The sequence below is a fragment of the Candidatus Binataceae bacterium genome (genome assembly GCA_035500095.1).
GTDB lineage: Bacteria > Desulfobacterota > Binatia > Binatales > Binataceae > JAKAVN01.
On the sequence record DATJXN010000019.1, the window covers coordinates 1 to 43,232 of the forward strand.

General features: G+C 66.5%; 41 protein-coding genes. 14 read left to right on the plus strand and 27 right to left on the minus strand.

The window, feature by feature from the left end:
• Positions 1–163 precede the first annotated feature (163 nt).
• The 8 genes from VMI09_02630 to VMI09_02665 all read right to left on the minus strand — a co-directional run bounded on the left by VMI09_02630 (position 164) and on the right by VMI09_02665 (position 11,006).
• A complete protein-coding gene (locus VMI09_02630) occupies positions 164–1,096 on the minus strand; it encodes an SDR family NAD(P)-dependent oxidoreductase (protein HTQ23563.1) in 933 nt (310 codons plus the stop codon).
• Between the two features lie 137 nt (positions 1,097–1,233).
• The gene (locus VMI09_02635; GenBank protein HTQ23564.1) at positions 1,234–4,272 is read right to left on the minus strand and encodes an efflux RND transporter permease subunit; all 3,039 of its coding nucleotides are present in this window, start codon (positions 4,270–4,272) and stop codon (positions 1,234–1,236) included.
• An 11-nt stretch (positions 4,273–4,283) separates the two neighbouring features.
• Positions 4,284–5,330 carry an efflux RND transporter periplasmic adaptor subunit gene (locus VMI09_02640; protein ID HTQ23565.1) on the minus strand — a complete coding sequence of 349 codons (1,047 nt, stop codon included), beginning with the start codon at positions 5,328–5,330 and terminating at the stop codon, positions 4,284–4,286.
• Positions 5,327–6,595 carry a TolC family protein gene (locus VMI09_02645; protein HTQ23566.1) on the minus strand — a complete coding sequence of 423 codons (1,269 nt, stop codon included), beginning with the start codon at positions 6,593–6,595 and terminating at the stop codon, positions 5,327–5,329. The genes VMI09_02640 and VMI09_02645 overlap by 4 nt, the downstream gene beginning before the upstream one ends.
• A gap of 153 nt (positions 6,596–6,748) precedes the next feature.
• Complete coding sequence (locus VMI09_02650) at positions 6,749–8,110, minus strand: ATP-binding protein (GenBank protein HTQ23567.1); 1,362 nt, start codon at positions 8,108–8,110, stop codon at positions 6,749–6,751.
• Entirely contained in the window at positions 8,107–8,826 is a 720-nt protein-coding gene (locus VMI09_02655) for a response regulator transcription factor (protein ID HTQ23568.1), read from the minus strand. The genes VMI09_02650 and VMI09_02655 overlap by 4 nt, the downstream gene beginning before the upstream one ends.
• A gap of 111 nt (positions 8,827–8,937) precedes the next feature.
• Positions 8,938–9,615 (minus strand): hypothetical protein, encoded by a 678-nt coding sequence (locus VMI09_02660; protein ID HTQ23569.1) that lies wholly within the window; start codon positions 9,613–9,615, stop codon positions 8,938–8,940.
• A complete protein-coding gene (locus VMI09_02665; protein HTQ23570.1) occupies positions 9,612–11,006 on the minus strand; it encodes a selenium-binding protein SBP56-related protein in 1,395 nt (464 codons plus the stop codon). Before VMI09_02665 ends, VMI09_02660 begins: the two co-directional genes overlap by 4 nt.
• A 177-nt stretch (positions 11,007–11,183) precedes the next feature.
• On the opposite strand from VMI09_02665, the gene VMI09_02670 reads away from it, so the two are divergent.
• Positions 11,184–11,570, plus strand: a complete 387-nt coding sequence (locus tag VMI09_02670) for a DoxX family protein (GenBank protein HTQ23571.1) — start codon at positions 11,184–11,186, stop codon at positions 11,568–11,570.
• A 78-nt stretch (positions 11,571–11,648) separates the two neighbouring features.
• Here the strand turns inward: VMI09_02670 and grxD are convergent, their stop codons facing one another.
• Genes grxD through VMI09_02690 form a run of 4 tightly spaced genes read right to left on the minus strand, consistent with a single transcriptional unit; the run spans position 11,649 to position 14,323 of the window.
• Positions 11,649–11,981, minus strand: a complete 333-nt coding sequence (gene grxD / locus VMI09_02675) for a Grx4 family monothiol glutaredoxin (GenBank protein HTQ23572.1) — start codon at positions 11,979–11,981, stop codon at positions 11,649–11,651.
• Positions 11,982–11,989: 8 nt separating this feature from the next.
• Positions 11,990–12,235, minus strand: a complete 246-nt coding sequence (locus tag VMI09_02680; GenBank protein ID HTQ23573.1) for a BolA/IbaG family iron-sulfur metabolism protein — start codon at positions 12,233–12,235, stop codon at positions 11,990–11,992.
• Positions 12,236–12,247: 12 nt separating this feature from the next.
• Positions 12,248–13,159, minus strand: coding sequence for an ion channel (locus VMI09_02685; protein HTQ23574.1), 912 nt, complete (start codon positions 13,157–13,159; stop codon positions 12,248–12,250).
• A gap of 30 nt (positions 13,160–13,189) precedes the next feature.
• Entirely contained in the window at positions 13,190–14,323 is a 1,134-nt protein-coding gene (locus tag VMI09_02690) for a thiolase family protein (protein ID HTQ23575.1), read from the minus strand.
• 158 nt (positions 14,324–14,481) lie between these two features.
• Between VMI09_02690 and VMI09_02695 the strand changes: the two genes are divergently transcribed.
• Positions 14,482–15,669, plus strand: coding sequence for a Rieske 2Fe-2S domain-containing protein (locus VMI09_02695; GenBank protein ID HTQ23576.1), 1,188 nt, complete (start codon positions 14,482–14,484; stop codon positions 15,667–15,669).
• Between the two features lie 19 nt (positions 15,670–15,688).
• Positions 15,689–16,750: an FAD-binding oxidoreductase gene (locus VMI09_02700; GenBank protein HTQ23577.1), complete on the plus strand. Its 1,062-nt coding sequence runs from the start codon at positions 15,689–15,691 to the stop codon at positions 16,748–16,750.
• Positions 16,751–16,776: 26 nt separating this feature from the next.
• Here the strand turns inward: VMI09_02700 and VMI09_02705 are convergent, their stop codons facing one another.
• The 3 genes from VMI09_02705 to VMI09_02715 are packed head-to-tail and all read right to left on the minus strand — an operon-like array spanning position 16,777 to position 19,416.
• Positions 16,777–17,988, minus strand: coding sequence for a CoA transferase (locus tag VMI09_02705; GenBank protein ID HTQ23578.1), 1,212 nt, complete (start codon positions 17,986–17,988; stop codon positions 16,777–16,779).
• Between the two features lie 43 nt (positions 17,989–18,031).
• Positions 18,032–19,210, minus strand: a complete 1,179-nt coding sequence (locus tag VMI09_02710) for a hypothetical protein (protein HTQ23579.1) — start codon at positions 19,208–19,210, stop codon at positions 18,032–18,034.
• A gap of 14 nt (positions 19,211–19,224) precedes the next feature.
• Positions 19,225–19,416, minus strand: a complete 192-nt coding sequence (locus VMI09_02715; protein ID HTQ23580.1) for a hypothetical protein — start codon at positions 19,414–19,416, stop codon at positions 19,225–19,227.
• A 94-nt stretch (positions 19,417–19,510) separates the two neighbouring features.
• Here VMI09_02715 and VMI09_02720 point away from each other — a divergent pair, with 94 nt between their 5' ends.
• On the plus strand, positions 19,511–20,029 hold the full coding sequence (locus tag VMI09_02720) for a class IV adenylate cyclase (GenBank protein ID HTQ23581.1): 519 nt from the start codon (positions 19,511–19,513) through the stop codon (positions 20,027–20,029).
• Here the strand turns inward: VMI09_02720 and VMI09_02725 are convergent.
• Positions 20,026–20,646 carry a CoA pyrophosphatase gene (locus VMI09_02725; protein ID HTQ23582.1) on the minus strand — a complete coding sequence of 207 codons (621 nt, stop codon included), beginning with the start codon at positions 20,644–20,646 and terminating at the stop codon, positions 20,026–20,028. The two genes, VMI09_02720 and VMI09_02725, sit on opposite strands and share 4 nt — an antisense overlap.
• 66 nt (positions 20,647–20,712) lie before the next feature.
• Here VMI09_02725 and thiI point away from each other — a divergent pair, with 66 nt between their 5' ends.
• Positions 20,713–21,888: a tRNA uracil 4-sulfurtransferase ThiI gene (thiI, locus tag VMI09_02730; GenBank protein HTQ23583.1), complete on the plus strand. Its 1,176-nt coding sequence runs from the start codon at positions 20,713–20,715 to the stop codon at positions 21,886–21,888.
• Positions 21,889–21,917: 29 nt separating this feature from the next.
• Here the strand turns inward: thiI and VMI09_02735 are convergent, their stop codons facing one another.
• Positions 21,918–23,162: an anion transporter gene (locus VMI09_02735; GenBank protein HTQ23584.1), complete on the minus strand. Its 1,245-nt coding sequence runs from the start codon at positions 23,160–23,162 to the stop codon at positions 21,918–21,920.
• A 174-nt stretch (positions 23,163–23,336) separates the two neighbouring features.
• On the opposite strand from VMI09_02735, the gene VMI09_02740 reads away from it, so the two are divergent.
• The 4 genes from VMI09_02740 to VMI09_02755 all read left to right on the plus strand — a co-directional run bounded on the left by VMI09_02740 (position 23,337) and on the right by VMI09_02755 (position 27,166).
• Complete coding sequence (locus VMI09_02740; GenBank protein HTQ23585.1) at positions 23,337–24,377, plus strand: MBL fold metallo-hydrolase; 1,041 nt, start codon at positions 23,337–23,339, stop codon at positions 24,375–24,377.
• A 121-nt stretch (positions 24,378–24,498) separates the two neighbouring features.
• Entirely contained in the window at positions 24,499–25,683 is a 1,185-nt protein-coding gene (locus VMI09_02745) for a hypothetical protein (protein ID HTQ23586.1), read from the plus strand.
• A complete protein-coding gene (locus tag VMI09_02750; protein HTQ23587.1) occupies positions 25,680–26,603 on the plus strand; it encodes a glycosyltransferase family A protein in 924 nt (307 codons plus the stop codon). The genes VMI09_02745 and VMI09_02750 overlap by 4 nt, the downstream gene beginning before the upstream one ends.
• A gap of 74 nt (positions 26,604–26,677) precedes the next feature.
• Positions 26,678–27,166, plus strand: coding sequence for a hypothetical protein (locus tag VMI09_02755; protein ID HTQ23588.1), 489 nt, complete (start codon positions 26,678–26,680; stop codon positions 27,164–27,166).
• A 44-nt stretch (positions 27,167–27,210) separates the two neighbouring features.
• Here VMI09_02755 and VMI09_02760 read toward each other — a convergent pair whose 3' ends face one another.
• The 4 genes from VMI09_02760 to VMI09_02775 form a co-directional block, all read right to left on the minus strand.
• Positions 27,211–27,627, minus strand: a complete 417-nt coding sequence (locus tag VMI09_02760; protein HTQ23589.1) for an NUDIX hydrolase — start codon at positions 27,625–27,627, stop codon at positions 27,211–27,213.
• Positions 27,628–27,850: 223 nt separating this feature from the next.
• On the minus strand, positions 27,851–29,452 hold the full coding sequence (locus tag VMI09_02765) for a hydantoinase B/oxoprolinase family protein (GenBank protein HTQ23590.1): 1,602 nt from the start codon (positions 29,450–29,452) through the stop codon (positions 27,851–27,853).
• Between the two features lie 12 nt (positions 29,453–29,464).
• A complete protein-coding gene (locus VMI09_02770) occupies positions 29,465–31,474 on the minus strand; it encodes a hydantoinase/oxoprolinase family protein (GenBank protein HTQ23591.1) in 2,010 nt (669 codons plus the stop codon).
• Complete coding sequence (locus VMI09_02775) at positions 31,474–32,421, minus strand: alcohol dehydrogenase catalytic domain-containing protein (protein ID HTQ23592.1); 948 nt, start codon at positions 32,419–32,421, stop codon at positions 31,474–31,476. Before VMI09_02775 ends, VMI09_02770 begins: the two co-directional genes overlap by 1 nt.
• Before the next feature lie 331 nt (positions 32,422–32,752).
• On the opposite strand from VMI09_02775, the gene VMI09_02780 reads away from it, so the two are divergent.
• On the plus strand, positions 32,753–32,980 hold the full coding sequence (locus VMI09_02780; protein HTQ23593.1) for a hypothetical protein: 228 nt from the start codon (positions 32,753–32,755) through the stop codon (positions 32,978–32,980).
• Between the two features lie 644 nt (positions 32,981–33,624).
• On the opposite strand, the gene VMI09_02785 is transcribed toward VMI09_02780, so the two are convergent.
• Genes VMI09_02785 through VMI09_02800 form a run of 4 tightly spaced genes read right to left on the minus strand, consistent with a single transcriptional unit; the run spans position 33,625 to position 36,100 of the window.
• Positions 33,625–33,942 (minus strand): YggT family protein, encoded by a 318-nt coding sequence (locus VMI09_02785; GenBank protein ID HTQ23594.1) that lies wholly within the window; start codon positions 33,940–33,942, stop codon positions 33,625–33,627.
• Positions 33,943–33,965: 23 nt separating this feature from the next.
• On the minus strand, positions 33,966–34,814 hold the full coding sequence (gene proC / locus VMI09_02790; protein ID HTQ23595.1) for a pyrroline-5-carboxylate reductase: 849 nt from the start codon (positions 34,812–34,814) through the stop codon (positions 33,966–33,968).
• The gene (locus tag VMI09_02795; GenBank protein HTQ23596.1) at positions 34,811–35,500 is read right to left on the minus strand and encodes a YggS family pyridoxal phosphate-dependent enzyme; all 690 of its coding nucleotides are present in this window, start codon (positions 35,498–35,500) and stop codon (positions 34,811–34,813) included. Before VMI09_02795 ends, proC begins: the two co-directional genes overlap by 4 nt.
• 27 nt (positions 35,501–35,527) lie before the next feature.
• A complete protein-coding gene (locus tag VMI09_02800; GenBank protein ID HTQ23597.1) occupies positions 35,528–36,100 on the minus strand; it encodes a Maf family protein in 573 nt (190 codons plus the stop codon).
• A 284-nt stretch (positions 36,101–36,384) separates the two neighbouring features.
• Between VMI09_02800 and VMI09_02805 the strand changes: the two genes are divergently transcribed.
• The 4 genes from VMI09_02805 to VMI09_02820 all read left to right on the plus strand — a co-directional run bounded on the left by VMI09_02805 (position 36,385) and on the right by VMI09_02820 (position 41,467).
• Positions 36,385–37,404, plus strand: coding sequence for an alpha/beta hydrolase (locus VMI09_02805; GenBank protein ID HTQ23598.1), 1,020 nt, complete (start codon positions 36,385–36,387; stop codon positions 37,402–37,404).
• A 135-nt stretch (positions 37,405–37,539) separates the two neighbouring features.
• Positions 37,540–39,708 (plus strand): transglycosylase SLT domain-containing protein, encoded by a 2,169-nt coding sequence (locus VMI09_02810; protein ID HTQ23599.1) that lies wholly within the window; start codon positions 37,540–37,542, stop codon positions 39,706–39,708.
• Positions 39,709–39,755: 47 nt separating this feature from the next.
• Complete coding sequence (locus VMI09_02815; GenBank protein HTQ23600.1) at positions 39,756–40,682, plus strand: hypothetical protein; 927 nt, start codon at positions 39,756–39,758, stop codon at positions 40,680–40,682.
• 65 nt (positions 40,683–40,747) lie between these two features.
• Positions 40,748–41,467, plus strand: coding sequence for an HAD family hydrolase (locus VMI09_02820; protein ID HTQ23601.1), 720 nt, complete (start codon positions 40,748–40,750; stop codon positions 41,465–41,467).
• Between the two features lie 12 nt (positions 41,468–41,479).
• Here the strand turns inward: VMI09_02820 and VMI09_02825 are convergent, their stop codons facing one another.
• Positions 41,480–42,259: an NDP-sugar synthase gene (locus VMI09_02825; GenBank protein HTQ23602.1), complete on the minus strand. Its 780-nt coding sequence runs from the start codon at positions 42,257–42,259 to the stop codon at positions 41,480–41,482.
• Between the two features lie 51 nt (positions 42,260–42,310).
• The coding region (locus tag VMI09_02830) for a phosphotransferase (protein ID HTQ23603.1) at positions 42,311–43,232 on the minus strand (922 nt) is incomplete at its 5' end.

A 43,232-nucleotide genomic window follows, 5' to 3' on the forward strand; every position in this document is an offset into this window, starting at 1 on the left:
GAGTACAGGCGCGGACGCGCTTGCGTTGCGAGCGCGTCACGCTGGTGGTTGGCCAAAACCATTCTCGCGAGAACATATGTTCCGGCCGCCGCGCCTGCGCCCGGGCGCGGCGCGGCGGCCGCGGCGGCGATTCGTCAAGCAGGCCGTCGCGCGTGCGCCGCGCCTATCGCGGCAGGAACTCGTTCACCAGGCCGCCGATCAGATCCTTCGATGCGATACGGTCGAGCGTGTCGAGGTCCCATCCGCCCTCGCGGTAGAGCGAGCGCGCCGGCTCGGGCTCGGCATAGATACCGACCAGGTCGCCGCCGACCACGAAGGTCCGGCCGTTGACGTTCGCGGCCGCCTCCGTGCAGAGCCATACCACCAGCGCCGCCACCTGTTCGGGCTTGTTCTGCAGGCCGCTGCGATCGATCGCCGGCGCCGCCGTCGGCCCGAGCGTCGCGCGCATCCGCTCGATCGCAGCGGCCGCGCCCTCGTCGAACAGCCGCGTAGCCGCGCGCGGCCGTATCGCGTTGCAGCGCACGCCGTAGCGCCCGAGGTCGCGCGCAACCGTGCGCGTCAGGCCGACGATTCCCTCCTTGGCCGCCGAATAGCTCGCCTGTCCGAAATGGCCGAGGCCCGACTCCGACGCGGTGTTCACGATCACGCCGCTCTTCTGCTCGCGGAAGATCGGGCTCGCGAAGCGGATGGTCGTGAAATGGCCTTTCAAGTGCACCGACATCATCGAGTCCCAGTCGTCTTCGGTCATGTGAAAGATAATTTTCGGCCGCACCGCGCCGGCGTTGTTGATCAGGATATCGAGTTTGCCGAAGGCATCGATCGCGGTTTTGATGATTCGCTCGCCGCCCTCCATCGAGGCGACGCTGTCGATGTTAGCGACCGCCTCGCCGCCGGCGGTGCGGATTTCCGCCGCGACCTGTCCCGCGATACCCTGGTCCGTGCCCTTGCCGAGCATGTCCGTGCCGAGGTCGTTCACCACGACCTTGGCGCCCTCGCTCGCTAGCAGCAGCGCTTCCGCGCGTCCGATTCCGCGGCCTGCTCCGGTTACGATCGCGACCTTGCCTTTGAGTCTCTGCTTTCCCTGTTGCGTTGCCATCGCCGTCTCCATTGATTTGATGCGCGTCGTTCTGCCGGCCGCGAGGCCCCTGGGGCCGCCCTCGCGAAAGGTCCGGCGAGCGAGCCTATGAATAGCGCCGAATCGTGCGCCATGCGAGAGCGCGGGCTCGAGGGAGGTTATTCTGCGCTGGCGGAGGCGAGCGGCGCGCGAGCGCGCGTTCCAAGCAGATAAATTCCGCCGGCGATCGCGGAAGAGAGCAGCATCGCCATCACGAGGCCGCCGATCACGGCCACCGCCAGCGGTTGCTGGACCTTGGCGCCGGCGCCGTAGCCGAGCGCGAGCGGCAGCAGCCCGGCCGCCGTCGCCAGCGTGGTCATCACGATCGGACGCAGCCGAACCGTCGCGGCGCCGGTCAGCGCCCGCGCAGGCGCTTCACCCGAGGCGACGCCGTGCTCGGCGCGGTCGAGTAGCAGGATGCCATTTTTGGCCGCGATGCCCGCGACCATGATCACGCCCATGAATGACGAGATGTTGAGCGTGATTCCGGTGAGCGCGAGCGCGGCGAAGCTGCCCACCAGGCAGGCGAGCGCCGCAATTACCGTGGCCAGCGCCGGCGCTAGCCGCCCGAACTCCCACAGCACGATCAGCAGCACCATCACGAGCCCGGCCGCCATCACCAGCGCGAGCTGATGGAATGCCTGCTGCTGCTGCTTGTACAGCCCGCCGAGTTCGAGCGACACGCCCGGCAGCAGCGCCATCTTCTGCAGCCGCGTCGTGATTTCGGCGAGCGCGGTGCCGAGATCGACGCCCTCGAGGCGGGCGGTGACGGGGACGACCGGGCGCAGCCGCTCGCGCGCAAGCTCGTTGGTTTCGCCGCCCCAGCGGATTTCCGCGACCGCCGTGAGCGGCACGAGAGTGCCGGACGGCGTGCGCAACTGTACCTCGGAGAGCGCGGAGAGCTCGCGATGAAAGTCCGGCGGGTAGCGCACGCGCACGTTCACCAGCCGATCGCCGGCGCTCAGCCGGGTTGCGACGGTGCCTTCGATCGCGGTTTCGAGCGTCGCGCGGATATCGTCGGCGCTAAGCCCGTAGCGCGCCGCTGCGCTTTGGTCGATCGCGATTTCTTCTTCGGGGCTGCTCACCACGATGCCGTCGAAGACGTCAACGACGCCCTTGACCCCGCTGATCTCCGCGGCCACGCGGCGCGCCGTTCGCTCGATCGCGGTCTGGTCGGCGCCGAACACTTTGACCTCGATCGGCTCGGGTACGCCCGAAAGGTCGCCGATCAAATCCTGGAGCACCTGCGAAAATTCGATATGCACGCCGGGAACCGCGGCAAGGATTCGCCCGCGCACGTCGTCCATGACGGCTTCGATGGAACGTGTGCGCTTGGGCTTGAGCCGCACCGAGAAGTCGCCGCGATCGGATTCGGTGAGAAAGAATCCCAGTTGAGTGCCGGTGCGCCGCGAGAAGGCGGCGACCTCCGGCGTCGCGCGCAGGATATCCTCGATCTTGCCGAGCAGCGCGTTGGAGTCGTCGAGCGTGCTTTGCGGCGGCGCGATGTAGTCGAGGACGAAGCCGCCTTCGTCGAGCGCGGGCAGGTAGTCGGTGCCGGCGGCGCGGTACAGCACAAAGGCCGCGACGAAGCAGGCCGCGGCGGCGATAAGCGCCAACGCCGGAACGCGGATGAACGGGCGCAACTCGGCAAGAAACGCGGCGCGCATCGCGCCGAACATCCGTCCCGGCGCACGGCTTGCGCGCCGCCATCGCCCGACCATCTCCTCCAGCGCGGGAGTAAAGAAGACCGCGAGCGCAAGCGAGATCGCAAGGCCGCCGCCGAGCGTAATCGCAAGCGCGCGAAAGAACAGCCCCGTGATGTCGGAGACGAAGACGAGCGGCATGAAGACCGCGATCACCGTGAGGGTCGAAGCGACGAGCGGGCGGCTGAGTTCGTCAAGCGCGCGCTCGACCGCGGCGCCGGTCTTAAGCCCGGTTGCATGGCCGCGATGGATCGCCTCGATCATCACGATCGCGTCGTCGATGAAGAGCCCGATCCCGGCCGCGATTCCCCCGAGCGTCATCATGTTGAACGTCATCCCGCAAAGCGCCATCACCACGAACGTGATCGCCACGGTGCAGGGCACCACGATCGCGGCCACCAGCGCGCTCAGCACGCTCATCGTGAAGATGAAGACGACGGCGACCGACAGCACCAGCCCAAGCAGGATCGCGTCGCGCACGCTTGCGACCGATTCGGCGACCAGCGCCGCCTGGTCGTAGGAAAAGGAGAACGTGACGTCGGGATAGCGCTGGCGGAATTCGGCGACGATCGCGCGGACCTCGCGCGCGATCGACTCGGTATCGCCGTCGGGGGTGCGCGAAATTCCCACCAGCACCGACGGCCCATTTTCGCTCGTGGTGCGGATGTAGTCCTCGGTGATCCCGGGATCGACGGAGGCCAGATCGCGCACGTAAACCGGCTGGTTATCGACGGTCGCAATCGGCACTCCCAAAAGTTGGTCGCTTTGATGCAGGCCGCCGGTGACGACCGTCAACAGCATCCTATGCTGGTCGAGAACGCGGCCTGCCGACGCGATCACGTTGGCCTTGCCAAGCCCGCTCACCACCTGGTCCGGGGTTAGCCCGTGCGCGAGCATCCGCGCCGGATCCAGCCGCACCACGTATTCGCGGTATTTGGCGCCGACCATCTCGACCCGGAAAACGCCGCCGATGCGATGGAGGCTCGGGACCAGGTCGTAAAACGCGACGTCGGTGAGCTCGGTCAGGTTGCGCACGTGCGAGCTAAGGCTCAAATCCAGAATCGGGAACGTGCCGGTGGTCAGTAATCGGGTATTGACCGTGGTCCCGGGCGGCAGATGCGCGCGAGCCTCGGCCAGCGCCGCGCCGAGCAGTTCGAAGCTGGTCGTGGGATCGCTGCTCTCGGCGAAGGTGACGTCGATTTCGGCGCTGCCGCGCGTGGTGGTCGAGCGCACGAGCGTGGTCCCGGCAACGTTGTACGCAGCCTCTTCCAGCGGGCGGGTCACCGCGACCAGCATCTGGCTTGCGGGAAGCTCGGCGCTGTCGGCGAGGATGATGGCGCGATGGAAAACGAACTCGGGAAAGACCGCGTTGGGAATCGATCGCGCCAGGATCACGCCGAGGGCGCTGAGCGCGATCACGGCGAAGAGCGAGAGCAGGGTGCTGCGGCGGCTCATCGATTCGGCAATCAGGGCTGTTGCGGCGCGGTTTCGGCAGCCGGCGAGGCAGCCGCGGCGGGCGCCACGGACGCGCGCACCTCAAGGCCGTCGGAAAGGGCGTAGCCGCCCGAGGTGATGACCAGATCGCCGGGCTTGAGTCCCTCGGTCACCTGCACTTCGGCTGGGCCGCGAATTCCGACGGCGACGACGGTGCGATGCGCATGATTCTCGCCGCCCACAGTGAAGACGTAGGAGTTGTGCCGTTCGGCGTCCTCGAACAGCGCGGCCTTCGGTATCACGATTGCGTCCGGAACGAACTTCGTCGTTATCCGAACCTCGACCGAGGCGCCGATTTCGCTGATGCGATCCTTGCCCGTGAACTGCACCCACACGGGCGCAGTGGTTCCACCTGCGGAAAAGGTGGGCGAGAGCGTCCAGACGCGCCCAGGATAGACGACGCCGGGTTTGAGCACGGAGACGACCGCCGCGTCCATCCCGACCTTGAGCGTGCCGAGCTGGTTGATGGGAGCATGCGCGTCGACATAAACGCTTGAAGGATCGACCAGCTCAACCAACGGGTCGAATTCGTTGACCACCTGTCCGGGACTGACGACGCGCAGCGTGACGAGCGCGTCCAGCGGCACGCGCACGGCGATTCCCGGACCGCTCGAGTAGCGCTTGACCGAGCGCGCCAGCGAGGCGGCTTCGGCGGGGTCGATCTTTTGCGCGGCCTCGACGCCGGAGGCGGCCGCGTCCTCTTCGCGATTGACGACATGAGCGATCACTTCGCCGCGGCGGACGGAAGTGCCGGTGGTCAGCGCAAGTCCCACGATACGTCCCGCGGCCGGTGCGCGCAGCGTAAGCGTGCGCAGCGCGGCGGTGACGCCCGGAAGAACGATCTGCTCGCGCATCGGCGCGACCGCGGCGCGAGCCGCGCTTACCACGAGCACCACCTTGGGCACGGCTTCGCCCGGCGCCTGTTGATCGGTCGAACTCGTACGGCACGCTGCCGCACTAAGTGTCGCGAGCAGTGCTAGCGCGCCCAGGAGAAGTTTCGCGGCGATACGCGGTCTCATTGGTCGCGGCCGAGCACCAGTGCTCCCTGGGCGACTGCCTGGCGCGCGCCGAAAGCCTGGTCCGGCCGCGCCACGCGCAACTGTTCGAGCTGCTGAAAGGCGTCGAGCACCTCGAGCAGCGTGACGTTGCCGCCGCCGAGAAAGCGCGCCCAAGTCAGGGCGAAGTTGTCCTGCGCGGTGGGTTCCGCATCCGAGAGCATCGTGAGCTGATCGAGCGCCTGCCGGTAGCGCGGCTCGGCGTCGGCCAATTGCTTGCGCAGATCGAGTTCGACCTGGCGCATCTGGGCTTCTGCTGCCGCCACTTTGGCTTGCGCCTCGTCGATATGGGCGGAAATCACGCCGCCGTCAAAAATCGGCATCGAGACCAGGCCGTCGTACGACGCGCCGCCGTTGTGCGGAAAGGTGTGCGGCGGGTTGATCCCCTGCCATCCTGCGGTCAGCGCGAGCTTCACGGTCGGATAACGCTCGCGCTCGGCCGCCTGCACCGCGGACCTGGCCGAAGCGACGCTTCGCTGCGCGGCCTCGAGCATCGGGTTGCGCGAAAGGTCCTTACCCGGCCACGCAGGCACGCCGCTGACCTCGGCGGCGCTGATATCCGACGGGCCGAGCCGGCCGATCAGCACGCCCAGCACGGCGGCGGCGCGCTCGACATTATGATGCGCGCTCGAGCGCGCGAGCGCCGCGCTGTTGCTCGCCGTCCGCACCTTGAGCTCGTCGTTGGCAATCGCACGCCCGCTTTTGCGCAATGCCTTGACCACCGCCACGTAGCGCCTGAGCCGCTCGTCATCGGCGTTGTACTCGCGTTCAATTTCCTGTGCGCGAAGCAGGTCGTAGTAAGCGACCGTGGTATCGAAGATTATCTGTGCCCGCGCTGCGCGTACGCCGAAACTGTCGGCCTCGCTCTGGTAGAGCGCCGCGCGCGCCGCGGCCAGGCGGCGGCCGAAGTCGAAGGCCGTGTAGTTGAGCGAGAGCATCGCATCCGAGAGCCCGCCGTTGGTTATCGCGACGCTGTAGCCCGGCGCCTGCATGTATTCGGAATCGACCGAGAGAGAAGGATAGAGCGGCGCGCGCGCCTCGCGCGCCATCGCCGCGCTCAAATCGCTCTGCGCGCCGGCCGAGGCGATCGTCGGCGCGAAGGCGAGCGCGTGCTGGATCGCCTGGTCGAGCGTAAGCGTCTCGCCGAGCGCGGGCGCGCACAGTCCCAAAATCGTCAGGGCCGCTGTTGCGAGCGCCGAGAGGTAGCGGACTGACGATAGGGCGCGCATGGTCTCGAAAACTCCATCCTTTGAGCGATACCTGCGGAGTGTCCGGATCACATTTAACAAGCGCCCGTCGAGGCGGCTAATTAACAAACGTTCATGTTTGGACGGGCGCCAATGCGCGGATTACGCGAGTTCTTGGAGAGCCCTACGCCAGCCTCATGCGAGCGGCAGGCGAACCTGGATCTCGCAGCCGCCGCCGGCGCGATTGGCGGCGCGGATATCGCCGCCATGGCGGCGCACGATTTCGCGGCTGAGCGCGAGACCGAGGCCGCTGCCCGCGCCGTTGGCGCTACGGCTCCGATAGAAGGGTTCGAAGACGTGATCGAGGTCGCGCGGGTCGATGCCGGGGCCGCTGTCGCGCACTGAAAGCACCGCTGCGGATCCCTCAGCGCTCACGTCAAATTCGATCCGGCCGCGTTCGGGAGTGAACTTGACCGCGTTGTCCAGCAGGTTGAGCATCAGGCGGCGCAAATCGGCGGCGCCCCCGCGCACGATGATCGCTCTGCGCGTCCCGTCCGCATCCGTGCAGTCGAAATTTTGCGCGAACACCTGACGCCTCGATTCGGCGAGCGTCTGCGCCATCGCGGACGCTTCAGCCACGATTTTCGCCAGATCCACCGGCGCGCGCTCCGCCGCGGGTTCGGCGTCCAGCCGCGCGAGCGCGAGCAAGTCTTCCGCCATAACACAAAGGCGCTCGACTTCGGCCATCGCTTGCTCGAGCGCCAGGCGGCTCTCGACCGCGTCGCGGGGCCGCTGCAAGGTGACTTCCAGGCCGCTGCGCAGAACGGCCAGCGGCGTGCGCAGTTCATGGGCGGCCTCTGAGACAAAGCGCTGCTGCGCAGCTGACGCATGCTCAAGCCGCTCGAGCAGCTGATTGATAGCAGAGATGAGCCGCTCCGCTTCATCCTGCACCGGCGGGAGCGCGAGGCGCCGGTCGAGGTCGCGCGGCCCGATACGCGCGAGCGCGCCGGTGACTTCGTTAAGCGGTGCGAGCGCCCGTCCGGCCATCCAGTAGCCGCCCGCGACTGAGAGCGCGAGGATGATCGGGATGACCAGCAGTAGGGCGTTGCGCAGATGCGCGATGGTCCGTCGCACGGGCGCGGCGTTGACGCCGTCCTCGAGCAATGCGGGCGCTCCGTTGAGCTCGAGCGGGATGAGCGCGAAGCGGTAACGATGCTGCCGGCCGTCGGCGACGCCTGGTGGCTTCGAGCGAGCGTCGGGCAGGTCGGCGCTAGCGGCGCCGGCGTCGAAGAGGACGCCGCCGCCCGAGAGCAGACGCACGCGGCGCTCCGGCCCGAGGTCTTTCTCCCGGCTCAGCCGCTGGAGAGTCGCATTTATGTCGGTGGCCGAGGAATGAGAGATCGCAGATGCGGTCGTGTCGGCCTCTTCCATCAAGGCTGCGTCGAGCGTTCCCCACATCGCGCGCGAGAACAGCGCCATGATGAGCAATCCGGCCGCCAGCAGGATCATCCCCGTGATAGCGGTCCAGTAGATAGTGAGCCGCAGCCGAATACTCAATCGGAGCCTCTGTTGCTGCTCTTTTGCGCCGGCAAATCCAGACGAAGCAGGTAGCCCGCGCCGCGCACCGTGACGATCAGAGGCGGCCGATTGACCAGTTCGATTTTCTGGCGCAGGCGATTGATAAACACTTCGACGATGTTCGACATCGCGTTGTAGTCTTTGCCCCAGACCGCCTCTCCGATCATGTCGCGCGTCACGGTCAGTCCGGCATGGCGCACCAGGTACTCGAGCACCATCAATTCTTTGGGCGAGAGGTCCAGGGCGCGGCCGCCGCGCGAAGCGGTGCGGCGCGAGGTGTCGATTACGATATCGTCCGCTTCGAGCACGCGCTCCGCGGCGGCACTTCTCCGCCGTAGCAGCGCGCGCACGCGCGCCAGCAGTTCGCTGAAGGCGAACGGTTTGGTCAGATAGTCGTCGCCGCCGGCGTCCAGGCCGCGAACGCGTTCGTCGGTCGAATCGCGGGCGGTCAGGATGAGAACCCCAAGTGCGGCGCCGGCCGCGCGCACGTCGGCGAGAAATTCCAGGCCGTCTCGATCGGGAAGACGCAGGTCGAGCAGCATCAGATCGTAGCCGTTGCGTTCGAGCGCCGTGCGCGCAGCCTCGGCGTTTTCCGCGACCTCGACGGCGAAGCCGGCCTCGCCAAGCCCGCGTTTGAGATTAGCGGCGAGTTTCGGTTCGTCCTCAACTATCAGCAGGTGCGCGGCGGCGGGCATCTTGTGCCTCGGGTTGGGCCTCGTGCGTTGGCGATCCGGCTCTCGGCCGCGATCCGGTTTTCAGCCGATCGCCACGAGCGTACAACGCAGACGGCGCCTGCGCGATACCGTTCAAATCACGAGCGAGAGCACGCCGGCGGCGATCAGCGCGCCCGCCCAGACCGCGTCGAGGTTGATCCAGGCGCTCCGCAGGAACGCCAGTCCGACGCGGTCATAGACCACGACGGCGATCGTGCCCATGGCGAGCAGCATGGCGGACGTGTGCAGCAGCACGACCGCCGCATCCTGCGCGAACGAGAGCGACGGGCCCATCGCGGCCATCGATTGATGCATCAGCCGCCCGTGCAGTCCGTGCATCATCTGATGATGCATCTCCGCGCCGCCCGGCATGTCCATCAGGATCGGAAATAGCATCAGGCCCGCGCCATGGGCCGAGGCCATCAGGAACGACCAGAAGGCAAGCTCGTACCACTTCACCCGCATCGCCACCCATCGCGGATGCGCGCGCGGCCATAGATAGCGAAACGCGCCGAACAGGATCAGAATGCCGGCGCCGGCGGGGCGCAACCATGGAGACGCGGCGGCGAATCGCGCCCATCCGATCAGCGCGACCACTGCGGCGATCGAAACCAGGTGGCCCAGTGCGATCGGTCCGAGCGCCGCGAAGACCCTGGCGCGGCGACGCTCCTGCAGCCCCAGCGCGACCGCGAACAGCCATCCCATCGACGGATCGAGGCCGTGGTAAGCGCCAAGCGCGGCGATCGCGATCCACGGCCAGACCGCGGTCACGGGTAGCAGAACGAATCAGACGAGCAGTCGCCGCCCTCCAGATGTATCTGATGCGGACGTTCGCCCTCGAAGGGGATAAAGAAGTTGGGGTCGAGCGCCATACCGCCGTTCGGCTCGGCATCGACCTTGACAATCCATCCGCGCATGCCCTCGGGATAGAACTGTTCGTCGAGCGCCGAGTAGAGCGAGTTGGTCACGTAGATGCGGCGGCCGTCGCGGCTGATCTCGAGCATCTGCGGCGCGCCGTTGACCTTGCCGGCCTTGGGATGGGGCGTACGCGAAGCCATCCCGCCGATCCGCACCGAGCCGGTCTGGCGCGGATGAAACGGGTCGCTCACGTCATACTGCTTGAGCTCGCCCGTACCCCAGCACGATGCGTAAAGGAACCGGTCGTCGAGGCTGAGCGCTATCTCGGGCACTAGCGGCGGCGCAGCCTTGAACTGCTTGAGCACCGGCGGCAGCAGCGTCGGGTCGGCGGGCTCGGCGGGAATCTCGATAACCTTGCGCGCGGCCCATTTGCCGTTGCCGTTCTCGCGATGCCACAGCCAGATTCCGGCGCTCAGGTCCTTGGTCGAAAGAACCGTGCAGACGAAGCCGTAGGCTCTGGTCGGATCATGCGCCGGCCGCAGCTCAAGCGACATCTGATGCTCCTTGCCAAGGTCGATTTCCTGCAGATGGCGGCGCTTGCGCAGGTCCCAAATGTGGAGCCGATGGCCGTAGTCGCCCTTGACCAGGCGCTCGAGGCTCAGCCCGTTCTCGAACATGTCGGGCGTGCCCCATTCGCTGCTGATTCCGACGTCGTAACCGATGTGCCACCAGAAATCGTAGGCAAGGAACTGCGGGCCGCGATCGACTTCCCATCGGCCGAGCACGTCGAAGCTCTCGTGATCGAGCAGAAAAACTCCGCCGGGGCCGCCGCCGGTCGCGTTGCCCATCGCGCTGACATAGATTGCGTCGGGCCCGCAATGGAACGTATGCGGACGGCTATACCCGGCGCGCGTTGCGATTTCCTCGGGTTCGATGACCTTGACGATTTTCGGCGCGCGCGGGTTGGGCTTGGTATCGATGACGTGGATGCGCGAAGAGCGCAGGCCCGGGACCAGCAGGTAGCGGCGCTCGACGTGCGGATGCGGGGAATACGGGCAGAGCGCGGCGCTGCACGCGTTCCATCCGAAGTGATGCAGCTCGTTGCCTGCGTTGGGCATCTCGACCCGTCCGACGACGCTCGCGAACGTCGGCGAGCCGGGATCGAGGTCGAGCACGTTGATCGCGTCGCGCTTGCCGTGTTTGGGATCGAGGCTGAAGGTCGCGACGTAGCCGAGCCGCTCGCGTGGCCCCTCCATCGCCATCCGCGGCGAAGGATAAAACGTCTGGTCGGGCTTCCAAAGCATCGGCGTAACTCCCCTTTCGTTCGATGGGTGATTCTCGACTTTAGATACAGAAAATATCCGGTTCAAGGATTAGCCGGATCGCGGTACCAAGTCGATCCGATGGACGGATTTTATCTTGCATTTCGGCTGCCGAAAGGGTTCAACTTGAGCGGCGCGAAAAGCGGAGGTGAAGCTCTGATGGATTCACTGCGCGGGGTCGGGGCCCTGCTCGGCCGCATCATGATGGCCTATATCTTTGTCAGCGCGGGAATCGAAAAAATCGGCGGACCGGCGGCGACCATGAATTTCATGGCGAGCGGGGGGCTGCCGCGTTCGCTGGTCCCCGAGCTTTTCGTGCTTTCGGTCGTGGTCGAGCTGGTGGGCGGTCTGATGCTGGCGGCCGGATGGCACGCCGAATTGGCGTCGCTGATCATGTTTTTGTTCATGATCCCCGTCACGATCATTTTCCACGTTTCGACCGGGCAAACCGTCGAATGGGAAAAGAACCTCGCGATCATGGGCGGACTGCTGATGGTCGCGGTGCTCGGCCCCGGCGGTATGAGCCTGCGCCGCGCGCGAAAATAGCACGAGCGCCATACGGCGCCCGCCAATCCCGGCCGGAAGCCGCACCGCGCTCGCGACGATCTATGGCGATGCTGCCCGCTACTGGCGGGCGCTCTCGCCCGTCGCCTGTTTCACCAGCGTGCTGAGCTCGCCGCTTTCGTATAGCTCGCGCACGATATCGCATCCGCCGACGAACTTGCCGTTGATGTAAACCTGCGGAATGGTCGGCCAATTACTGTAGGTCTTGACCGCTTCGCGCACTTCCTGGTCGGTGAGCACGTCGACGGTGGAGTAGGGCGCGCCTAACTCCTCGAATACCTGGACGGTCGCGGCCGAGAATCCGCATTGCGGAAAGTTGCGGTTGCCCTTCATGAAGATGACGATCTTGTCGCCGTTGATCGCGTTGCGGATTCGCTCGATTGCATCGGCCATATGAATTCTCACCTCCGGTTCTGATACTGGCTCGGGGTCATCACCTTGAGCGTCAGCGCGTGGACGCGCGCCTTCATCGCGTCCCCCAGCGACCCGTATACTGCCTGATGGCGTTCGACCAGGCCCTTGCCCTCGAAGCTTTCGCTCACCACCAGCGCTTCGAAATGATCGCCGCCGCCGGTGAAATCGCGCACCTCGACCAGGGCGCCCGGCAAGCCGCGCTCGATCATTTCCTTGATTTCCTGCGCTTCCATCGAACCCCCAGTCTAGCCTTCGGGCGCGGCGGCGTCGAGCGGCGGCGGCGTCGCCGGCACGACCTCGTCGAAGCGCGCATAGTCAATTTCAAACGAGCCGTCGGGGAGTTCCAGCAGAACGTCGGCGAAGCGCGTGCCCCAGGCGATTTCGTCCGCGGTCCATACGCAGCGCACATGGACGTTTTGCAGAAACGATTCGTCCATCCCGACCAGCGAAGCGATAATCAGGCTGCGCGAGGCCTTCATCGAGGCGGCCGTTTCGCCGAAGAGCGGGCTCCGCTCGTCGATCGGATGAATCACGGTCCAACTGAGCGAGAACAATGCGTTGCGCGAGCGCGCGAGACGCAGGTCGTAGAAACGGCGCATGCTCTCACCCTCGCGGGTTGTCTCCCAGCGCGACACGACGACGTGGATCTGCGCTTCGACGATCCGGTTGGAGCGTTGGTTCATCGTGCGAAACATCAGTGACGGCACGCCGTCGCGGGGCGAAATCGCCATCACCCGGCTGAAGCGCACGCGCGCCGTCGGCCGCGAGAAACGCGCGAAGACCAGTCCCGTCGCCACCGCGAACGCGATCAAGCCGCTCATCGCCTCGATGCTCACCAGCACGTTCGAGCCGAGCGACTGCGGCGACATCGTTCCATATCCGATCGTCGCCATCGTCTGTATGCTGAAAAAGAAAGCGTCGGCGAACGAGCCCGGGCGGGCGTTGGCGACGCCGCCGTCGCCCATGTAGGCGAGCGCGAAAAGGCAGTTGATAAGGCCGACTGCGGCGAAGATTATCCCGAGCAGCGCCGGCCATGAAATTGTGGTCAGGTAAAAGTAGAGATCGCTTATCGCTGGGCGCGGCATTCCCGACGTCACGCGGCCGATCAACTCGCGGTCCTGGGCGCTGAATTCTGCGTTGGTCGAACCCTGCTTCACACGAATCTTCCGCGCTCGAGGTGCTCTTCGCTAAACCTGTTCCACCACGGTTGCGATACCCTGGCCGATTCCGATGCACATCGTCGCGAGCCCCAGCGGCGCTCCGCGCCGTCGCATCTCGTGCGTCAGCGTGACCATCAGCCGCGCTCCCGAACATCCCAGCGGATGGCCGAGCGCGACCGCGCCGCCGTTGACGTTGAGCCGGTTCTCGTCGATCGTGAGTTCGGTGTTGCAGGCGAGCACCTGCGCCGCAAACGCCTCGTTGATCTCGACCAGGTCGATGTCGCCAAGCTTGAGCGCCGCACGCCCGACCACCTTGTGCACCGCCGGCACCGGTCCCCATCCCATGATCTCCGGTCTTACGCCGGCGACCGCGGTCGCGCGGATCTGCGCCATCGGTTTGATGCCCAGCGCGCGCGCCCGCTCGGCGCTCATCAGCAGCACGGCCGCCGCACCGTCGCATACCTGCGAAGAGTTGCCTGCCGTGACCTGGCCGTCGGGCTTGAATGACGGCTTCAGCGCCGCCAGCCGATCCATGCTGGTGTCGGGGCGCGGCCCCTGGTCGACGTCGATCGTTCCGTTCGCCAGCTTCACTGGCACCATCTCTTCCTTGAAGCGCTCGCGCGCCGCGATCGCGCGCTGATGCGACCGCAGCGAGAACGCGTCGGCCTGCTCGCGCGTAATCTTGTACGTCGCGGCCAGCCGCTCCGCCGTCAGGCCCATCACGAACATGTCCTGCGGAAAGAGGTCGAGCAGCTTCGAATTGGGCAGCAGCCCGGAGCCCATCGGCACGTGACTCATCTGCTCGACGCCGCCGGCAATCGCGACCTCGCCCGCGCCGATCATGATTTCGGAGGCGGCGAAGTTGACGGCCTGCAGGCCCGATCCGCACTGACGGTCAACCGTGGTGCCGGCGACTTCGACCGGGAGCCCCGCCAAAAGCGCGATCATGCGGCCGATGTTCAGCCCTTGCTCGCCCGACTGATTGGCGCATCCCCACACGACATCCTCGATTTCCGCCGGATCGAGCTTGCGATTGCGCTCGAGCAGCCGCCGCACGCACATCGCGGAGAGATCGTCGGCGCGGACGTCCTTGTAATAGCCCTCCTTGTTGGAGCGCCCGATTGGCGTGCGAACTCCATCAACGATTACGACGTCGCGCATGGCTTCTGCCTCCGGGGTCTTAGCTTCGACATTGTTGACATCGGGCCGAACGGCGGTCCATGAGTCTAACATGCGCCGCGCCGCGCCCGGCAAAGGTCCGATAGCAATCGCCCGAGGCCGGCGCAGCGGCGCGCTGAGGGCGGTCGAGAGAGGTCACCATGGCGGCTAGTCAGCGAAGCTCCGGCGCGGTTTCGGCCAGCCGGCAGTACGCGCCTTACGTCGAGGCGGACTGGGGTTTCAAGAATACCTGGTACCCGGCGCTTTTCAGCCACGAGCTCGGCGACAACACCGTGAGGGGCGTCACGATGGCCGGGCGCGACATCGCGCTCCGCCGCGCACGCGGCAAGGTTTACGCCTTGCGCGACCGCTGCGCGCATCGCGGAGTCAAAATGTCGCTGCGTCCGATGTGCCTGACCGACGAGACCCTGAGCTGCTGGTACCACGGCTTCACCTACGGTCTCGAAGACGGCGTGCTGAAGACGATAGTGGCCTCGCCCGACGATCCGCTGATCGGCAAGGTTCGCATCCGCACCTACCCGGTGGTGGAGCGCGCGGGGATCATCTTCGTCTTCGTCGGCGACGAGGATTTCGCACCGCTGCCGCCCCTGGAAGCCGACATGCCGATTCGGATAACCGACGACGCCAACCCTGTTCCGCACATCCTCGATGAAAAAGTTTATGTCCGCGGGATCCATCGCACCGGCAATTCCAACTGGCGTCTGGCGGCCGAAAACGGATTCGATCCGGGCCATCTGTTGATTCACTGGGACAATCAAATCGTCGCGGCGACCGACCGCAAGCTCGGGCTTGGCGTCGAGCCGATCGGCGAGGGCGCGATCAGGATTATCGACGAGCCCGAAGGTCCGAAGGGAATCATGAACATGTACAACACGCGCGCGTACAAGTTCATCATGGAGAACAAAGCGGTGAATATGCGCGCGCGCGGCAAGAACTCCTACTACGCGCGCACCTCGATGGTCCTCCCGGGGATTCTGCTGGTCGAGCATTGGCCGATCCCCGGGTGGGCGCAGTACGAATGGTATGTGCCGACCGACGACAAGCATCACGAGTACTGGGAAATCGTGGTCGGGCGCTGCCGCAACGAGGAGGAGCGGCGCGAAGCGGATTACCTTTACGATAACTTCTTCGAGCCACTAGGGTTGCGGGACTTTAACAACAACGACTTGTTCGCGCGCGAGGCGATGCAGCATTTCTACGAGCAGGGCGACGGCTGGAACCGTGAGTCGCTGTGCGCTTTCGACGCCGCGACCATCACCTGGCGCAAAGTCGCGGCGCGCTTCAACCGCGGCATCCAGGAAGCGCCCGAGTCCCAAGGCGGCCGCTAAGACCGAGACGCTCGCCTCGATGCCCGACCAAGCCGGTTCGTCGCCGCCCCCCGCCGCCCCAGCGAACGCGCATCGCGTGACGCTCCGTTTCGAGGACGGCGTCGAAAAGGAGATCGAAGCCGGCGCGGATGAATTCGTGCTCGACGCGGCGCTGCGCCAGGGCGTGCCGCTGGTTTACCAGTGTCGATCGGGAAGCTGCTCGACCTGCGTCGGACAGCTGGTGAGCGGCACGCTCGAGATGGCGCGCGAGCGCGCGCTCTCGCTTATCGCGTCGGAAATCGCGGAAGGCAAGCGCCTGCTTTGCAGTTCGCGCGCGCGCGGGTCGAGCGTGGTGCGCCTGCACTATCCGAGCGCCCTCATCTACTCGGAGGAGCGCCACAATTTCGAGGCGCGCGTCGCTGGCGTCGAATGGCCGGTGCCCTCGGTCGCGAAACTCGCGATCGCGCTCGATCGGCGCGCCGGCGTTAGCTTTCAGGCCGGCCAGTATGTCCGCATCAAGGTGCCCGGCACCGAGGAGTGGCGTTCGTACTCGATGTGCTCGACGCCGCGCGATCTGCCGAAGATGGAGTTCCTGGTGCGGATCATCCCGGGCGGTGTGATGTCCGAGTATCTGCGTTCGGCGCGCGAGGGCGAGCGGCTCGAAGTCGAAGGGCCGCTCGGCGCATTCATCCTGCATCCGGGCAAGGGACTGCATGTCTTCGTCGCCGGCGGCACCGGGCTTGCGCCGATTCTCTCGATGATCGACGAGGTTCGCCGCGCCAGCGGCCCGAAACCGAAGATGCTGCTGAGCTTCGGATGTGCGAGCGACAAGACGTTTTTCTATCGCGACGAAATCGAGTTGCGGCAGTGGTGGATTCCGCAGTTGAGCGTGCGGCTCTCGGCCGACCGCGTCGAGGACCCGGCCTCCGGGCTTATCCAGGGCACGCCGGTCAATGCGCTCGGCTCCGCGCCGATCGGCGACGGCGAGGCGATGGCCTATCTGTGCGGCCCGCCGCCGATGATCGAGGCGGCGCGCCGCCGTCTTGCCGAATTGGGCGTGAGCCCCGAGCGAATCTATGCCGAGCGCTTTGTCGCGAGCTGAACTGCGCGCACAAGAGAAGCTGAGTTTCAGATGATGCCGTCAGCGCGCAGCTCGGCGATTTTCTCCGTGTCGTAGCCCGCGACCTCGCGCAGCAACTTTTCCGTGTGTTCGCCGAGCGCCGGGGCGCGAGTGTTGGGCGTCGCGGGTATTCCCCCGGCGCCGCCCACGGTCTTGAGCGGCGAGCCCGGGACGACCAGCCCATGGAAGGTGGGATGCTCGGCGTGCAGGATCATCTGGCGCGCCTGGAGATGGGGATTGCGCGTGACCTCGGCGACGCTCGCGATCGGCGCGCACGGCACGCCGGCCTCGCCGAGCAGCTTGAGCCAATGGTCGCGCGGCCGGGCCGCGAAATGGTGGTTCAGGATCGGTTCTAGCTCGGCATGATTGGCTGTACGATCGGCGTTCTGCGCGAAGCGAGGGTCGCTCTTCAGTTCCGGCGTTCCGATCGCATCGCAAAAATTCTTCCACAGCGATTCATTGCCCGCGCCCGCGACGAAATATCCGTCAGCCGCGTGAAATTGCTGAAACGGCGTGATCGAAGGATGGCGCGAGCCGAGCGGACCCGGCACCTTTCCTGTCGCCGAGTAACGCGCGAGCGCGTCCTCGAGCAAAGCGACCTGGCAATCCAGCATCGCTACGTCCAGATGCCGGCCCACGCCGGTGCGATCGCGCAGGCGCAGGGCCGCCAGGATCGCGACCACGCCGTAGAGCGCCGCCGCCAGGTCGCCGATCGAAACTCCGCATCGCGTCGGGTCGCCGCCCGCCGGCCCCGTGATACTCATCGTGCCGCCGAGCGCCTGCGCCACGATGTCGTAGGCCGGCGCCGAAGCCATCGGCCCGCTCTGCCCGAAGCCGGAAATCGAGCACAGGATGACGCGCGGGTTGGCCGCGGAAAGTTCCGCGTAGCCCAGCCCGAAACGCTCCATCGTGCCCGGCGAAAAATTCTCCAGCACTACGTCGCAGTGCCGGACGAGGTCGAGTGCAACCGCCACGCCCGCGGGCTTGCGCAGGTCGAGGGTGGCGCTCAGCTTGCCGCGATTGACGCTGTAGAAGTAACCCGAGTCATCGGAGTTCGGAAGGCGCGGAGCGAAGCCGCGCGAGTCGTCGCCGCGCCCCGGCAGCTCCACCTTGATCACCTCGGCGCCCAGGTCCGCGAGGTTCATCGCGCAAAACGGTCCCGCAAGCACCCGGCTAAGATCGAGCACGCGGACGCCCGCAAGCGGCTTCTCATCGATCATGAGCGCTCCCCAGCACCAATCGTTCTTTCCATGCAACCTGCCTTTAGCGCCGCCGCGGCCGCGCCTGCTGCTGGGCGCGCATTGCCTCGGCCGGCGTCATGATGAGGCGTGGCTCTTCGCGCGCGCGCTCCTGTTCTTCGGCGAAGACCGCGCCGAGTTGCGTGCGAACCAGCGCCCGGAAGAACGGGACGCGGCTCGCGTCGGCGCCGTCGCGCAGCCGCGCGGCGGCGGCCGCAGCCCATTGCGCAGCCTCGCGCCGCCCGTTCCGCGCCATGTAGTACGCGACGTCCTCGAGCCGGCGGCGCACTGCCTCGGCACGTTCGCCGCGGAGCAATTCGCCGACCGCGCGCTCGACGACGAGATTGATGCGCTCTTCCTGCTGGACGCGGTTCAGCACCAGCACGCTCTCCTGGATCGATTTGATCTCGTCGAAGTATGGCTTGAGCTGGTCCGGCGGAAATTTCCATCCAGTGATTTCGGGCTCCTTGAGCAGGTCTGGCGGCGGCTCGCGATCCAGCACGGAGGCCATCTCGGCGTATATGGGATGCACGAGTTCGACCGGTGGCGGCGTGCCGACGATCTCGGTGCGCAACGTCAGAAAATTTCCGACCCGCGAGCGCTTGTCGGGCGGGGTGCGGCGAAAAGCCTCGCACAGGATGTAGTCGGCGAGCCCCGCGTTGCCCTCGACCATCGCGACGCCCGCGCGCCGTTCCATCTCGGCGCGTTCGCTGCGCAACTCGCGGCGCGAGAGTTCGCTCAGCGCGACGTTGATGAGCCCTTCGGCGTCCGCGAGCAATGCCCAAAGGCGCGCGACTCCTCCGCCACGGCGTTCTTTGAGCAGCCACACGATACGCGCGCCGTCGGGATCGATGGGCGAGAATAGCGCGCTCACCCTCGGGGCAACCGGCGGCGAAGCCGCCGGTTGCCCCGAGGCCGGCGCGGCGGCCGCGGCCGCCGTGATCCCGCGCTGGCGCAGCCGGAACAGCGCGCGGCGGATCTCGCGGCGCAGCGCCCCGCTTGCCCCGGTTTCCATCGCGGCCAGCATCGCCGCGGCATCCGCGCTCGCAATTGCGCCGAGCGCGCGCGCGATCGCGTTCGCGTTCACGCCGGACGCGCCGCGCAGTTCGCGCAGGCGCACGATCGCCTCGGCGGGCGGCGCGGCGGGGTCGAAGCCGGCGGCGCGGAGGCTCGCATCTTCGCGTTCGATATCGGTATGTGTCATCCGCTCCGGTCCGTTCAGCCGACCAGCCCGATGTGGGTCAGGAGTTCGCTGAGCCAGTGCGGAGGCTCTTCCCTGGCGAGCGCGTCGGCATAGTCTTCATCGCACAGGATCAGCTCGAGCTTCTTCCCACTTGCAAGACCGGGCATCGCGCGCGGCTTTCCCGGCTGATCGCAATCGAGCCGCTGGCAGAGGGTTTTCTTGACCATCGCTGTCACTCCTGCTCGGACATCGTGGGGCGCGCTTGATATTGTTGCACGGCCGCGATCCTTTCAACAGGAACGAGGCGAGGGGGCTCGCGCGATGCGCAACCTGGAGGCCAAATTCCGCCTAAGCGATCTCGACGCGGCGCGGGCCGCGGCGCGTGGGCTCGGCTACTCGGCGCGCCAGAGTTTTACCCAGCGCGATACATTTTTCAAAGTCGCGCGCGGCAAGCTCAAGCTGCGGGAACAGCCGCCCGAGGCCTGGCTGATTCACTACGAGCGCGAAGCGGAAAGCGGGCTGATGCTCAGCCGCTACGAGATCGCGCCAGTCGCCTGCACCGAGGGCACGCGTGAGATGCTCGCGCGGGCCCTCGGCGTGCTTGCCGAAGTGCGCAAGTATCGCGAGCTTCTCACCCGGCGTAACGTTCGCCTCCACCTCGATCGCGTCGCGACGCTGGGCAGCTTCGGCGAGATCGAGGCGGTGCTCGACGACCGGTCGCAGGAAGGCGCGGGCGCGGTCTCAGCGCGTGCGGCCGTCGACGAACTGCTCGACGCGCTCGGGGTCGGCACGGGCGATCTCATCGAAGTGTCGTATTTCGAACTGATGACGCGAGACTAACGCGAGGGGGCGTCATTCATCCGCCCCAGGACCTCCTCGGTGAAGCGCAGCGTGAGGCCCCAGATGACCTGGTCGTTGTAGAAGATCGCCGGATGCTCGCTGACCTCTCCGCTCTGGCGGCGGAAGCGATAGGTGCCGCGATAGCTCGAGTCCTCAAGCGCGCTCATCGGGACGAAAAAGATTGCCGCGACTTCCCTGGGATCGGCGCGCAGACCCGTTGCGGCCGGGATGACGCCGACGAACGGCGTTACGTGAATTTCGCTGGTGCGCGCGATCGAGCCCTCGATAGCGCCCAGAACTTCGACGCTCGCAGGATCGATCCCGACCTCCTCCTGCGCCTCGCGGAGCGCCGTGTGCAGCAGGCTTTCGTCGGTCGGATCGACCCGGCCGCCGGGAAACGCCACCTGGCCGCGATGGCTCTCCACGTGATCTGAGCGCCGGATGTAGACCACGTGCAGCTCGTCGTCAAGCTCGAAGATGGGCATCAGCACGGCGGCGCCGCGGCCTGCGCTGGTGCGATGGCGCGCGAGCGGGCCGGCCGGCTCGAGGCCCCGGCGCAGGCGCGCGATGCGCTGCCTGGTTGGTTCGCGCCGATTGATCGGTTCGCGCGCCTTCATGTATCACTGCTGGCGCGCAAGGCAGATAATGCGTGCCAGGCAGTCTCGCCGGTATAAGCGGTCACGATGCGTTACCTGATTGGAAGATATCACGAAATCGCGCTCAAGGGACGCAACCAGTGGCGTTTCGTCGATCAGTTGAAGCGCAACGTGCGGGCGATTTTTTCCGACTTCGAGCTCGGCGCGATGCGCAGCGAAGGCCCGCGGCTGATCGTCGAGCTGCCTGACGCGATCGGCGATGAAGTCGCCGCCCGGCGCGCGGCGCTGCTCTTCGGTATCCAGAATTTTTCGCTGAGCCGCGCGGTTGCGCGCGATATCGAGGCGATCAAGCGCGAGGCGATCGCGATCGCGCGGGCGCATCCGGGCGCCGCGAGCTTTCGCGTGCGCGCGACGCGCTCCGACAAGCGCTTCGCGCTCAATTCGATGGAAATCGACCAGGTGGTCGGCGCCGTGGTCAAGGACGAAACGGAACTTAAAGTGGATCTTGAGAATCCCGAGATCGTTATCACGGTCGAGATCCTCCCCGACGCCGCCTACGTCGCCGACGGCAAGCGGCCGGGCGCAGGCGGCTTGCCCGTGGGTATCACCGGACACGGGTTGGCGCTGCTTTCCGGCGGAATCGACTCGCCGGTCGCTGCCTATCGCCTGATGCGCCGGGGGCTCAGGCTCGATTTCGTCCACTTCCACAGTCATCCGCTGGTCTCGGCTGCGAGCCGCGAGAAGGCGGCTGAGCTCGCCGAGCATCTCACGCGCTACCAGTCGCGCTCGACCCTGATGCTGATCCCGTTCGCCGACATCCAGCGCGAGATCGTCGCACGCGCACTGCGTCCGCTGCGGGTCGTACTCTACCGCCGCTTCATGGTGCGGATCGCCGCCGCGATCGCCCGCCGCGCCGGCGCGCGCGCGCTGGTCACCGGCGAGAGCCTCGGCCAGGTCGCCTCGCAGACGCTCGAGAACATGACCGTCATCGAGGAGGCCGCCGGGCTGCCGATGCTGCGTCCGCTGGTCGGAATGGACAAGAACGAAATCGTCGAGCAGGCGCGCGTGCTCGGCACTTTCGAAACCTCGGTTCAACCCGACCAGGATTGCTGCTCGCTGTTCGTTCCGCCCCATCCCGAGACCCACGCCAACCTCGACGAGGTGCGCGCGGCCGAGAGCGCGCTCGCGGTCGAGACGATGGTGGCCGATGCGGTGCGCAAGGCGGAGGTCATCCGCTTCAGGTTTCCGCAGGCGCAGGTCTAGCCGCAGCTACCCGACAGAGTTGACCGGAGCTAACCGAGAAACCGCAGCCAGGCGATATCGATCGCGAGCGTGATCGCGGTTACCGGCAAGCCGACCTTCAGATACTCGACGAAGCTAATCTCGATACCGTCGCGGCGCGCCTGCTCGATCACGATCAAATTCGCCATCGAGCCGAGCAGGGTGAGGTTTCCGGCGAGCGTGCTCGCGCTCGCAAGCACCAGCCCGGTAGTCATCCCTTGGCTGATCTGCGGATAGATCGGCTTGAACAGCAGCACGGCAGGAACATTGCTGACCACGTTGGAGAGTGCCGCCGCGGCGAGCGAGAGCACGCCGACGTTTTCAAGGTGCTCGGGTCCCGCGGCCTGCACCAGATGCTTCAGCAGATGGGTGGTTTCGGCGCCTTTGACCACGATGAACAGTCCCGCGAACATCACCAGCAGCGTCCAGTCGATCTGCTCATAGATGGAGCGCGGCTCCGTGTGCCGGGTAAACAGGAGCGCGGCGCCGCCGCCGAGCGCCACCAGGTGCGTCGGATACCCCATGGCGAACAGCAGCAGCACCACGGCGGCGACGATCGACGATTTGATCAGATGCCATCGGCGCTCTGGCGGGGGCGCCGGCAGATGCAGATCGTCGCGCCGCCGGATCCGGCTGAGACGCCCATGATAGAGCCAGGCGATGACGCCGTAGTCGACCACAAGGCTCGCCAGGGCGAGCGGCGCCATCCTGACCGCGAAGGCCGAATAGCCGATGCCGGCGAAGCCCGCGACGATCATGTTTTGCGGGTTGCCGGTGATGGTCGCTACGCTGCCGATGTTGCTGCCGGTCGCGAGCGCGAGCAGGAGCGGCGCGGCGTCGATCTCCAGGATGCGGGCGACTTCGATCAGCGGTCCCGCCAGCGCCAGGCAGACCACGTCGTTGATGAAAAACGCGGCCAGCACGCCCGAGGCGAGCACGGTCATCGCGAGCAGCGCGTATCCCGCATGTGCGCGCTCCAGGAGCCAGCGCGCGACCAGCGCGAAGGCGCCCGAGATGCGCAGGTTGGCCACGATGATCATCATCCCGAGCAGCAGCAGGAGGGTGTGGAAGTCGATCGCCGCGAGCGCCCTGGATTCGCTGAGCGACCCCGTCGCCACCATCAACAGCGCCCCCGCAAGGGCGGCGCCGGTCCGGTCAAGCTGGAGTCCGGGAAAGTTGCCGATCGCGAACACCAGGTAGGTGAAAGCGAAGATCCCGAGCGGCACGGCGAGACGGAGTTCCACCGCCCGCATCATCGGGCGGCCCTCGCCGCCGGTCAAGCCGAAACGTGCTTCTGCCCGATGATGGTTCACACCCGTGCGCGTGCGGCGCTATAGTCGAGAGCGACCGAACCAGGGGGCCGAGGGGTGTCGGCGCCGCGGCGGCCTGATTGTGCGCACGACGGCGTCGCGCGCCGGTTTGGAGGGGACATGGATTTTCGCGAACTGAACAACGCGAAGTGCAAGACCTACCTGCTTGCTTCGGAGAGCATGGAGCGCGCCGTGATCGTCGATCCGCTCAAGGACAAGGTCGAGCGCTACCTCGCCGTTCTGGCGTACCATCGGCTGAAGCTCGATCTCATCATCGACACCCACACCCATGCCGACCATCGCAGCGGCGCGCACGAACTCTCCGAGCTGACCGGCGCGCCCGTCGCGATGCATCGGCGGGCCCCGGCACCGCACGTTACGATGCATCTCGAGGATGGCCAGCGCCTGATCGTCGGCGACTTCGAGATGAAGGTGCTCTACACGCCCGGTCATACGCCCGACTCGATAAGCCTCTTTGCCGAGGACCGCGTCTTGACCGGCGATTGCCTGCTGATTCACGGCACCGGGCGGGCCGATTTCGCCGGCGGTGACGCGGGCCAGGAATACGATTCGATCACGCAAAGGCTCTTCACGCTGCCGGACGCGACCCTCGTCTATCCCGCCCATGATTATCGCGGCCATATCCGTTCCACGATCGGCGAAGAGAAGGCGTCCAATCCGCGTGTGGCCGGACGTTCCCGCGACGCTTACGTCGACCTCATGAACAATCTCGGACTGCCGCTGCCCGAGGGAATCCAGGAGGCGCTGCAGCCCAATCAGACCGAGATCGAGGCCGCGGCGATCCACTTTCCGACGCTCGCCCAGCTGAACTCGGTGCGCCAGCTTTCGCCGGCCGAGATCGCCGGGCGTCTCGGCAGCGCCGCCGCTCCGTTGCTGCTCGATGTACGCGAGCCCGGAGAGTACCGGGGTGAACTCGGCCATATCTCGGGCGCGCAGCTAATCCCGCTACGCGAGCTGCCCGAGCGCGCCGAGAAAGAGCTCGCACCGTTCAAGGACAAGGACATCGTGGTGATCTGCCGCGCCGGCGTGCGCAGCGTCACCGCCGCGGCGATCCTGACCGGCCTCGGCTTCGAGAAGGTTTGCAGCATGAAGGGCGGGATGCTCGATTGGGATGACGCGCATCTGCCGGTCGAGCGCTAGATTGAGGCGGAGCGGGCGCCGGACAGTCGAGGCCCGGCTGCGTCGCTGGAAACTCGCGACGGCAGCAGAGACGGTTTGCGCCGGCTTTCGCGACCGATCGAGTCGGCTGCTCGCGCTCGCATTGGTCAGCGCAGCAGCGCTGCTAAGCGGATGCGGCCAGTCGCCGCAAAGGCTCGCGACGCGCTATCTCGCCGACCTGCAGCAGTTCAACTACCCCGCCTGCTACGCGACACTCATCGATGAAGATCGCGCCGCGCGTCCGCTCAAACAGTTCCTGACCGAGATTCCCGTCGCGCCCGACGTCGATCCGATCTGGTTCCGCGCGATTTTGTTCAGCACGCGCTATGAAGTCGGCGAGCCGCAGGTGAGCGGCGAGCTTGCGATCGTGCCGGTGAAAGTCACGATGCCCGATCTTACGCTGTGGGAGCGAACGATCGACGCCAAGGCCGGGCCGCAGGATTCGCTCAACGCCGCCGCCGACAAGACTCTGCAAAACGGCGCTTATCCCAAGCTCAGGTTCGAGGACGCGCTGGTGCTGGTCAAGCGGCAGCATGAGTGGCGCGTACTGGCCGATTTCGCCCGGCGCGATCAGCTTCGCGACGGCATTCGCGAGGCCGTAACCATCTACCACACGCTTGATTATCCTCGGGCGGCGGCGGCCTATCAGGCGTTGATCGCGCAGCTCGAACAGCATCGATTCAGCGGCAGCCGCGGGATCGAGTTCTTCCTGAAGCGCAGGCTCAAGACCATCCAGGATGTCCAGGCCGAGCTGCCCGCGGCCCGCGCCTACTTTCCCAAGCTCGTGCTGAGCGACGTCGTGGTCAAAATGTCGGAAGCGCGCGTGCCGGCGATCTTCGGCCGCATCACCAACGCCGGCGATCGCGGCGTGGACGAGGTGCGGCTGACCGTGAGCTACTATGCGGGACGGGGCGCGCAGCAAAAGCTCCTCTACCAGGAGAGCCACAGCGTCATCGTCACACCGATCGAATTTGTCGGCTTCGTTCGCCCCGTGCTGCCGTTGGTGCCCGGTGAAACCCGCGATTTCGGCTTCGAGCTGTCCGCGCCGGCGCAGATCCAGCAGCAAGCCGAACCGAGCCTCGCGGTAGGTTCGATGGTTTTCACGCAATCGAAGGCGCCATTGCCTAGCCTTGCGATCGAAAACCTCACTCCGCCACCGCAGCCGGCCGGCGCACCATCCTCTGCGCCGTCGCCCGCTCCGGGCCGCCCGGCGCCGGCGGCTTCCTTGCCGCCGCCGGGGCCGGCACGCGCGACGCCCGGCGGCCCATCAGGCGCCTCACGCAATTGACTATTCGCCTCACGCTCGCGGTGCCGACTCACAATCGCGCGGCCACGCTCGGCGAAACGCTGGCGAGCCTCACCGCGCAACGTCTGCCCGCGGGCGTCGAGACGGAATGCATCGTGATCGACAACAATTCGATCGACCGCACGCCGGCCGTGGTCGAAGAGGCGGTGGCGCGCGCCCCGTTCGCGATGCGCCGCGTGTTCGAGTCGCGTCCCGGCTCGAGCTTCGCGCGCAACCGCGCGGTGGACGAGGCGGCTGGCGATCTAATCCTGTTCATCGACGACGATGCCGTGGCCGAAGCCGACTGGGCGGCGGCGATGATGGGCGCGATCGAACGGCGCGGACTCGACGCGGCCTGCGGGTTGGTGCTGCCGCGATGGGAAGCCGCGCCGCCGGGATGGCTCGGGCCGTCGCTCTACGTGCGCTTCGCGGTGCACGATCGGGACGCGATCGCCGCGGCGCCGCCCGCGGCCGCGGAGGTGTTGCGCAACTACTTCAGCGCCAACACCGGCTTTCGCCGCGAGACTTTTGCCCGTTTCGGCCGCTTCCGCGAAGACCTGGGCGTGGTCGGCGGCAATCCGATCTCGGGCGAGGATACGGAACTGTTCGCGCGGATTATCGGGGGCGGCGGCGCGATGGGGTTCGTCGCCGAAGCGCGGGTTTTTCACCTGGTGCCGGCGGCGCGGATGAATCGCAGGTACCTGCGGCGCAAAGCTTTCGCGTTCGGCGTGGGCACGGCGCTGGCGGGGGGGAGAACTCACAATCATCTGGACAAGCTCGCGCGCAATGCGGTCCGGATGGCGATGGCGGGGGCGCGCGGCGATCGCGAAGGCGCGATTTGCCATGAGCTCGAATGTGCGAATTTCTTCGGCTACTGGTGGGGCCGCCTGCGCATGCGCAAGCGCCCGCGGACAGGGCGCTGAACGCGGCGGGCGCCGTCTTTTCAGGTGTCGCTGGTGGAGTCATAATAACGTTTGGCAATTCGACGAGGGATTTGATGAGTCTTCGCGACAAACTGATAAGCGAGACCCGCCAGGAGCGCGAGGCCCGCGAGCGCCAGGAAGCGCACGATCGCTCGCAGAGCGTTGTGCATCAGATGGCGGAAGCGATGCGCGCGCTGTGCCATCTGGTGGCCAACGAGTTCCTCGGCGAGTACGAAAAGGAACGCCTGGCGACGCTCCGTCCGGCCACGATGAAGATGGAAAACCCGGCGCTCAAGGGAGTGTTCTTTCCCTACCTCACGATCGTCGCGCGGGGCGTTGAGGTCACGCTGAAGCCCGTCGGGCCGGTCTTCGGCATCCCGTTCCGCGCCGATCTATCCAATGGGTCGATCACCTACGCGCTGCTCTGGGACGGCGCCGGAACCTTCGTGCAGAACTGGAAGATCACCACCGTGGACGAGAACGGCGTGCTGCAGCGCGAGCACGCCAAACCGCTCAGCAGAGAGAATTTCGAGGAAGCGTGCGAGAAACTTCTCGGTTTATAGCCCGACGCTCCGCGGCCTTCCACTTCGGCAGGCTCCCCGGAGCTCTACTTTAGATAATCCAGCATCCCTCCCCGCAGCATTCCCGCCAGGTAGGGGATGATGTCGCTCATCTGCGCGAGTTCGCCGACCGTGACCCAGCGGCCTTCGATGTGCTCGCGGGGTCTCAGCACGAGTTCGCGGCGCGCGTCGGCCGGGCAACAGGCGAAGAGCGCCTGCACGTACGGCTCCGGCGGATCCTTGTAAAATCCGACGAAGCGCTCGATTTCGATCGCTAGGCCTGTTTCCTCGCCGACTTCGCGCATGAGGCACTCCTCGACGCTCTCGCCGAGCGCGAGGTGGCCGCCGGGAAGGTCCCAGTGGCCCGGCCGATACGGCATCCGCGCCGCGCGCCGCAGCACGACGAGCTGCCCGCGGTCGGCGACAATGCCGTGCACGCCAATCCAGAATTGCGATTCTCCCATCGGCTTACCGCGCTGCGCCTCTCCATCCGGGCCGAATCGACAGGCGGATATCAAGAGTAACGGCGGCGGGCGGCGCGCGCGAGCGCGCCGCCCGCCGCCCTGCGTCAGACGCGGCGCGGGGCGACGCCATCGGACAGCGAAGCGCCCCGGACGGGGCGACGGCGAGGCCCTTGTCCCGTCTGCAGCGGATGCCCCGGCGTCAGCGGGGCCACGCGTCAGCGCGTCACCGGGGACGGACAGGACCGCGCGGCGCGCGGCCCCATCCGCCCCCGCCCGGCGTTTCGATGCGCACTCGATCGCCGGCCTTAAGCCGCTCGTTGGCTTTGCCGGGCAGCCTGGTCCGCCGCCCGTCGCGCACCAGATAATTCGCTCCGGCCTTGCCGGGGCCGCCGCCGGCAAGCCCCCACGGCTGAGTGATGCGCCGGTCGGTGAGCAGGCCCAGCGTGGCGGGCACCAGGCATTCCATCTCGCGCACGAGGCCGTCGCCGCCCGGGGCGGCGCCGCGGCCGCCGGAACCGCGGCGCACACGATATTCGGTGATGCGCATCGGGTAGTACGCTTCCAGCGCCTCGATCGGCGTGTTGAGCGTGTTGGTCATGTGCGTATGGAGGCCGGCTGCGCCGGGATGGCCGGGGGCCGCGCCGGCACCGCCGGCGATCGTTTCGTAGTACGAGAAATGGCGGGCGCGAATCGAGTCGTAGCCGCCGAGCGTCATGTTCGACATCGAGCCTGAACTTGCCGCCGGGATGCGATCGGGCGCGGCGGCGGCGAGCGCTCTCAGCAGCACGTCGACGATGCGCTGCGAGGTTTCGACGTTCCCGCCCGCGACCGCCGCCGGCGGCAGCGCGTTGACGATCGAGCCGGGCGGTGCGATCACCCGGATCGGCCGCATCAGTCCTTCGTTGGCCGGCACGGCCTCGGCGGCGAGACATTTCATTACGTAGAAAGTCGCCGACAGCGTGATCGCATAGTTGGCGTTGACCGAGCCGCGCACCTGCGGCGCGGAGCCGGTGAAATCGACCGTCGCGCGTCCGCCGCCGATCCGGATCGCAACGCGGATTTCGATCGGTCCGGTGCCGACTCCGTCGTCGTCGAGATAATCGACAGCGCGGTAAACGCCGGGGCGCACGCGGCGCAGCGTCGAGCGCATCAGGCGGTCTGCATAGCCCTTAAGCGCCGCCATCGCCGCAGCCACCTGCCTCCGGCCGCTTGCCGCCACCAGGGCGCGCAGGCGCTCCGCGCCGACATTGAGCGCGGCGATTTGAGCACGAAGGTCGCCCTCGCGCTCGTCGCGCACGCGGGTGTTGGCAAAAAACAGCTCCATCACGTCGCGCGCCGGTTTGCCCGCGCGCACCAGGTGGACCGGCGGCAGACGAAAGCCCTCCTGGTAGATTTCGGTCGAGAGCGCCATCGACCCGGGCGCCATCCCGCCGATATCCGCGTGATGAGCGCGGTTGGCGGCGAAGGCGAACGGGCGGCGCTCGCCGGCGAGAAAAATCGGCGCGACCAGGGTGAGGTCGGGCAGATGGGTTCCGCCGGCGAACGGGTCGTTCACCGCGGCGACGTCGCTCGGGCCAAGCTCGAGCCTTTCGATCGCGGCGCGCACGGAAAGCGGCGTCGAGCCGAGATGAACCGGAATATGGGCGGCCTGCGCGACCAATTCGCCGCTGCCGTCGAACAGCGCGCACGAGAAATCGTGGCGCTCCTTGATATTGGGGGAGAAGCCGGTCTGCCCCAGCACGACGCCCATCTCCTCGGCGATCGCGGCGAGGCGGTTGTTCATCACCGCCAGCGCTACCGCATCGAGCTTCATCGCGCGCGTCATTCCCACGTTTGCTCAGGCCTCCAGGTGCAGGTTGCCGAAGCCGTCGGCGCGCAGCGTGAACTCGGGCGCGACGTAGGCGGTGGCGCTGAGTTCGACCACGATCGCAGGTCCGCGAATCGTGGCGCCAGCGGCGATCGCGTCGCGCGCGTAAACCGGCACTTCTGCCATGCGAGCGCGCCGGCCCGCCGCGCGATCTCCGATTACGACCTCGATTCGGCGCATCGGAGCAGGCGCCCGATGCCCGCGCGCCAGACGCTCGGGCGTGGCGAGGGCGCCCGGCGCCGTCGCGCGCAGCCGCAAGTTGACGACCTCGACCGCGGCTTCGGGCGCGGCGTAGCCGAAGGTGCGGCGATGGGCCGCGTGGAAGTCGGCGCCGAAGCGCGGGGTGAGCGGCACCTCGATTTCATAGGATTGGCCGCGGTAGCGCACGTCGGCAAAAAGCTCAGCGCGGATCTGCCCGCGGCGCGCTCCTTCGGCGGCGAGTTCGCGCCGCGCGCGCGCGAGCATCGGGGCCGCGCGTGCGGTGAGGCGGCGAAACGCGGGCGCCGTCTCGCGAACGGTCAGCGAGTATTCGCGCCCGAGCGGCGCCTGCAGCGCGCCCCACGCGCAAAGCAGCCCGGGATTGCGCGGCAGCACGATATGACGGATCCCGAGGTCGCGCGCAAGTTCGCAGGCGTGCATCGGACCCGCGCCGCCGAACGCCATCAACGCGAAGTCGCGCGGGTCGAAGCCGCGCTCGACCGTGATTACGCGGAGTGCCCGCTCCATGTTGGCGTTGACCACGCGAATAACTCCGCTTGCCGCGTCAACCGCGTTGGTGCGCATCGCACGGCCGAGCGCGGCGATCGCTTTTGCTGCACGCGCCGGATAAAGACGCATCGCGCCGCCCAGAAAATCCTCAGGTACGAGCCGCCCCGCGACCAGGTTGGCGTCAGTCACCGTGGGCGCGGTGCCGCGTCCGTAGCAGGCCGGGCCCGGATCGGCGCCGGCGCTTTCCGGCCCGACCTTGAGCGAGCCGCCCGCGTCCACCACTGCGATCGAGCCGCCGCCCGCGCCCACGGTATGGATGTCGATGACGGGCGTGCGGACGGCGTAGCCGCCGGGAAAGCTGAGCGTGCGGATGGCGGCGCGGCCGTCGAAGAGCGCGACGTCGGTGGACGTGCCGCCCATGTCGAAAGTGATGAAACGATCGACGCCGGTTGCGCCGACCAGCGCGGCGGCGCCGATCACACCGGCGGCGGGGCCGGAAAGGATCGTGCGGACCGGTTCTTCGCGGGCGAGCCGGGCGCCGATCGCGCTGCCGTTTGATTGCATCACGCGCAGACGCGCGCCGCGCAAATCGCGCTCGAGGCGGCCGAGATGCGACGACATCCGCGGCCCCACGTACGCGTTGACCACCGTGGTCGAGAGCCGCTCGAACTCTCGGTATTCGGCAAGGATGCGATGGGAGATCGAGAGCGGGAGGCCCAGCGGGGTTAGCGCGCGCGCCAACTGCCGCTCGCTTGCCGGGTTGGCGTAGGAGTGGAGCAGGCAGATCGCGATCGAGTCGGCCTCTCGCAGCGCGGCGGCGCGGCGCGTGCGCTTGAGCTCAGCCGCGGTCAGACCGAGAGCCACCTTGCCGTCGAAGTGGGTCCGCTCAGCCACGCCGAGCCGCATCGCGCGCCCGACCAGGGGTTCGGGGCGTTCGGGCGCGAGGGAATAAAGGTCGACGCGATTCTGGCGGCCTATCTCGACCACGTCCTCGAAACCGGCGTTGGTTACGAGCAGGACGCGCCCGCCCTTGCCCTCGAGCAGAGCGTTGGTCGCCACGGTCGAGCTGTAAGTGAGCAGATCGGGAACCTGGCCGCGGCCCGATCCCTCCAGCCCGTCTTCAACTATCGCTTTAAGTCCAGCGACGACCGCGCGCGCGGGATCCTCTGGTGTTGAAAGCACTTTATGCACGGTCAGGCGTCCGCCCACGATGGCGACCAGGTCGGTGAACGTGCCGCCGGTGTCGATTCCGACGATGACGGTCGAGGCCATCAGGGTTTAAGCAACACCTTGAAGTTTGGCGGGCGTCCGGCAGCATCGAGGGCGGCTGGCGCTTGGTCGAGCGGAAAGATGGCGGATATAAGCGGTCGCGGGTCGATTTTTCCTGCGGCGAGCGCCGCGATGGCCGGCGCAAACCTTCCGCATCGCGAACCCTGAATCGTAATCTCGTTGACCACTGCCTGAGCCAGCTTGAGAGCGGTGCCGGCGGCAGCGGTGCTTTTGAGAATCACGGTTCCGCATGGGCGCACGAGAGTGAGCGCGCGATTGAGTCCGGCGCTTCGGCCGGTGCAATCGATCACCACATCGAAGCCCGGTCGGAGATGGTCTTCAAGTTGTACTTCAAGCCCGAGCCCGGCCAGACGGTCGAGTTTGTCGCGATGATGACCGCCGAGCACGGCTGCAGATCCTTCGGCACGAAGCACTATCGCAGCGAGTGCGCCGAGCCGGCCGTCGCCGAGCACGGCGATTTTAGTGCCGGGGCCGAGGCCTGTCTGCCCGAAGATTTCATAGATGGCGGCGATCGGCTCGACGAAGACGCCTGCTTCGTCGCCGATCGAATCGGGCAGGGCGACAAGGTTTTCGTCCGGCAGCCGCAGGTACTCGGCGAACGCACCGTCGCGGCCCAGGATTCCCAGCACGGTGCGATCGGGACAGTGGCGCGCAAGGTCTTCGCGGCAGCGCGCGCATCGCCCACATCCGGCGTTAATCTCGCCCACCACGCGTTTGCCCATAAGCGAGTGGCTGCGGGTATCCACGACCTCGCCGACAAACTCGTGGCCCGGCACGCCGCGGAACGACATGTACCCGCGCGCCAGTTCGAGGTCGGTGCCGCAAATGCCCGCAAGGCGCACCCGGACGATGCTTTCGCCCACCGCCGGCGCGGGGTCGGGGTGGTCGCGGCGAACGATCGGCTGAGGATCGAACAGGAGCGCGCGCATCGGCCCGATTCAAACAGAAAAGCCGCCGGATGCGCTACTCGCGCGATGCGCTATTTGTGCGGCGGGTTTTATTTGCGGTTGAAGTCTCGCTGCCGCGAATTCGGCTTTAGCAGCGAGTCAATGAACCATAAGGCTACGACGGTCAAAAGGACCGCAAGCCACAATCGAATTGAGGCACGAGTTTGGGGCGGGTCTTTTTCTTCTTCCACCAGGGACCGCCAAGTTGACAATGGTTGCGAACGCGACCTAGGAGAAGCATGACGCGTACCAGCTAACAAATGAATCAAAGGGCCGAGTTTTTATACATACGGCCTCAGTCGGCGTTGCAGGAGTGCAACTTCCGTTCAACGGAGAAAACGGAAAATTGAACGGATCGTTGAGAAATCAGTCGGAAGCTTTGGCTTTCGCGCTCTTTTCGGAGGACGCCGCGCTCGAGCTTTTCTCCGATGAGCTTGATGATTCCGAGTTCGTCGAGGAGCCGTTAGCGCCGTTGCTCCCGGACTCGGCAGACTTGTTGCCCGATACGTCGGCTGGTTTGGAGCTGCCCGATCGCGCATAGTCGGTCGCGTACCATCCGGAACCCTTGAGCACGAAAGACGTCGCCGAGATCATTCGCTCGACCTTGCTCTTGCAGGTCGGACATCGCTTAAGGGGAGGGTCGGTGATCCGCTGCGTCGTTTCGAACGTTCCGCATTTGGGGCATTGGTACTCGTAAATTGGCATATCTGTAAAACGAATCCGGTCTGGGCGAACCCAACCCTTAGGTAATCACGCCCGGCAACGGTGTCAATCTGCCTCGCGATAGCGATTCGCCGGGCATTCGCGTCATCCTCAGATTTGCGCAGTCATACTCCCGCGGTCATCGCGGTCAGTTTCGCGGCGGTTCCGGCAGGGTCTGAAGACCTTATTCGGAGCGATTTATGGCGCCCCGCAGCGCCGGAGACCACTTCCACCGCCGAGCGCGCGACCCCGGCCATCCGGGCTACCGCTTCCACCAGCTCGGCGTTAGCCCTGCCACGCTCGGGGGCGGATGCGACGCCGATCACCGGGCCGCGCCGGTCAATTCGTAATATACCGCGGCGCGAGGCGCCCGGGCGAACAATTACCCTCAACGTTACAGAGCCGGCGCCGGACGTCAGCCATGCGGGAAATCCGCTTACATTCGGGCGCGGCGCGCCCGACGTGCGGGGCTGCAAGGCCATCCTACGAGCCGTACATCGCCATCGAGGGCGTCACAGCCTGAATCACGGCTCTGATCAACACCTGCTCGATAAACTCGGCAGCGATGATGACGACGATGGGCGAGAGATCAAGCCCGCCCAAATAGACCGGCAGATGCTCGCGCACCCAGTCGAAAACCGGCTCGGTCATCGCGTAGAGCGTACGTACGATGGGGTTGTACGGGTCGGGCTGGACCCAACTGAGCAGCGCCGCGATGATGACGATCCAGATGTAGATGTGCAGCATCGAGGACAACGTCGTGGCCGCAAACACGATCGTGTTTACCAGGATGTTGGGCATGGTCGATGACTCTCCGGAGGGGGCTAGCTGACGCGTCCGAGTTCGCGCGAACGCTCGGCAGCGGCCTGTATCGCATGCGCCACGATATCAGAAAAGCCGTCCGCGCCTAATTGTTTCAGCGCGGCTTCGGTTGTGCCGCCCGGCGAAGCGACGATACGAATCAGCTCCTCGGCCTTCATCGGAGAGCGGCGCATATTCTCCTCCGCGCCGCGAATCGTCTTGAGCGCCATCCTGAGCGCCAGTTCCGCCGGCAGGCCCTGTGCAACGGCAGCGTCGGCAAGCGATTTGGCGAAGAGATAGACGTACGCCGGGCCGCTGCCCGAGAGCGCGGTGACCGCGTCGAGCATTGCCTCGTCCTTAAGCGCCACTGCGTCGCCGACGGCGCGGAAAATCCTGAGCGCGAAGGCTTCGTCGGCGCGGGTCGCATGGCGTCCGCGCACCAGCGCCGCCATCCCTTGGCCAACCATCGCGGGCGCGTTCGGCATGACCCGAATGACGCGCGCGCCTCCGCCGAGCGCGCTCTCCAGCCGGTTGAGCGTGACCCCGGCCGCGATCGAAACGAAGAGTTTGTCCGCGAGGCCGCCCTTGCGCGACGACCCGTCGCCGCCCCCGCGTGCGAGCTCCATCAGCACGGCATCGATGGTCTGCGGCTTGACGGCGAAGAGCACTGCGCGCGCGGCGCCGAGCACTTCGAGGTTGTCGGTGGTGACCTCGATCTTGAGCGCGCTCTTGAATTTGCGCCGGCGCGCCGCGTCAACATCGGAGGCGATCAATTCCGAGGCTTTGAAGATCTTGGTTTCGATGAGGCCGCGGGCGAGCGCTTCGGCCATGTTGCCCGCGCCGATAAACCCCAGCTTTCTCTTCGCTTTCATCGCATGCGTTCGCCGAAGATCGCGCGGCCCACCCGCACGATCGTCGCGCCCTCTTCGATCGCAACCTCGAAATCGTCGGTCATTCCCATGGAAAGCTCGCTTAGCGCAAGGCCGGTCGCCGCCGCAAGCCGATCGCGCATCGCGCGCAGCGCGGCGAAATGCTCGCGCGAGCGCTCCGCGTCGGGCGCGGGCGGCGGAATTGTCATCAGGCCGAGGATTTCGACCGTTGCGCGCGCGTCTTCGACGAGGCGTTCGGCTGCGTCCGGCGCGACACCGCTTTTGGACGCTTCGCCTCCGAGGTTGACTTCGATCAGCACGGGGACGCGGGCCGCGGGACGCGCGCGGGCAAGGGCGCGGGCAAGGCGTGCGGTATCCAGGCCATGGATGAGGGCGAAGCGATTTGCAGCCTCGCGCGCCTTGTTGGTCTGCAGATGGCCGATGAGATGCCATCGCAGATCGTCCAGCTCCGCGAGCAAGTCCTGTTTGGCGGCGGCCTCCTGCACGTAGTTCTCGCCGAATTCGCGCGCGCCAGCTGCGTAAGCCGCGCGCAGCGCCTCGGGCGGCTGCGTCTTGGTGGCCAGCACGAGCCTGACCGCCTCCGGGTCGCGCCCGGCGCGGCCGGCCGCGCGCGCTATCCGCTCGCGCACCGCCGCAATCCGCGTCGCAATCTCGCTATGGGACAGCATTGTGCTGGCGCCAAGCTCCCGGCGCGCCTATCGCAGAGCCAAATTGCGCCGCAGCGCCGCCAGCACTTCCGCCACCGGCAGGCCCATCACGTTGTCGCGCTCGCCTTCGACCTCGACCACCAGGCCCGCGCCCTCGGCCTGGATGCCGTAGGCGCCTGCCTTGTCCATCGGCTCGCCGGTGCGGATGTACGCGTGGATTTCCTCGTCCCCGAGCTCGCGGAAGCGCACCCGGCTCGAGATCGCGCGGCTCTCGGCGATGCGCCCGCCGCGCGCGAGCGCGAATGCCGTAACCACGACGTGAATGACGCCCGAGAGCGAGCGCAGCATGCGATGCGCGTCGGCGTAGTCGCGCGGCTTGCCCAGGATTTCGCCTCCGCAATCGACTACCGTGTCGGCGCCCAGCACCAGCGCATCGGCCGCCCGCCACGAGACCGCGAGCGCCTTCTCCTCGGCCATCCGGAGCGCGAACTTTGCCGCAGGCTCGTCCGGGCGGCGCTCCTCCGCGACGCCGCTTTCTGCAAGCTCGAACTCCACGCCGGCCGCCGCGAGCAAATCACGCCGCCGCGGCGAGGTCGAGGCGAGAATCAGTCTGGTGTTCAATCCGGGAGGAGCCATCGCTTGGAGTAAGTACGTCGGCGGAAATCCGTATAGTCAGAGGTTTGCAGGAGCGCGGCGCGCCGTGCAAGCGCGGCCCGTCTTCCGAGCCGTTTACAGGTGAGCCGTGTGCAGGTGAGCCGTCTGCGGGTGACCCGCCCACGGGCGGTGTTGGTCGAACGCTGCTCGTGTGGTTACACTGACGTTGAACTGGACTGGCGCAAGCTTATCGCAAGAATATCGTACGACCATCGCAGGACCGTCGCAGAATCATCGCGAGGACAGGATCGATGAGCGAACTCGTCCACAAATTCGTCGACACCAACGGCATCCGGATGCACGTTGTCGAGGCAGGCAAGGGCTTCCCCGTTGTGTTCTGCCACGGCTTTCCGGAGCTCTGGTACTCCTGGCGCCATCAGCTTCGCGGGCTCGCCGACGCCGGCTTTCGCGCGATCGCGCCCGACCAGCGGGGCTATGGCGATACCGATTGTCCGCAACCGGTCGAGGCTTACCAGGTGCGCGAGCTGGTAAGGGACATTGTCGGGATGCTCGACGCGCTCGACGTCGAAAAGTGCGTGATCGTCGGCCATGACTGGGGCGGCTTCGTCAGTTGGCAGAGCGCGATGCGCGCGCCGGCGCGAATCGCGCGCGTGGTCAACCTCAATACGCCGTTCATGCCGCGATGGCTCCCGTCGGCGCCGGGAAGTCCCGAGCATCCCAGGGTGATTTGGGTCACCAGTCCGCAGCAGGCGCCGACCAAGCCTACGGAGATGGCGCGACAGGCCGCCGCCGGCAATTTCCATTATGTGCTGCACTTCCAGCAGCCCGGTGTCGCCGAGGCCGAACTCGAACGCGACGTGCGCCGCACCCTTCGCGGTCTGTATCGCGACCCGATGCCGCTGCCGCCGGTTGCGATGCGGCCGCCGCCGGGCGTGTTTGGTCCCGCCGGCGGCGGATTGCTCGATCGCCTGCCCGACGGACCGCTCGGCAAATACATGACCGAGACCGACCTCGACGTTTACGTCAAGGCGTTCGAGAAAACCGGGTTTCGCGGAGGCCTCAACTGGTATCGCAATATCGACCGCAACTGGGAGGAGTCCGCCAACCTGCCCGAGCGCGTCGATCAGCCGGCGCTGATGATCACCGCCGAACTCGACTTCGTGCTCTGGCCGGAGCAGACGCTCGGGATGGAACGATGGGTGCCTAATCTCAAGCGGGTCAATATCAAAGGGTCAGGTCACTGGACGCAGCAGGAGAAGCCGGGCGAGGTAAACGCGGCGCTTTTGGAATTCCTATCCGACCTTCGATAGCCGGGCCCGGAATAAACCGCGGCAAATCATGGCAGCGGATTTTGCCGCGATCGCTCCAGGCGGCGTGACCCCCCGATTGAGTTCCAGCGAACGTCACGTTATCTTATGTTGATGTTTGTGAAGCCAAGTAGTGGGTTGTTGGGTTTGTTGTCGGCGGTGGGGTTGGGCGCGCTGCTGGCTACGCCGGCACGGGCGCTAGGACCCGCGGGAACTCTCGTCGCCCCCTCGATTCGCGCCGACGCGCGTTGCATCCTCGCCCAGTTCGGCATCCTCACCGTCGTTCCGATCAATCCCGAGCAGGCTTTCGTCGAGGGCTACCAGGCTTATGTTGCCCGCGACCTGATGAAGACGATCGAGCGGATGACGCTCGCCGCGGAAAAGTACCCGGCGCTCGCCGACTACGCGCTCTTCTATCTCGGTTCCGCCCAGCGCGACAGCGGCGACCAGCAAAGCGCCGCGGCGACCTTCCGCCGCCTGAGCCTGAGCTATCCGCAAAGCGTGTTCGCCGACCAGGCGTCGCTCCAGTACGCGGAGATTGAATTCAAGCTGGGACGGCTCGGCGACGCGCAGGCCGCGGCCGCTGCGCTCGCCGCGCGTAATCCGGCAGCGGATATCGATTCGCGCGCGATGCTTATTGGGGCGCGCGCCGCGCTTGGCCTCGGCGACGCCGGGGGCGCGTTCCGCCTGCTGCAGGTGCTGCGCGAGAAATATCCGCAGGGCGCCGAGGACACTCAAGCGCGCACGCTCGCCTATTCAATCGCGTCGGCTCATCCGGATGCTATCGATACCCATTCGCTCGGCTACCATGGCCGCGAAGCTGCGTTGCTCCTGCGTGAAGGACAATCCTCGATGGCGCTTGCGCAGTGCGACGAGGCGCTGGCGCTGGAGCCGCCGCCGAGCGTGCATGCCGAGATGCTGTGGCTGAGGGCGCGCGCTTCGCGAGTGAATTCGGAGCGCGAGATGCTCGCGCTCAACGCCTATCTCAAGTACGCGCCGCACGGCGACAAAGCACCCGACGCGCTCTACCGGCTGGGCCATCTGCAATGGCGCACGGGCGATACGCAAGCCGCAAGGGCGACGTTCACTCGGCTGATCGAGGCGTTTCCGTCAAGCGCGTTCGCGCCCGCCGCGACGTTCGATGTTGGACGCGCCTTCGAAGACGACGCGAACTGGAACGCCGCGCGCGCCGCGTACCTGCGCCTGGTGCGAAGCTATCCGCATAGCGACGAGGCCGCCGACGGCCGCTTCCGTGCGCCCTTTGCGCTCTACATGATGGGCCAGTTCGACGCCGCCGCGCGCGAGTTCGCTTCGATGAAGCCGCTGGCCACCTCCGCCTCCGAGCGCGACGGGCTTTCTTACTGGCACGCGCGCTCGATGGAGCGCTCCGGTCAGGTCGCCGCGGCCAACACGATTTACCAGGGCCTCGCCCAAAGCACGGCCAGCAACTACTACCCGGAACTCGCGGCGCGGCGAATCGGCGCGCCTGTCGCCCAGAGAACGGCTGCTGACACGCTTGCGGCCGACGCCGCCGTGCCGTCCGCCGCGCCCGGCACTCTTGCCGCGTTTCATCTGGATCGCGTCGCGACGCTGAAGCGGCTCGGCATGACCTATCCGGAGATGGTCTATCTCGAGCCGCCGGAGTTGCGCGCGCTCGCCACGCAGGCTGCGAGCGATCCGCGCGTGCGCGATTTCGTGCTTGCCGAGCTGCAGCGCACGGGCGACTGGTACACGGCGATCGAAGTCGCGGTGCGGCTCGAGAAGAACGGCAGCCTCGATTCTTCGGCGACCGAGCGGGTGCGTTACCCGCGCGCCTACTGGGACACGATCGCGCAGGCCGCCAGCGGCGACGCGCTCGATCCCTACCTGGTGCTGGCGCTGGTCCGCCAGGAGAGCCTGTTCAATCCGCAGGCGCGGTCGGTGAGCGACGCGCGCGGCCTGATGCAGCTGATGCCGGCTACCGCCGACCGCGTGGGGCCGTCGGCCGGCGTCCAGCAAGCCTCGCTCAACCTCTATGATCCTTCGCTGAGCGTGCGCGTCGGCACGACCTATCTGAAGAGCCTGTTCGACATGTTCGGCGGCGATCCGTTCAAGGCGGTCGCGGCCTACAACGCGGGCGAGCATGCAGTGCAGAACTGGAACGCCAAGTATCCGGGCGACGACGATCAGTGGGTCGAGAATATCGGGTTTCGCGAAACTCGCGATTACGTAAAGCGGGTGATCGGCGGTTTGCGCGAGTACCGGATGCTCTATCCCTCACCTGCGGTCACGAGCGGCGGCGTGGCGCAGGCGCAGGGCCCGTCATAGAGCCGCCGAGCAGACCTGCCAATCGCCGCGCCGACGGCGGCGAGACCGTGAAAGCGGTCACCGAGCCGCTTGCGAGGCTGTCGGTCGAATCGTTCGTCGGCATCGACGTCGGCGAAAATTTCCTCGACCTCGCGCTCGTCAATGCTTCCCGGCGAACGATGTCGTTCCAATCGGTCGCGCTCGACGGTCTGGGCGAGACTCCTTGCACTGCGCTGGCTCGGAAAATCAAGGAAGTTGCTCCGGAACTGGACGCTCGCGCGACGGTGCTGGTCGATTCGCCGCGATGGCCGCGCGACCTCGACTGGTCGCAGGGAACCGAGGGGCGCGACCCGGTTCCGTCCCAGCGCGAAATCGACGTGGAACTCAAGCGGATCTTTCCCCTGCTGATGGGCGCGCCCGACGGCAAACCATACAAGCCGGGGCTCGCGATGTTTCCCACGCCGCTATACAGCTACTTCACGCAGTGGGCATACCATCCGAAGAGCAAACCCCATCTCGCAGCCATCACGAAGGAACTGTTTGACGCGCTCCTAAACGGCGATGGGGGCAAGAACGGCGATAGAGAAGAGACGAAGCAGGACGGCGTCGGCGGTGGAACCTTCACCCGCTTCATGCTCGCCGGCTTCGCAACTTATCGAGCGCTGGAAGGAATCGGCGTAAATCCCTTCGAGTCATACCCCGACCTGCAGATGCGCCTGTGCGCTCCGTCAACGACGCTTCCGCCCAAGAAGCTTCAGACCGGCGCCTTGACCATTCGCCGCCAGATCGTCGCGTCACTCTGCGAAAGTCTCGGAGTTGTCGCGGCGTCGGCACCGCGGACGCTGGACCAGGCCGACGCGGCAGGGATGGCGCTCGCTGCGGCGCTCTCGGCGCGGATCGACACATTGTGGACGGTGAGCCATCCGTGCGAGGGGCGCTTCATGCTCGCGCTTGACGACGGCCAGTCGCGCCGCCTCGCCGCTCGGGACGCTTGACAAGTGCGCGGCCAACACGCATCAAGGGTTCATCGGCAGGGCGGCGCCGGCCGAGCGGCACTTCGATGTCACTTCAGCGCGATTTCAAGGCGGTCTTCTTCGATCTCGACGGGACGTTGATCGATATTCACGGGCCGCTCTACACTGCCGTGCGCGGCGCGCTCGACGACCTCGGCCATGAGCCGCCGCTTACCCGCGAACACTACCATCGTGCGCTCGAACAGGATGACCCATATCTCGGCATTCCGGAGCATAAGCGCGCCGAGTACACCAAGCTCGCGTTCGCGTATTTCCTCGCCGAGATCGATCGCACCGAGCGGCTGGAAGTGCTTCCGCACGTGCAGGAGACGCTGGCCGAGCTCAAGCGGCGCGGCTACGCGACCGCGATCATCACCAGCCGGCCCGGCGACTCGCAGCGCCTGGTGCAGAAGCTCGCGATGGTCGGGCTCGCGGCCCATTTCGACCAGGTGATTACGCAAGTCGGCTCCTCGATGAAGATCCTCGACAAGACGCAGAGTCTCAAGCAGGCGGCGATGCGCGCCGCGGTCCTGCCGCAAGCCTGCATGTACGTCGGCGACGAGCCGCGCGACGTGATGGCCGCGATGAATGCGGGTTACGGCGCGTCGGTGGCGGTCGCCACGGGACCCGCCAGCTATCGCGTGTTGAGCCATCATCCACAATACCGTGCGGACTTCGTGATGCGCTCGATGAGCGAGCTCGTCGGATTGCTGGAACGCCTGAAGAGCGAAAAGGTCCCGCAGGTGGACCGCTCCGACAACGGCTGAGCGAGGCGTCGCTCAAAGAAAGCGCAGAGCCGGCGGCGCATCCGCGAATTCGGCGCGCAGCGCCTCGAGGCTCTTCAGATCGTCAACCGTGCGAAAAAAACCGCGATGCACATAGCCGGACATCGATTGTCCCTGCGCGAGCAGCGGCGCGAACAGATCGCCCATCAGGCTGAACGGCGCCGGCCGCGGTGGCGTCAGTTCGAACAGTGCCGGCTCGCATAGCAGAACGCCGCAATACATGTAGGCTTCAAGCCGCGCGGCCTCCGCCGCGCTGAGCGCGGGTCCATAGTCGTCAAACTGGCCATGCGCGCGCCCTCTCAGCAGACGCATCCGGAGCACTCGCGCGTCCGCGTCGATTTCGATCCGGCTGTAAGCCTGGGGCGTGCGGCTTTCGCGCAGCACCAGCGTCGCGAGGGTGCGGCGGCTGTGATGAAAATCGGCGAGCGCGCGCAAATCCAGATCGATTATCGTGTCGCAGTTGAGAATCGCGAAAGTCTCGTCACCAAAGAACTCGCGCAATCCCGGCAGCGGGCCGCCCGTGCCCAACAGCTTCGCCTCGGGCGCGTAGGTGATCCGCAGGCCCAGCGCTTCGCCGTTTCCGAGGGCGCTCCGGACGGCAGCAGCCAAGTGATGTACGTTGATCGCAACCTCGGTCACGCCCGCACGCGCGAGCATCCGGAGCGGATAATGAATCAGCGGTCGTCCGCCGACTTCGATGATCGGCTTGGGGAGAGTCGCCGTGAGCGGCATCAGACGCTCGCCCATTCCCGCCGAAAGCACCAGCGCCTTCATCGGCCGGTCACAACCCTGGGTATCACGTCGCGCCCTTTCTCCTCCGCGCCATCAGCGCACGTCGAAGGCCGCGCGCAAACGCGGGAAGTCATTTTTCGCCTCGAGCAGGCCGAGCGCCCGGCGTGCCTGCGCAGCCGCGTACGGGATGAACGGTGCGTAACCCGATTTACCCTGGCGCTCGAGGGCGTTGAAGCGTCCGATCACCTTGAGGGCGTGTTGCAGCACGCAGAGATAGTAGCTGTTGACGAATGCGGCGGCATCCGGCAAGGCGGTGCCGCGGCGCGCGAGGCCTGCGAGGTAGTAGTCAAGCAGACGGCGCTCGGCCTTCTGATCGATTACCCGGGCGGTGTCCCGCGTGGTCAGCAGCACGGCGAGATCCTGCGCGGCGGGGGCGAGCAGCGCGTCCTGGAAATCGATGACCCGGATGCGGCCGTTTTGTACGAACAGGTTGTGCCCGTGATAGTCGCGATGGGAGAGCACGCGCGCGAGCGCGCCCAGCCGCGCGGCGAGATCGTCCAGTTCGGGCGCGAGCGCGGCGAGAGCGGTGCCAGCCGCTACGCTCGCCGCTCCCGTGCTGAGAAAATCTTCCATTTCCCAGCGAAAGAGCCGCTCGTCGTATGCGATCGACGCGCCGATACATCGTCGATCGAGCCGGCGCGTGCCTTCGACGTGGATCAGCAGAAGTTCGTCCACCGCGCTGCGATAGAGCGTCGCCGGTTTCGCCGCACCGTCGAGCGCGGCCTGGAATAGCGAGGTCCCGCCGACGTCCTCGACGAGCAGCATCCGACGCTCGAGGTCGGCGGCATAAATCTCGGGCACCGCCGCGTCGATGGACTTGAGAAAGCGCTGCACGTTCAGAAAGGGCGGTTCGTTCGGCGCAACCGGTAGGAGGTTCAGGGCGCGCACGTATGCCGGCAGGTCGTCGGGGCCGAGGTCGACGGCGATGGCGGACGCGGGCGCCGTGGGGGGGGGG

Excerpts from the sequence above, each read along its gene's own strand:
- VMI09_02630 (HTQ23563.1), bottom strand. The coding sequence starts at position 1,096 with ATGGCAACGCAACAGGGAAAGCAGAGACTCAAAGGCAAGGTCGCGATC.
- VMI09_02635 (HTQ23564.1), bottom strand. The coding sequence starts at position 4,272 with ATGAGCCGCCGCAGCACCCTGCTCTCGCTCTTCGCCGTGATCGCGCTC.
- VMI09_02640 (HTQ23565.1), bottom strand. The coding sequence starts at position 5,330 with ATGAGACCGCGTATCGCCGCGAAACTTCTCCTGGGCGCGCTAGCACTG.
- VMI09_02645 (HTQ23566.1), bottom strand. The coding sequence starts at position 6,595 with ATGCGCGCCCTATCGTCAGTCCGCTACCTCTCGGCGCTCGCAACAGCG.
- VMI09_02655 (HTQ23568.1), bottom strand. The coding sequence starts at position 8,826 with ATGCCCGCCGCCGCGCACCTGCTGATAGTTGAGGACGAACCGAAACTC.
- VMI09_02665 (HTQ23570.1), bottom strand. The coding sequence starts at position 11,006 with ATGCTTTGGAAGCCCGACCAGACGTTTTATCCTTCGCCGCGGATGGCG.
- VMI09_02670 (HTQ23571.1), top strand. The coding sequence starts at position 11,184 with ATGGATTCACTGCGCGGGGTCGGGGCCCTGCTCGGCCGCATCATGATG.
- grxD (HTQ23572.1), bottom strand. The coding sequence starts at position 11,981 with ATGGCCGATGCAATCGAGCGAATCCGCAACGCGATCAACGGCGACAAG.
- VMI09_02680 (HTQ23573.1), bottom strand. The coding sequence starts at position 12,235 with ATGGAAGCGCAGGAAATCAAGGAAATGATCGAGCGCGGCTTGCCGGGC.
- VMI09_02690 (HTQ23575.1), bottom strand. The coding sequence starts at position 14,323 with ATGCGCGACGTCGTAATCGTTGATGGAGTTCGCACGCCAATCGGGCGC.
- VMI09_02695 (HTQ23576.1), top strand. The coding sequence starts at position 14,482 with ATGGCGGCTAGTCAGCGAAGCTCCGGCGCGGTTTCGGCCAGCCGGCAG.
- VMI09_02700 (HTQ23577.1), top strand. The coding sequence starts at position 15,689 with ATGCCCGACCAAGCCGGTTCGTCGCCGCCCCCCGCCGCCCCAGCGAAC.
- VMI09_02705 (HTQ23578.1), bottom strand. The coding sequence starts at position 17,988 with ATGATCGATGAGAAGCCGCTTGCGGGCGTCCGCGTGCTCGATCTTAGC.
- VMI09_02710 (HTQ23579.1), bottom strand. The coding sequence starts at position 19,210 with ATGACACATACCGATATCGAACGCGAAGATGCGAGCCTCCGCGCCGCC.
- VMI09_02715 (HTQ23580.1), bottom strand. The coding sequence starts at position 19,416 with ATGGTCAAGAAAACCCTCTGCCAGCGGCTCGATTGCGATCAGCCGGGA.
- VMI09_02720 (HTQ23581.1), top strand. The coding sequence starts at position 19,511 with ATGCGCAACCTGGAGGCCAAATTCCGCCTAAGCGATCTCGACGCGGCG.
- VMI09_02725 (HTQ23582.1), bottom strand. The coding sequence starts at position 20,646 with ATGAAGGCGCGCGAACCGATCAATCGGCGCGAACCAACCAGGCAGCGC.
- thiI (HTQ23583.1), top strand. The coding sequence starts at position 20,713 with ATGCGTTACCTGATTGGAAGATATCACGAAATCGCGCTCAAGGGACGC.
- VMI09_02735 (HTQ23584.1), bottom strand. The coding sequence starts at position 23,162 with ATGATGCGGGCGGTGGAACTCCGTCTCGCCGTGCCGCTCGGGATCTTC.
- VMI09_02740 (HTQ23585.1), top strand. The coding sequence starts at position 23,337 with ATGGATTTTCGCGAACTGAACAACGCGAAGTGCAAGACCTACCTGCTT.
- VMI09_02755 (HTQ23588.1), top strand. The coding sequence starts at position 26,678 with ATGAGTCTTCGCGACAAACTGATAAGCGAGACCCGCCAGGAGCGCGAG.
- VMI09_02760 (HTQ23589.1), bottom strand. The coding sequence starts at position 27,627 with ATGGGAGAATCGCAATTCTGGATTGGCGTGCACGGCATTGTCGCCGAC.
- VMI09_02765 (HTQ23590.1), bottom strand. The coding sequence starts at position 29,452 with ATGACGCGCGCGATGAAGCTCGATGCGGTAGCGCTGGCGGTGATGAAC.
- VMI09_02770 (HTQ23591.1), bottom strand. The coding sequence starts at position 31,474 with ATGGCCTCGACCGTCATCGTCGGAATCGACACCGGCGGCACGTTCACC.
- VMI09_02775 (HTQ23592.1), bottom strand. The coding sequence starts at position 32,421 with ATGCGCGCGCTCCTGTTCGATCCTCAGCCGATCGTTCGCCGCGACCAC.
- VMI09_02785 (HTQ23594.1), bottom strand. The coding sequence starts at position 33,942 with ATGCCCAACATCCTGGTAAACACGATCGTGTTTGCGGCCACGACGTTG.
- proC (HTQ23595.1), bottom strand. The coding sequence starts at position 34,814 with ATGAAAGCGAAGAGAAAGCTGGGGTTTATCGGCGCGGGCAACATGGCC.
- VMI09_02795 (HTQ23596.1), bottom strand. The coding sequence starts at position 35,500 with ATGCTGTCCCATAGCGAGATTGCGACGCGGATTGCGGCGGTGCGCGAG.
- VMI09_02805 (HTQ23598.1), top strand. The coding sequence starts at position 36,385 with ATGAGCGAACTCGTCCACAAATTCGTCGACACCAACGGCATCCGGATG.
- VMI09_02820 (HTQ23601.1), top strand. The coding sequence starts at position 40,748 with ATGTCACTTCAGCGCGATTTCAAGGCGGTCTTCTTCGATCTCGACGGG.
- VMI09_02825 (HTQ23602.1), bottom strand. The coding sequence starts at position 42,259 with ATGAAGGCGCTGGTGCTTTCGGCGGGAATGGGCGAGCGTCTGATGCCG.